This window comes from Streptomyces sp. SD15, from assembly GCF_054462255.1.
In genome coordinates, this window is record NZ_JBTLMO010000055.1 from 1 (window position 1) to 52,583 (window position 52,583).

Sequence of the window (52,583 nt, forward strand, 5' to 3'; positions counted from 1 at the left end):
GCCCAAGGAACTCGCCGTCCAGCGCACCCTGGTCGAGGACCTCGGCGGCACCTTCCACCACGTCATAGGCGAAGACATCCCCTCGGCCCTGCTGGACTTCGCGCGCGGTGTCAACGCCACGCAGATCGTCCTCGGCTCCTCGCGCCGCAAGACCTGGCAGTACATCTTCGGACCGGGCGTCGGCACCACCGTCGCCCGCGAGTCCGGTCCCGACCTCGACGTCCACATCGTCACCCACGAAGAGGTCGCCAAGGGGCGGGGTCTGCCGGTCGCGCGGGGTGCGCGGCTGGGCAGGTCCCGGATCATCTGGGGCTGGCTGGTCGGGCTGGCCGGCCCGATCGTCCTGGCGCTGCTGCTGAACACCGTCGATCTCGGTCTCGCCAACGACATGCTGCTGTTCCTGACGGTGACGGTGGCGGCGGCCCTGCTCGGCGGGCTCTACCCGGCGCTGGCCTCGGCGGCCTTCGGCTCACTGCTGCTGAACTACTACTACACGCCACCGCTGCACCGGCTGACGATCGCCGACCCGAAGAACATCGTCGCCATCGCGATCTTCGTCGGTGTCGCCGTCTCGGTGGCCTCGGTGGTGGACCTGGCGGCCCGCCGCACCCACCAGGCGGCACGGCTGCGCGCCGAGTCGGAGATCCTCTCCTTCCTCGCGGGCAGTGTGCTGCGCGGCGACACCAGTCTGGAGGCCCTGCTGGAGCGGGTCCGCGAGACGTTCGCGATGGAGTCGGTGGCGCTGCTGGAGCGGGAGAGCGACGTCGACCCGTGGACCTGCGCGGGCAGCGTGGGCCCCCGCCCGTGCGTCCGCCCCGAGAACGCCGACGTGGACATGCCGGTCGGCGACAACATGGCCCTCGCCCTGTCCGGCCGGGTGCTGCCCGCCTCCGACCGCCGGGTCCTGGCCGCGTTCGCCGCCCAGGCCGCGGTGGTCCTGGACCGCCAGCGCCTCCAGTTCGAGGCCGACCAGGCCAAGGAGCTGGCCGAGGGCAACCGCATCCGTACGGCGCTGCTGGCCGCCGTCAGCCACGACCTGCGTACCCCGCTGGCCGGCATCAAGGCGTCGGTGTCGTCTCTCCGTTCGGACGACGTGGAGTGGTCGGAGGAGGACCAGGCGGAGCTCCTGAAGGCGATCGAGGAGGGCGCCGACCGCCTCGATCACCTGGTGGGCAACCTCCTGGACATGTCCCGCCTGCAGACCGGCACGGTCACCCCGTTGATCCGCGAGATCGACCTCGACGAGGTGGTCCCGATGGCGCTCGGCGGCGTACCCGAGGACAGCGTCGAGCTGGACATTCCGGAAAGTCTGCCGATGGTCGCCGTCGACGCGGGGCTGCTGGAGCGCTCGGTCGCCAACCTCGTCGAGAACGCCGTCAAGTACAGCCCCGCCGAAGAACGGGTCCTGGTGTCGGCGAGCGCCATGGCCGAACGGGTGGAGGTACGGGTCGTGGACCGCGGCCCGGGTGTCCCGGACGAGGCCAAGGAACGTATCTTCGCCCCCTTCCAGCGATACGGTGACGCTCCGCGCGGCGCCGGCGTGGGCCTCGGTCTCGCGGTCGCCCGCGGCTTCACCGAGGCCATGGGCGGCACCCTCAACGCGGAGGACACCCCCGGCGGCGGACTCACCATGGTCCTCACGGTCCGGGCGGTGGACGGCCGGCCCGGCCTGGCCACGACAACAGACCTGGCCACGGCAACAGCAGAAAGGCAGGCTTCATGACCAGGGTCCTCGTGGTCGACGACGAACCGCAGATCACCCGAGCCCTCGTGATCAACCTGAAGGCACGCAAGTACGAGGTCGACGCGGCCCCCGACGGCGCCACCGCGCTCCAGCTCGCCGCCGCCCGGCATCCCGACGTCGTCGTCCTCGACCTCGGGCTGCCCGACATGGACGGCGTCGAGGTGATCAAGGGGCTGCGCGGCTGGACCCGGGTGCCCATCCTGGTGCTCTCCGCCCGGCACTCCTCCGACGAGAAGGTCGAGGCGCTCGACGCGGGCGCCGACGACTACGTCACCAAGCCCTTCGGGATGGACGAGCTGCTGGCCCGGCTGCGCGCCGCCGTCCGCCGCGCGGAGCCCACGCGGGAGGGCGAGGACGACGTCGTTGTGGACACCGAGGACTTCACCGTCGACCTGGCGGCCAAGAAGGTCCACCGCGCCGGACGCGATGTCCGTCTGACCCCCACGGAGTGGCACCTCCTGGAGGTCCTGGTGCGCAACACGGGGCGCCTGGTCAGCCAGAAGCAGCTGCTCCAGGAGGTGTGGGGGCCGTCGTACGGCACGGAGACGAACTACCTGAGGGTCTACATGGCGCAGCTGCGCCGCAAGCTGGAGGTGGACCCCTCGCATCCGCGGCACTTCATCACAGAGCCGGGGATGGGGTATCGGTTCGAGAGGTGAGCCGGGAGTCGGCCGGGGGGCCGGGGGTTGTCCCCCGGGGGATGCAGCATCACAGAGCCTGGGATGGGGTATCGGTTCGAGAGGTGAGCCGGGGCGTCGTCGCCGGTTCAAGCGGGGGCGTCGGGGGTACGTCGTTGGCGGCGCACCCCGGTACGCTTTCGGTATGAGTGCTGTTCCTCGTTCCGAAAAGCCGGCGGGCCGGTTCCGGCGCATGATGGACCGGCTCTCCTCGTCCCGGGAGGACCTGGAGTCCGAGGAGCTGCGGGAGGACGCCGAGACCGCGGGCTGTACGCGGATAGGCGACTGCCACGACCGACAGATCGTCACGGTTACTGGTACCTTGCGCACGGTCACTCTGCGGCCGCGCGCCGGCGTCCCGGCCCTGGAGGCCGAGCTGTTCGACGGCTCGGCGGCGCTGGATGTGGTCTGGCTCGGCCGACGTTCCATCGTCGGCATCGAACCCGGGCGCAAGTTGATCGCATCGGGCCGCGTTTCGATGAGCCGGGGCCGTAGGGTGCTGTTCAATCCGAAGTACGAACTCAGACCGCTTGGACGGGAGTAGCCGGTGACGTCGCTCGACAAGCCGACCCAAGACGCCCAGCAGGATGCGAGGGCGGTGACCGAGGCGGCGCTCTTCGAGGCGTTCGGCGGCGTGCGGGGCATGGTCGAGACGGTGCTGCCCGGCCTCCTCTTCGTCACCATCTTCACGATCAACAAGAACCTGCACTGGGCGGCGATCGCCGCCCTCGGGGTGTCCCTGTTGCTCGTCGTGGTGCGCCTCGTGATGCGTGACACCGTCAAGCACGCCTTCAGCGGCGTCTTCGGCGTCGCGTTCGGCGTGGTCTTCGCGATGATGACGGGCAACGCGAAGGACTTCTATCTGCCGGGCATGCTCTACACGCTCGGCCTGGCCATCGCCTACATCGTCACGACCCTCGCGGGCGTCCCCCTGATCGGCCTGATACTCGGCCCGGTCTTCAAGGAGAACCTCTCCTGGCGCACCCGTAACCCCGGCCGCAAGAAGGCCTACGCGAAGGCCAGCTGGGCCTGGGGCCTGATCCTGCTCGCCAAGTGCGCGATCCTCTTCCCGCTCTACTGGTGGGCCGACACCACTCAACTGGGCTGGGTCCTGATCGCCTTGAAGATCCCGCCCTTCCTGCTTGCCGTCTGGCTCACCTGGGTGTTCCTGGCGAAGGCACCGCACCCCATCGACGTGTTCGCGGAGATGGAGGCCGAGGAGCAGGCCGAGAAGGAGCGCAAGGCCGCCCTCGCGTCGGAGGACGCCGAGGCCACGGCCGGGCGTCACCGCCGGGACGCGTAGTTTCCCGTACGACGTTGGGGGCGCCCGGAGATCTCCGGGCGCCCCCAATGTCGTATTCCCTGGAAGGGATGGCCGGGTGCGTGCGTCGGCGTCAGAATCCCGGCCAAGGAACCAGGACACGGAGGCCGTCATGGAGGGTGTTCTGCGGGACACGTGGATCGGGGCGTTGCTGCCGACCGGCGTTGGTCTGCCCTTCGCGCTGCCGTATCGCCCGGTGCGGGACGGTCTTCGGTGGGGAAGCCCTTGCCGTCGGACCGCGGTCGCACCGCGGTCGGACCGCCGTCAGCATTGAAGCCTCCGCGGGACTGCCCGCGGAGGCTTCACTGTCAGGGCTGACAGCGGGGCTCAGCCCGTCGCGTCCTCGCGGCGGACCGAGAGCAGGTCCTCCAGCTGTTCCTCGCGGGCCTGGGCCGCCACGAAGAGGAGTTCGTCGCCCGCCTCCAGGGAGTCCTCCTGGGAGGGGGTGAGGACCCGGGTGCCGCGGATGATCGTCACCAGGGACGTGTCCTCGGGCCACTCGACGTCGCCCACCTGTGTGCCGGCCAGGGCCGACTCCGGCGGGAGCGTCAGCTCGACCAGGTTCGCGTCGCCGTGGCTGAAGCGGAGCAGCCGGACCAGGTCGCCGACGCTGACGGCCTCCTCGACGAGGGCCGACATCAGGCGCGGGGTGGAGACGGCGACGTCGACGCCCCAGGCCTCGTTGAACAGCCACTCGTTCTTGGGGTTGTTGACGCGGGCGACGACCCGCGGGACCCCGTACTCGGTCTTCGCGAGCAGCGAGACGACCAGGTTGACCTTGTCGTCACCGGTGGCCGCGATGACCACGTTGCAGCGCTGCAGCGCAGCCTCGTCCAGGGACGTGATCTCGCAGGCGTCGGCGAGCAGCCACTCCGCCTGCGGGACGCGCTCGACCGAGATGGCGGTCGGCGCCTTGTCGACCAGCAGGACCTCGTGCCCGTTCTCCAGCAGTTCGCCCGCGATCGAGCGGCCCACGGCGCCGGCACCGGCAATGGCGACCCTCATCAGTGACCGCCTTCTTCTTCAGGTCCCTCGGCGAACGACGCCTCGACCTTCTCGACGTCGTCCGTGCGCATCATCACGTGCACCAGATCGCCCTCCTGCAGCACCGTCTGCGAGGTGGGCAGCATCGCCTCCCCCAGCCGGGTGAGGAAGGCCACGCGCACGCCGGTCTCGTCCTGAAGGCGGCTGATCTTGTGGCCGACCCAGGCCGAGGAGGCGTGCACCTCGGCGAGCTGCACCCCGCCGGTGGGGTCGCGCCACAGCGGCTCGGCGCCCGAGGGCAGCAGACGCCGCAGCATCTGGTCCGCCGTCCAGCGGACGGTGGCGACGGTCGGGATACCGAGGCGCTGGTAGACCTCGGCGCGGCGCGGGTCGTAGATGCGGGCCGCGACGTTCTCGATGCCGAACATCTCGCGGGCCACCCGGGCGGCGATGATGTTCGAGTTGTCACCGCTGGAGACTGCGGCGAAGGCGCCGGCGTCCTCGATGCCCGCCTCGCGCAGGGTGTCCTGGTCGAAGCCGACTCCGGTGACACGACGGCCGCCGAACCCGGAGCCCAGTCGTCGGAAGGCGGTGGGGTCCTGATCGATCACAGCGACCGTATGCCCCTGTTGCTCCAGGGTCTGGGCGAGAGCGGAACCTACTCTTCCGCAGCCCATGATGACGATGTGCACGACCGTCCTTCCGAATGTAAATGGTTACGGCTCAGGCTGAACAGGGTCTCAGACCGTCGCCCAAGCTACACACACGCGGTCCGCCGGGGGCACCCCTGTGCACGCTCGCCTGCGGGTTCTCAGAGATGGGCGATCAGCGGCGGCTGATGCTGCGCACGCTGAGAAGAGTCAGGACTGCGAGGCCGACGAGTCCGGCGGCGGCGCCGATGAGCTCCGCGGTCGCATGCATAGAACCTCCAGGACGGTACGGGGGTGGACTTTTGTCATATAGGCACGTGGATCTCCACGACTGCGGAATCCGCAGCGGGACCCGTCCCGGATTTCACCCGGAGAGCAGATGGAGAGCGGTCGCAGAGCGGACGGAGGGCGCGCTCGAGCCGCGCTCGCGGAGCGGGTGTGCGGCGGCGGGTGGGCTACCACCCGTTCGAACGCTTACGATCCTGTGCGTGTCCAAACTGACCGACGTGCCCAAACGGATCCTGATCGGGCGCGCACTGCGCAGTGATCGGCTCGGAGAAACACTCCTGCCGAAGCGCATCGCACTCCCCGTCTTCGCCTCCGACCCGCTCTCCTCCGTGGCCTACGCACCCGGAGAAGTGCTCCTGGTCCTTTCCATCGCGGGCGTGTCGGCCTACCACTTCAGCCCCTGGATCGCGGTCGCGGTCGTCGTACTGATGTTCACGGTCGTGGCGTCGTACCGGCAGAACGTGCACGCGTATCCGAGCGGCGGCGGCGACTACGAGGTGGCGAACACCAACCTCGGTCCCCGGGCCGGCCTCACCGTCGCCAGCGCGCTGCTCGTCGACTACGTCCTCACCGTCGCCGTGTCGATCTCGTCCGGCATCGAGAACCTCGGCTCCGCGATCCCGTTCGTGATCGAACACAAGGTGCCGTGCGCGGTCGCCGTCATCGTGCTCCTCACGCTGATGAACCTGCGCGGGGTGAAGGAGTCCGGGAAGCTCTTCGCGATTCCGACGTACGTCTTCGTGGCGGGCGTCTTCATCATGATCGCGTGGGGCGCCTTCCGTGGGCTCGTCCTCGACGACACCATGAAGGCGCCGACCGCCGACTTCCACATCGAGGCCGAGCACCAGGGCCTCGCGGGCTTCGCGCTCGTCTTCCTGCTGCTGCGCGCCTTTTCCTCGGGCTGCGCGGCGCTCACCGGCGTCGAGGCCATCTCCAACGGCGTCCCCGCCTTCCGCAAGCCCAAGTCGAAGAACGCGGCGACCACGCTCGCGATGATGGGCCTGCTTGCCGTCACCATGTTCTGCGGGATCATCGCGCTGGCCATGATGACGAAGGTCCGGATGGCCGAGAACCCGGCCGTCGACCTGATCCACAACGGCGTGGCTGTCGGCTCCGGCTATGTCCAGAATCCGGTGATCTCACAGGTCGCCGAGGCGGTCTTCGGCAAGGGCAGCTTCCTGTTCATCGTGCTGGCCGCCGCCACCGCGCTCGTCCTGTTCCTCGCCGCGAACACCGCGTACAACGGCTTCCCGCTGCTCGGCTCGATCCTCGCCCAGGACCGCTACCTCCCGCGCCAGCTGCACACCCGCGGCGACCGTCTGGCCTTCTCGAACGGCATCGTGCTGCTCGCGCTCGCGGCCGCGCTGCTCGTCTGGGTCTACGGCGCCGACTCGACCAAGCTCATCCAGCTCTACATCGTCGGCGTGTTCGTCTCCTTCACGCTCAGCCAGACCGGCATGGTCCGGCACTGGAACCGCCATCTGCGCACGGAGAAGGACCCGGCCAAGCGCCGCCACATGGTCCGCTCCCGGGCGATCAACACCTTCGGCGCCTTCTTCACCGGCCTGGTGCTGGTCGTCGTACTCGTCACGAAGTTCACCCACGGTGCCTGGGTCGCGCTGCTCGGCATGGTGATCTTCTACGCGACGATGAGCGCGATCCGTAAGCACTACGACCGGGTCTCCGAGGAACTCGCCGCCCCCGAGGGCCCGTCCGACGACAGCGTCCGCCCCTCCCGCGTGCACTCCGTCGTACTGATCTCCAAGATCCACCGTCCGACACTGCGCGCCCTCGCCTACGCCAAACTGATGCGCTCCGACACCCTCGAGGCGCTCAGCGTCAACGTCGACCCGGCCGAGACGAAAGCCCTGCGCGAGGAGTGGGAGCGGCGCGGCATCGACGTACCGCTGAAGGTCCTCGATTCGCCGTACCGCGAGATCACGCGCCCCGTCATCGAGTACGTGAAGGGCCTGCGCCGGGAGTCCCCGCGCGACGCGGTGTCGGTCATCATCCCCGAATACGTGGTCGGCCACTGGTACGAGCACCTGCTGCACAACCAGAGCGCACTGCGGCTCAAGGGCCGACTGCTCTTCACACCCGGCGTGATGGTGACCTCCGTGCCCTATCAGCTGGAGTCCTCCGAGGCCGCGAAGCAGCGGGCCGGCAGGCGGCAGGACTGGAGCGCGCCGGGTGCGGTGCGCCGTGGACCGGCGGAGGAGCGTCCCAAGGAGCCCAGCGCGAAGAACTGACGACGTCGGGGAGCACGTAGACTGGTGGGCTGTTGTCCGGCCGTTCCCCCTTTCTCATCTGGAGTCACCCCGCCATGCAGGCAGAACCGAAGAAATCGCTGGTGGGGGAGGAGTACGAGGTCGAGATCGGCCCCGTGGCCCATGGGGGGCACTGCATCGCCCGTACGACCGAGGGCCAGGTGCTCTTCGTCCGGCACACCCTGCCCGGCGAGCGCGTCGTGGCGCGTGTGACGGACGGCGAGGAGGGCGCGCGCTTCCTGCGGGCCGACGCCGTCGAGATCCTGGACGCGTCGAAGGACCGCGTCGAGGCCCCCTGCCCCTATGCGGGTCCCGGCCGCTGCGGCGGCTGCGACTGGCAGCACGCCAAGCCGGGGGCGCAGCGCCGCCTCAAGGGCGAGGTCATCGCCGAGCAGCTGCAGCGGCTCGCGGGCCTCACACCCGAGGAAGCGGGCTGGGACGGCACCGTGATGCCGGCCGAGGGCGACAAGCTGCCGGCGGGTGTGGTGCCGCAGTGGCGCACGCGCGTGCAGTACGCGGTGGACGCCGACGGCAACGCCGGTCTGCGCCGCCATCGCTCGCACGAGGTCGAGCCGATCGAGCACTGCATGATCGCGGCACCGGGCGTCAGCGAGCTGGGCATCGAGCAGCGTGACTGGTCCGGCATGGAGTCGATCGAGGCGATCGCGGCGACGGGGTCGCAGGACCGCATGGTGATCCTGGAGCCCAAGCCCGGCGCCCGCCTGCCCCTTGTCGAGCTCGACAAGCCCGTCTCCGTCATGCGTGTCGAGGAGAAGGACGGCGGCATCCACCGCGTCCACGGCCGCGCGTTCGTGCGCGAGCGCGCCGACGGACGTACGCACCGCGTCGGCAGCGGCGGCTTCTGGCAGGTCCACCCGATGGCCGCCGACACTCTGGTCAAGGCCGTCATGCAGGGCCTGCTGCCGCGCAAGGGCGAGATGGCACTCGACCTGTACTGCGGTGTCGGCCTCTTCGCGGGCGCCCTCGCGGACCGTCTCGGCGACAAGGGCGCGGTGCTCGGTATCGAGTCCGGCAAACGCGCGGTCGAGGACGCCCGGCACAACTGCGCCGACTTCGACCGCGTCCGCATCGAGCAGGGCAAGGTCGAGGCGGTCCTCCCGCGCACCGGCATCACCGAGGTCGACCTGATCGTCCTCGACCCGCCCCGCGCCGGCGCCGGCAAGAAGACGGTCGAACACCTGTCGTCCTTGGGCGCCCGCCGTATCGCCTACGTGGCCTGCGATCCCGCTGCGCTGGCCCGCGATCTGGCGTACTTCCGCGATGGTGGGTACAAGGTGCGGACGCTGCGGGCGTTCGATCTGTTTCCGATGACGCATCACGTGGAGTGTGTCGCGATCCTTGAACCGGCCGCGAAGGGGTCCTGACCTGCGGTTTTGCGTGTGTGCTTTATGCGCGGTGTGGGCGTTACGGGCGATATCTTGACGCTGAAATGGCGCTCGTGACGCTCATTTGACGCTCGTTCTGATGGTGCGTCAGGCATGTTGGGATGCTGGTCAGACCGCCTGCAGTGGCGGGGGAATGGGTGGCTCTTCAGCGAAAAGGGCCCCCAGCGTCGGCCGGTGAATGGCACGTGCTGGAGCGCAGGTCAGCCAGATCAGCACGGCGTGCAGCACGCTGGTTCTGGCGAGCGCCAGCCGCGTGGTGACGGAGGTCCGTCCGCCCTGACTGCATGTCTGTCTGGGGCTGACGGACACGGTGGCGTCTGCGCTGCCATCGTTCCCGGAGGCTGCGAAGGATTGGCGCGGCGGACCGACCTCGCCACGTTGGAGCCCTGGATGACGACGCCACTCGCTCAAGCCAAGAGATCCAAGAGTCCCCAATAGCCCCTCTTGTGAGCCGACGTACGTCCATCCTGGGGGCATGGGCATGACTCAGGCCGAACCCTTGTTGGCGCCGCAAAGCACGTCGAAGATCACGGCGGTGACGCGGCGCGACATCGTTCACCGAGTGAACAGGCCGACGCCTCCATCGGTGGGGGCGGAAGTGCCGGCTCAGCGGTGGCAGGTGGCCCGCTCCTTGAAGAGGTCGAAGCCGCGCTGCATCATCGCGACCGCTCGGTCCGTCGCCCACCACAGGACCTGGGGGGAGCTTGTGATCTGCGTGAGGTTCACGCGCCCCTGGGTGTCGATGATGTTGCGCTCCAGGATGCTCAAGGTGCCGTAGACGTCGCCGTGCGCCAGCGAACTGCAGCTGCTCCATACGATCTCGGCCTGATCAGCCCCCATCGTGGTCTGCGCCCCGGCTTCGCGGACGATGTCCTTGTAGTCCGGGGATCGCAGCGCCTTCTTGGCGTCGCCGGGATCGGTGCCAGCGGCCACCACCAGGTCGGTCAACTGTTGCCTGCGCTCATCCGACGGACGCTGCGGCTGCTGCTTCAACAGCTCCAGCATGTGGTCGGAGTGGCGGTACTCGCCGGCTTGGAGGGAGAGGCGCTGCTGGACGCGTACGAGGCGGTTGGCGGGCGCGAGCAACCACACCGCTCGGGCGCTGTTCTCGAACGCTCCCCGCAGGAGCGAGCACTGCGCGTGCGTGTGCAGGGTGAGCGGAAGGTTGGTTCCCTGCTGCTCGCCCACGAGCGAGGAGCGGTAACAGTGCAGGTGGTCGACGGCGACGCTGAGGGCGTTCCAGGCGTTGTGTGACACCTGGTGGGGATCGGTCTTGGCGTCGTCCCCGGCGAGGGCGCTGCCCGGTTGGACTTCCCAGCCCTTGGAGTTGGACTGGGTGAGGGCCTCGTACGACTTGGCGTCTTCCAGCAGGGCCAGGATCTTTCTGAGGTATTGATCTTCATCTGGAGCAGTTGTCACGGATTGAGATTAGGCGCGAAGGTAGCAGGTTCGCCGGTCAGATGGTGAGTGCCTCTTCCTGGGCGGCGGTGTCCTGACCGTCCGCAAGGGCCGCGAGGTACCGCTCGGCGTCCAGTGCGGCCGCGCAGCCACTGGCGGCGGCAGTGATGGCCTGGCGGTAGGTGTGGTCGACGACGTCGCCGGCGCCGAAGACGCCCGGGATGTTCGTACGGGTCGACGGTGACTGCACCTTCAAGTAGCCGGCGTCGTCCAAGTCCAGCTGGCCCGCGAAGAGTTCCGTACGCGGGTTGTGGCCGATGGCGATGAACAGGCCGGTCACGTCCAGGTCGCGGGTCGTGCCGGTGAAGACGTCGCGCAGCACGACGCCGGCGAGCTTGCCGTCCGTTTCCTTGATCTCCGCGATCTCGCTGTCGAAGGCGAAGGAGATCTTGTCGTCGGCGAAGGCGCGGTTCTGCATGACCTGGGAGGCGCGCAGGGTGGAGCGGCGGTGGACGACGGTGACGGAGCGGGCGAAGCGGGTGAGGAAGGTGGCTTCTTCCATGGCGGTGTCGCCGCCGCCGACGACCACGATGTCGCGGTCGCGGAAGAAGAAGCCGTCGCAGGTGGCGCACCAGGACACGCCCCGGCCGGACAGCTCGTCCTCGCGTGGCAGGCCGAGCTTGCGGTAGCCGGAGCCGGTCGCGATGATCACCGTCTTCGCGCGGTGCACGGTGCCTGCCGTGTCGGTGACCGCCTTGATGTCGCCGGTGAGGTTGACCTCGACGATGTCGTCGTCGATCATCTCGGCGCCGAAGCGCATCGCCTGGGCCCGCATGTTCTCCATGAGGACCGGGCCGTCGATGCCCTCGGGGAAGCCGGGGAAGTTCTCGACCTCGGTGGTCGTGGTCAGTGCGCCGCCGACGAAGATCGCGCCGCCGAAGACGAGGGGCTTGAGTTCGGCGCGGGCGGTGTAGAGGGCGGCGGTGTATCCGGCGGGGCCGGAGCCGATGACGATGACCTCGCGTATGCCGTCTCTGCCGGTTCCGTCGGTTCCGTCGGTCACGGGGGTCACGCCTCCTGCTTCGCGTCGATCTCGGCGATCAGGGCCTCGATGCGCGTCTTGATCTCGTCCCGGATGGGGCGGACGGCCTCGACGCCCTTGCCCGCCGGGTCCTCCAGGGCCCAGTCGAGGTACTTCTTGCCGGGGAAGATCGGGCAGGCGTCGCCGCAGCCCATGGTGATGACGTAGTCGGACGCCTGGACGGCCTCGGTGGTCAGGATCTTCGGCTCGGCCGCGGAGATGTCGACGCCGACCTCCTTCATGGCCTCGACCGCGGACGGGTTGACCTGGTCACCGGGGATGGAGCCGGCGGAGCGGACCTCGATCCGGTCGCCCGCGAGGTGGGTGAGGAATCCGGCGGCCATCTGGGAGCGCCCGGCGTTGTGGACGCAGACGAACAGCACGGAGGTGAGCGGGCTGGAGGACATGGGTTCTTCCTTCGTAAGCGCGTCAAGAGAGTGGTGCGGATGTGGGGTTCAGGAACTCGGCAGAGAGTTGAGCAGTTCGGTGATGTGGGCGTCGATCTCGTCGCGGATGCCGCGGACGACGGCGATCGGGGCGCCCTCGGGGTCGGTGACCGGCCAGTCCAGGTAGCGGCGGCCGGGCACGATCGGGCAGGCGTCCCCACAGCCCATCGTGATGACGACGTCGGCGGCCTGCACGACCTCGTCGGTCAGCGGCTTGGGGAACGCGTCCGTGAGATCCACGCCGGCTTCCGTCAGCACCTGCGCGACGACCGGCTCGACCTCGGCAGCAGGATGCGTGCCCGCGGAGGAGACGGTGACCTGGCCTTGGGCGCGGTGGGTGAGGAGCGCCGCGGCCATCTGGGAGCGGCCGGCGTTGTGGCTGCACACGAACAGCACGCGGGGCAGGCCGCTGCCCGGGGCGCCCTGGATGTGGGCGAGCGCGTCGAGGCGCTCGGTGGCCAGGCGCTCGGTCAGCACGACCAGGTGGGTGCGGACGCGGGCGTGGTCGGCGAGACGCTCGTAGGAGTCGATGACGAGGCGCTGGATGGTCTCCGGCGAGAAGCGCCCGCGGTAGCGCAGGGCGAGGCTCGCGATGCCGGAGGCCAGGCGTTCGTCTGGCAGGACGGGGGGCGTGGATGCGGTCATGGGAAACCCCTTCGGGGGCGTGGGCCCCACGGGTGTGGGGATGCGGGTCCCAGGGCTCAGCCCAGGCTGGTATCAGCCCGGAGTGATGTGAGAGTATCAGTCCATGCTGAAGTCAGTCGACACTGATCTGATGCGGGTTCTCGCGGACCCGCTCCGCCTCCAGATCGTCACCTTGCTGGCCAGGGAGACGCTCTGCAGCACGCACCTGATCGAGGAGACGGGGGCCAAGCAGACCAACCTCTCCAACCATCTGAAGGTGCTGCGCGAGGCCGGGGTCGTGGAGACCGAGCCCTGCGGCCGGTTCACCTACTACCGGCTCAAGCCCGACGTCATCGCCACCCTCGCGGGTGAGTTCGCCGACCTGGCGGAGACCGCGCGCGCCACCGCCGAGAACAACGTCAAGCGGTCCTGCCCCTGATCCCCGCCCTACGGCGACTGCAATGAAGGAGTCCTGTTGACCGCCACCGAGGCCGCCGAGCATGACAGAGTTGGGGAGGCCGCCATAGCCTCCGTCGCTCCCGGGCATGAGCCCCAGCCCGCGCCGGGTGCCACCCCGCCCCGTACCCCGCTGACTTCCCGGGCCGCGGCCGAACTGCTCGGCACCGCTCTCCTGGTCGCCGTCGTGGTCGGCTCCGGCATCCAGGCGACCGAGCTGACGCAGGACGTCGGGGTGCAGTTGCTGGCCAACTCGATCGCCACCGTCTTCGGGCTCGGCATCCTGATCCTGCTGCTCGGCCCGGTGTCGGGCGCGCACTTCAACCCGGTGGTCACGCTGGCCGAGTGGTGGACGGCCCGACGGGGCGGCGACGGTGTCACGACTCGTGAGGTCGCGGTGTACGTCCCCGCACAGGTCGTCGGTGCGATCGCGGGCGCGATCCTGGCGGACGCGATGTTCGGCAAGCCCTTGGTGGAGTGGTCGACACACGACCGCTCGGCCGGCCATCTGCTGCTGGGCGAGGTGGTGGCCACTGCTGGGCTGATCCTGCTGATCTTCGGCCTGGCCCGCACGAATCAGCTGCGGTTCGCGCCGGTGGCCGTGGCCTCGTACATCGGCGCCGCCTACTGGTTCACGTCCTCCACGTCCTTCGCCAACCCGGCGGTGACGATCGGCCGTACCTTCAGCGACACGTTCGCGGGCATCGCGCCGGGCTCGCTGCTGGGCTTCATCGGAGCTCAACTCGTGGGCGGGGTCGTCGGTCTGGCGCTGGTGGCGCTCATCTTCGTGCATGGCCGGTCCGCTGAATGACCCGTAGTACGCAGGTGGTGGTGATCGGCGGCGGCCAGTCCGGCCTCGCCGCCGGTTACCACCTGCGCCGCCTCGGCATCGACTTCGTCATCCTCGACGCCCAGGCGGCGGCGGGGGGTGCCTGGCAGCACACGTGGGACTCGCTCCACCTCTTCTCGCCTGCGGCTTTCTCCTCTCTGCCGGGACGGCTCATGCCGCCGCAGGCGGGGGAGGAATACCCGGATGCCGAGCACGTGGTGGCGTATCTGCGGGACTACGAGAAGCGTTACGAGCTGCCGATCGAGCGACCGGTGCGGGTGGCAGGCGTGCACCGGGACGGTGAACTCCTGTGCGTGGAGACCGACTCCGGCACCTGGCACGCCCGCGCCGTGATCAGCGCGACCGGCACGTGGTGGCGCCCTTTCCTCCCCGCCGTTCCAGGGCGCGGGGTGTTCGAGGGGCGTCAGCTGCACACGGTGGAGTACCGCAGCCCGCGTGACTTCGCCGGGCAGCGCGTCGTGGTTGTCGGTGGCGGCAATTCCGGTGCTCAGATCGCCGCCGACCTGGCGTACGACACCGAGCTGACCTGGGTCACCCAGCGCCCGCCCCGCTATCTGGCCGACGACATCGACGGCCGGGCCCTGTTCGACGCGGCCACCGCCCGCCGCCGCGCCCTCGACGAGGGGCGTACGGACACTGGCGGCGTGGCGTCGCTGGGCGACATCGTCGCCATACCTCCTGTGCGCGAGGCTCGGGATCAGGGCCTGCTCAAGGCGAGCCCGATGTTTGCCAGGTTGGTTCCCGGTGGCATCGAGTGGGCCGACGGCACCCGTGCCGAGGCCGACACGATCATCTGGTGCACGGGCTTCCGGCCCGCGCTGTCCCACCTGGCCCCGCTCCAACTCCGCGGCAGACGAGGCCACATCACCACTGAGGGCACCCGCGCAATGGACGAGCCGTGCCTGCACCTGCTCGGTTACGGGGACTGGACCGGGCCCGCCTCCGCCACCCTCATCGGCGTCGGCCGTCCCGCGCGCGAGGCAGCCAGGGAGATCGCCGGCCTGCTCGCGTAGGGCACCGGCCGCATGCATGCGGCGACCGGGGCCGAGCGGTCCCACCGGCAGGCGCGCGAGTCCGTCGGATCCTCCGGGGCCAGACCCGGAGGCCGTGTGGGGCTCGCCTGCGCTGGGGCTCAGCTCAGGGTCTGGGCGGCGTACAGGGCGCCGAGGACGGTGGCGAGGGTGCCGAGCAGGAGGCGTAGGGCTCGTTCGGGCAGGCGGGGCTGGAGGCGGGCGCCGAGGTAGCCGCCGATGAGTCCGCCGGTGCCGCAGGCGAGGCCCAGCCACCAGTCGGGGGCGACGTCTCCGCTGCTGGCGAGGGACAGCAGCGTGTAGGCGGCGGCGCCGACGAGAGAGGTGGCGAAGGTGGCGGCGAGCGCGGCCGGGGCGACGCGGGCGACGGGCAGGCCGTGCCCGACGAGGATCGGGCCGAGCAGGGAGCCGCCGCCGATGCCGTAGATGCCGCCGACGACGCCGACCGCCAGGGCGAGGGCGGTGAGGTTGCGTGGCGGCAACTCGCCCGCGGGCGGCGGATGATGGCGGGCCGGGGTGAGGGCGCGCAGGGACAGCCACAGGCCGAGCGGCAGCAGCAGGGTGGCGATCAGGAGCCGGAAGACGTCCGGGCCGGGGAGGGCGAAGACGCGCACGGCGGCGCCGAGGACGACGCCGGGCAGCGTGCCCAGCACCAGGCGCCGGGTGAGGTCACCGCGCAGGGCGCCGTCGTGGCGGTAGCGCCACAGGGCGCCGGGGCCGGCGACGACGTTGAACAGCAGGTTGGTCGGGGTGACAGCCGGGTTGGGTACGCCGAAGACGCTCAGCTGGACCGGGAGGAGGAACACGGCCCCCGACACCCCGACCGGGGCGGTCACGGTCGCGATCAGCAGCCCGGCGGCCAGCCCGCCCGGCACTGTCCAGTCCACCGTCGCCCCCGCCCGTCGCCTGATTGGTCAGTATCAGTGTGTCGAGCGGCCGTGGGTCTCTCCCGCAACACGATGTTCACGAGCAGCAGGTGCAGCCGGGTCGGCAGCCGCACGCGTCCGCGAGCGCGTCATCGTGCGACGGGGTGGGAGCGGGTGCGGTTGTCGGGGCGCAGCAGCCTTTGCCCTGCCAGGCGTCGCGTCCTTCCTTGGCTGCGATGACGGCGATGGCCAGGGCGGCCACGGGATCGGCCCAGGACCAGCCGAGGGTGGCGTTGAGGAGCAGGCCGATCAGGAGGACGGCCGAGAGGTAGGTGCACAGCAGGGTCTGTTTGGAGTCGGCGACCGCGGAGGCGGACCCGAGTTCACGTCCGGCACGCCGCTGAGCCGCTGACAGGAACGGCATCACCGCCAGGGAGAGGGCGGCGAGGACGATGCCGGGGATGGAACGTTCGGCGTCGCCGGTTGCGGTCAGGGCACGGACGGCGTCGACGGCGACGTAGACGGCGAGAGCGAAGAACGACACCGCGATGATCCGCAACGTGGTCTGCTCACGGGCTTCGCGTGCGGCGTGCTCACGGGCGGAGAACTGCCAGGCGACCGCGGCGGCGGAGGAGACCTCGATGACGGAGTCCAGGCCGAAGCCGATCAGGGCGGTGGACGAGGCGAGGGTGCCGGCGGTGAGGGCGACGGCCGCCTCGATGACGTTGTAGGTGATGGTCGCGGCGACCAGCAGCCGTATCCGACGGGCCAGCGCATCACGGCGGGCCGGGGAAGGCCCGAGGGATATCGCGGTCATCAGCAGCAGCCCTTCGACTCCGCGTCCGGACAGGTCTTGTCCGCCTCCACCGCGACCACCGCGGCACGCAGATCGTCCAGGGCGTGGCCGAGGCGTTCGTCGGCGAGTTCATAGCGGGTACGGCGGCCGTCGGGCGCGGTGACGACCAGGCCGCAGTCCCGCAGGCAGGCCAGGTGGTTGGAGAGCCGGGTGCGGGAGATGCCGAGAGCATCGGCGAGATCGGCCGGGTAGGCGGGGGCCTGGCGCAGGGCGAGGAGGATCCGGCAGCGGATGGGGTCGGCGAGCGCGCGGCCGAAGCGGGCCAGCACGTCGATGTCGGAGGTAACGGTCAGCACATCATGAGAGAGTACAGTGAATCCTGAATTCAGGAAATGGTGGACTGTGCTGGCGTGCATGACGGACGACGGGCGGGACCTGGCCGAGGTGCAGCGGGCGCACTGGCAGGAGACGTACACCGCCCATCCGGGCATGTACGGGGAGGAGCCGTCGGCCGCAGCTGTCCATGCCGCTGGTGTCTTCCGTGCGGCCGGGGCTCGTGATGTGGTCGAGCTCGGCGCCGGCCATGGCCGCGACGCCCTCTACCTCGCCCGTGAGGGCTTCACCGTCCGGGCCACCGACTTCTCCGCCACCGGCCTTGACCAGCTGCGGGACGCGGCCCGGCAGCAGGGGGTGGCCGACCGTGTAACCGTCGCCGTGCACGACGTCCGCGACCCGCTGCCCCTGCCGGACGCCTCGGTGGACGCGGTGTTCGCGCACATGCTGCTGTGCATGGCCCTGTCCACGAAACAGATTCACGCCGTCGTCGGCGAGATCGGCCGGGTGCTGCGGCCTGGCGGCATCTTCGTCTACACCGTCCGTCACACCGGCGACGCGCACTACGGCGCCGGCATCGACCACGGTGACGACATCCACGAGCACGGCGGCTTCGCTGTGCACTTCTTCGACCACGTCCTTGCCGACGGCTGGACCCTGAACGAGGTCCATGCCTTCGAGGAGGGAGACTTGCCGCGCCGTCTGTGGCGCGTCACCCAGACTCTGTCCCGCTGAAGGGTGAGCTCAGGCGCCCATCACCCGGTACATGCCGATCGAGTCGTGCGCGGCGGTGTCGGTGAAGCCGAACTTCTCATAGAGGAAGCGTGCGGGCCCGTCCGCGATGAGCGAGACGTAGGCGGTGGCGGGCGCCCGGCGCTCCAACTCCTCGGTGAGTGTGGCCATGATGCGTCTGCCGAGGCCGCGGCCCTGGTGGGCGTGGTGTACGCAGATGTCGACGATCTGGAACGCGGTGCCGCCGTCGCCGATGATCCGCCCCATGCCGATGGGCTCCTCCTCGCGGTGGAGGACCACTCCGTGCCACGTGTTGGGCAGGGCGAGCGCGACCGCTTTGGGGGCCTTGTCCGAGAGGCCGGCGTCGGTGCGCAGGCGACGATAGATCTCGATGGACGGCACACCCACGGTCAGCCGGTAAGCGTCGTCGAGGTTGGTCATGTCCGGCCTCCGCGTGGTCGCCGCTGAGCTGCGCCTCGAAACAGTTGTGCAGGGCGTCGACCAGCGAGGGTTCGTCGATGTCGTAGGTGAGGATGTTGGTGAAAACGCTCGGGCGCTGCACACTCGCATGGAGGCCGAGCAGGGGCGCGAGGGCTCAGGCCGCGACCGAGGCGTTCGTCAGCAGCTTGCCCATCGCGGCGAGCACTGACGGCTCGACGCGGTAGTACACCCAGGTGCCGCGTCGCTCGGAACTGAGCAGGCCGGCTTCCTTGAGCTTCTTCAGGTGGTGGGAGACGGTCGGCTGGGACACGCCGACGTCGGAGATGTCGCACACGCACGCCTCGCCGCCCTCATGTGAGGCCACGGCCGAGAACAGCCGCAGCCGCACCGGGTCGCCGAGCGCCTTGAACATCCGCGCCGTCTGCTCGGCCTCGTCGGCCGTCAGCGGTCGTTCGGTGAGCGGCGGGCAGCACGGCGCCACGGCCTCGGGGACCTCGGGTTCCAGCAACGGCAGCACCTTCGTATTTGACATGCATCTATGTTGACACATGTCGAACCAGTGAGCGAGGGGTGGCGACGGTATCGCATCCCGAGGTAATCGATTATCGTCGATTATCGATGAGAGACTTTCTGGAACGTTCCGAGGCCGAGCGGTACGCGAGCTGGTTCAAGGCGCTGGCCGACGCCACGCGCATTCAGATCGTCACGCTGCTGGCGCGCAGCGGTGAGCCCATGACGGTGGGGCAGATCGTCGAGGCCGTGGAGGTGGGGCAGTCGACGGTCTCGCATCACCTCAAAGGGCTGGCGGAGGTGGGCTTCGTGCTGGTCGAGCGGAAGGGTGCGTCCAGTTGGTACCGGCTGAACGAGGAGTGCGTCCACGCTTTTCCCTCGGCGGCCGATGTCGTCATGGGGCGCCCCGCGCCGGCCCGAAACGCAAACGGTGGGGCGCGGGGGCGCCGGCGTAGCGAGCCATGAGCACTGGCGTCGGGCAGGCGGAGTGGGCGCCGATGCGTTCGGGGGCGGTCTATGTCCTGTTGCTGGGGCTGGGCGCGCTGGATGCGGCCGGGTACAGCCTGATCGCGCTGGTGCTCCCTGGCCTGGCCGCGCAGACCGGGGCCAGTGCCACGGTGCTGGGGATGCTGGTCGCGGCGTTCCCGCTGGGGATGGTCGCGGGCTTCGCACTGGGCGGGGTCGTCATCCAGCGCAGTAGCCCGGCACGACTACTGGCGGTGGGATTGTCGCTGGTTGCGGCGGGCAGCCTGGGGTTCGTCTTCGGCGCGGATCTGGTCGCCTTCGTCTTCTCCCGGCTGGTGATGGGACTGGGCTCCGGGTGTCTGTGGCTGGGGATCACCTTCGCCACCCTGGCTGCCTGGCCGGGGCAGGAGTGCCTGTGCATGAGCCGCATCTACGCCGCCTACTCCGCCGGTGGCCTACTGGGCCCGCTGCTCGGGGCGATCCATGGGGTGCGCGGCCCCTTCGTCGCCTACCTCGTAGTCATCGCCTTCGCCGTGCTGGCGCTCGGCACGCTCGAAGGGGTGCTGCCGCTCCACTTCGGCACGAAATTGGGCCAGTCCCGGATCGGGGTGCTGTATGCGGCGACGTCGGTCGTGGTGGCGGTCGCGGGAGCGGTGGCGGCCCGGTGGCCGCCGCGGGCGATGCTGCTGGTCTCCACCCTGCTGGTGGTCAGCGGCTTCGCGCTCGCCGGGTCCAGTACGGCCGTACCCGTGTGGATCGCGGCGCTCGCCGTCGCGGGGGCGGGTATCGGGCTGGCCAACACCGGAGCGACCGGTGCGCTCCTCGACGCCGTACCCCCGCAGCGCATCATGACGGCCATGGTGCTGTGGTCCCAGATCGGCATTTTGGGCTACCTGGCTGCTCCCCTGATCGGCGGCCCCGTAGCCGATGCCTTCGGCTACGGGGCGGTCGCCGCTGTTGTCGCGTTGATGGCCATGGGAGCAGCCGCGACGCTCGCCCGGTCCAACCGGTCATGAACCGCCGGCTCCGCACCGCCGCTTCTGCCTTGAGGGTGCCTTCTGGAGGTGTCCAGACCTCAGTCGGCTCGGCCCGCTTCACCGAGGCGGGCCAGGTGGGCCGCGACCCGCCGCGCTGTCCGGACGGCGTCCCGGCCCACTCCGCGCAGGGAGTTCGAGGACAGGCTGCGCTGCCACTCAAGGCCGACATGCCCTCGCGGTGGCGAGGGCGCCCGGATGCGTCGAGGGCGCCGAGCGGGGCGAGGTAGTCCAGGTCGGGCCGGTAGCCGGTGGCCAGCAGGATCGTGTCGACCTCCTCAGCGCTGCCGTCGGACCAGATGACCTTGGATTCGCTGATGCCGATGAACAGCGGGCGCCTGTCCGGTCGTCCGACGGCGACAGCGGCGCTGTATTGGCCGTCGTCGATGACCAGCTGGGTCGGCGGGGTGCGCAGGAACCGGCCGATGGGCAGCGTGTCGAGGCCCGTGCGGGTCAACCACCAGTGCAGGTCCCGCCCCAGCATGCGCTGGCGGGCGAACCGGACTGGATGCCGCGCCGCCAGTGTCACCTGGGCCCGCTCGGCGATCTCGGCGGCGATCTGTACCGCGGAGTTCCCTGCACCGACGACCACGACGCGCTGTCCGGTGAACGGCTCGGGTACGCGGTAGTCAGCGGCGTGCAGCACCGTCCCGGCGTAGCTCTCCAGGCCCGCAAGGTCAGGGAGGTGGGGACGCCCGAAGGTGCCGGTGGCCGCGACCACGGCGCGTGCCTCCAGCCGGCTGCCGCCCTCCAGGTTCAGCCGGAACACGCCGTCGCCATAGCCGACTTCGCGCACGCGCGTGCGGGTGCGGACGTCGGCGTCCAGCTGGTAGCCGTGCCGCTGGGGATAGGCGATCACCTCGTCCCGGTGCGGATAGCGATCCCGGTCTCCGCCGAACGGCAACCCCGGCAGCGAGCTGTATCCGGCGGGAGAGAAGAGCGTGAGGCTGTCGTAGTAGTGCGGCCACGATCCGGCGGGCAGATCGGACGCCTCCAGAACCACCGGTTCCAACCCTTGTCGGCGCAGAGCATGCGCCGCGGCCAGTCCGGATTGGCCGCCCCCGATCACGGCTACGTCCATGCGTTCCATACCCAGCTCCCAGATTCGACGAATGTCTATGTTGACGTCTATCGATACAGGTGCCATGCTTGGCGGCGCAAGGGATCGACGGATGTCGAAGTAAAGGGGAATCCAGTGAACGCGCCCACCACCGACCAGCTGCCCGTCGTGGTCATCGGAGCCGGCCCGATCGGCCTGGCCGCCGCCGCCCATCTCGTCGAGCGCGGCCTTGAACCCCTGGTCCTGGAGGCCGGCTCGGCTGCGGGTGCCGCCGTGCGCGAGTGGTCGCACGTCCGCCTGTTCTCCACCTGGGGCGAGGTGATCGACCCGGCCGCGGAGAAGCTCCTGGCCCCGACCGGCTGGGTCCGCCCGGACTCCTTGACCTACCCGACCGGCGGCGACTGGGCCGAGCAGTACCTGCAGCCGCTCGCCGATGTCCTGGGCGACAAGGTCCGCTTCGGAACCCAGGTGACCGGCGTCGCCCGCGCCGGACGCGACCGGATCGTCGACTCGGGCCGCGACGAGCAGCCCTTCACCGTGCACATCGAGACCGCGGACGGCCGCGAGAAGCGGATCACCGCCCGCGCCGTCATCGACGCCTCCGGCACCTGGACCACTCCCTCCCCGATGGGCGCCGACGGCCTCCCCGCACTCGGCGAGAAGGCCGCCGCCGGCCGTATCTCCTACCGCGTCCCGGACCTCAACGACCCGGCTGTACGAGCCCGTTACGCGGGCAAGCGCACCGCCGTCGTCGGCTCCGGAGCCTCCGCCTTCACTGCCCTCGCGCTCCTCGCCGACCTCGCGAAGGAGGAAGAGGGAACCCACGCGGTGTGGATCCTGCGCCGGGGCATCGGTGCCAACACCTACGGCGGCGGCGAGGCCGACCAGCTCCCCGCCCGTGGCGCCCTCGGCCTGCGCGCCAAGGCCGCCGTCGAGGCCGGTCACGCCGGCGCGATCACCGGCTTCCGCACCCAAGCCGTCTCGTACGACGGTGACCGACTGGTCCTCGAGTCCGACGACGGCCGCCGCACGGACCCCATCGACGAGGTCATCGTCCTGACCGGTTTCCGCCCGGACCTCTCCTTCCTCTCCGAGCTCCGCCTCGGCCTCGACGAACGCCTCCAGGCACCGACGGCCCTGGCCCCGTTGATCGACCCCAACGTCCACTCCTGCGGCACGGTCTACCCGCACGGCGTGAACGAGCTCTCCCACCCCGAGCAAGGTGTCTACCTCGTAGGCATGAAGTCCTACGGCCGTGCCCCCACCTTCCTCGCCATGACCGGCTACGAGCAGGTCCGCTCCATCACCGCCGCGATCGCCGGCGACCAAGAGGCCGCCGAGCGCGTCGAGCTGACCCTCCCGGAGACCGGCGTCTGCGGCGGTGCGGGCCTGTTCGACGAGCCGGAGAACGCTGAGCAGTCCGGCGGCGGATGCTGCGCCGCCCCCGCCACACTCCAGATCGGCACCGGCGCCCCGGCCTCCACGTCCGGCGGCTGCTGAACCCCGCACCCACACCAGGAGGCTCGTCATGTCCCGCGTACAGCTCGCCCTCCGCGTCCCGGATCTCAACGCGTCCATCGCCTTCTACAGCAAGCTCTTCGGCACCGAACCCGCCAAACTCCGCGACGGCTACGCCAACTTCGCCATCGCCGAGCCCCCGCTCAAGCTTGTCCTGATCGAGGGGGCGGAGGGCGAGGCTACCCGCATGGACCATCTCGGCGTCGAGGTGGAGAGCTCCGAGGCGGTCCACGCAGCCACCGCTCGTCTGCGCGGAGAGGGCTTGGCCACCGACGTCGAGAACGACACCACCTGCTGCTACGCCCTGCAGGACAAGGTCTGGGTCCACGGGCCTGGCCAGGAGCCCTGGGAGGTGTACGTCGTCAAGGCCGACGCCGACTCCTTGGCCAAGCAGCAGGGCAGCACCTGTTGCGCCGACCCGACGGCGGCCGACACCGGCGGCGCGAAGGAACCCGTCGCCGCGAGCGGCTGTTGCTGACCGCCGAATGGCCGACCTTCACACCAGCGAGGCCGCGACCGGAACGGGGGACCGGTCGCGGTCTCGCGCCGCCCTGCCGGCCCTCTGCGCCACCCAGGTCACCAGCTGGGGCATCGTCTACTACGCCTTCCCGGTCCTGAACTTCCGCATCACGGCCGACACCGGCTGGTCGACGACTGCCACCACCGGAGCCTTCTCCGCCGCCCTGATCGTCTCTGCGCTCGCCGGGGTACCCGTCGGCCGCATCCTCGACCGCCGAGGCCCACGCGCCGTGATGACCCTCGGATCCATCCTCGGTGTCATAGCAGTGCTGGCCCTCGCGTACGCGCCCAACCTGACCGTCTTCGCCGCTGCCTGGCTGCTCGCGGGGCTGTCCATGGCGGCCACCTTCTACCAGCCGGCCTTCGCCGCCCTCACCCGCTGGTGGGGAGAGGACCGCGTCCGCGCGCTCACGATCGTCACGCTCGCCGGGGGCTTGGCCTCGACCGCCTTCGCACCCCTGACGGCAACCCTCGCCGAACACCTCAGCTGGCGCACCACATACGCCATCCTGGCGTTGATCCTCGCCACGGTCACCATCCCGGCCCATGCCCTCGGCCTGCGAGCCCCCTGGCCACCGGCCCCCACGCACCCCACCCGACAGGCCGACGACCACCGGTCGGTCGCCCGCAGCCGCCCCTTCCTGCTGCTCGCCGCCTCGCTGACGCTGAACGGCTTCGCGATGTACGCCGTCGTCATCGCCCTGGTCCCGCTGCTGACCGAACGCGGTGCGAGCCCCACGGCGGCGGCCTGGGCGCTCGGCCTCGGCGGCGCCGGCCAGACGCTGGGCCGCACCCTGTATGCCGCCCTCGCCCGTCGCACCGGCGTCACCACCCGCACGGTCACGCTGATCACGGCAGGCGGTGCAACGACCGCAGCGCTCGCCGTCGTTTCGGGGCCGTACCCGCTCCTGCTCCTCCTGGCGGTCATGGCGGGCATGGTCCGAGGCAACCTCACCCTCCTCCAGGCCACCGCGGTCACCGACCGCTGGGGCACCACCCACTACGGCCGCCTCTCCGGCCTCCTGGCCGCCCCCGTCACCATCGCCTCCGCACTGGCCCCCTTCGCGGGAGCAGCCCTCGCGGGCGAACTCGGCGGCTATCCAGCGCTCTTCGGGCTCCTTGCCGGGGTATCGGTCGTTGCCGGTGTCCTGGCCGCGGCGTCTGTCAGTCGCTGATGGGGTGGCGTAGGCAAGGAGGTGCCGATGCCGCCGACCGCCGGTGAGTGGCTACGGATGACCGGTGAAGTCGAGCGGCTGGAGAAGCTGACCGGCCTGCCCGTCCGTGATGCCCCGCGGCTTCCTGGGGAGGCCCGACCGCATCCGCCGATTGACTGCTACGCGGTCGCGCCGGCATCGGCCAACAATGATGTCATGTCGCTGCGATGATGCGTTCGGGCTGTCAGGCCGGCTGGAACTCTGCGTGCGGTGTCGCCCGCGCCCACACGGCCTCGAAGCCGACTCGCAGAGCTTTGCCATTTCCGGGTCCTCCGTGAGTTCCACCTCCATGTTCTCGCCTTCGCCGTCGAAGTGGTTGACGAGGACGAGGCTGGAGTCGAAAAGCCAGAAGTCGTTGCCCGGAAGCGCGAGGCCCGTTGCGTTGCGCCGGGAGAGCCAGCGCACGTCTTCGCCGGCGGCGATGTTCAGTCCATCCGTCACGTCGTACTCGAAGCGGATGTATTCGCTGACGGGCGTCGAAACGATCCGCGCCCGGCGCATTTCGACGCCTCGGGAGGTTGCGTCCGTGACGAGGCTCAGCCAGTCGGCCCAACGCTCGGCGGGGTCGAGCGTTTCACCGGCCTTCCAGTCGATGAAGGCCGGATCCGACTTCATGTAGGCGTCGCGCATCTCCAGATGGACGGCCGTCCTCTGGCAGTCGCGGAACAGCTCCTCAAACGTCGGGGTCCGCATCAGCCTTCTTCACCTCCAGGAAGAACTGCACCATGCGTCGGGGGATCTCCACGACCGACTCATGGCCGGGGATGTCCATCTGCGCGAGGCGCTCGAAGTCCTCCACCTTCAACCCCTGCACGAGGTAGCTGTCCTTCTCCTCGTCGAGGTAGATGGTGGGAGAGCCGCCACTGGGACTCTCCGGGTCCTTACCGAGCTTACGCAGCGCCATGATGTCCTCCTCGAACGCCGGTGACGATCTCTGTGCCAGAGCTTGCCCGTGACTGGGCTGCGGGGCGAGGAACTTGCCAGGCGTGCGGGAGTCGGCGCTACGTGGTGTTGGGTCTCGCGGTTGGTGTCGGAGACCGCCCTCGTGACCTGCTGTGACCTGGGCTGTCGCGCACCTTCCGAGTCAGCAGCCCGCAGGTCTCCCACCTGTGCGGTTGCCAGGTGGTTTGGGGACGAGCGCGGTGTCGGGTCGGAGGTGCGGGCACGCGTCGACGCCATCGGCGAGGGCCTGGACGCAGGCTGCCGGAGCGGAACTCGCGTGGAGAAGTCTCCGGGTGTGACCCGCTCGATTGCGCCGTGCGGTCGATGCGCTTTCCCGGCCGGTCGGGCGGGCGGATCAGCGCAGTCCGGCGAAGAGATCGTTCTCGGGTACAGCCGCGCCGGTGGCGTCCTGGACACGTACGAAGGTCTCCATGCCCATCAACTCGCCGAACCTCTCCTTGCCCATCTTGAGGAAGAAGATGTTCTCGCCCTGACTGGCGTGCGCGGCCAACGCGTCGAACTTCTGACCGCTGAACGCGGTGGTGTCCACCCACGTGGTGATCTCATCGTCGGGGAGGCCGATCTCGGCCATCGCGGCGGCCTCGGCAGGATCCGGCTCCGGCATGTCCTCATGAAACTCGCGCATGATCTCGCCGAACCGCTGCATCATCGAGCGGGGCATCGTGGTCCAGTACACCTTCGGTGTCAGCGCGGTCATCTCCAGCGCCGCCATCGTGATGCGGTGGGCCTGGATGTGGTCAGGGTGGCCGTAGAAGCCGTTCTCGTCGTAGGTGACGACCACATCAGGTCGGTAGTGCCGCATGAGTTCCGCGAGTCGGGCCGCGCCTTCCTGCACGGGGGTCTGCCAGAAGGATCCGGGGGCGTCGTTGCTCGGCCAGCCCGTCATCCCGGAGTCGGCATAGTCCAGCATCTCCAGATCGCTGACCTTCAGGACGTCACAGCTCGCCTCAAGTTCTTGACGGCGCATCAAGGCGACCGCCGCCGGATCGTGCCCGGGATCACCCGGTTTGACACCACCCGGTCCGTCACCGCAACCGCCGTCGGTACACGTCACGAGAACCGTGCGGATGCCTTCCGCCGCGTACCGCGCGAGGACCCCTCCGGTTCCGGTGGCCTCGTCGTCGGGGTGGGCGTGTACTGCCATGAGCGTCAAGGGCCGGTCAGTCATGAAACAGTCCTCCTGCAGAAATACGTCTTGGTCCGACTGCGCGGTGGGCGTACCGCTCCTGGGGCCCGGATCCTGGTGGGGCGGACGACCCTCTGGTCTCCGTGTTCCCCGCCCGTGTGGCGCCGGTCCCTCGGTCGATGCAACCGTGCCGGCCGGACCGGCTGTTCCCGGCGCGGCCGCTCGGCCGTCCAGGCGTCGGCGTTTCAACGCGAGCGAGGTACAGGCGCGACCTGCATGTCTCAGCGCCACGTCGGATCCGACTTCCATCCGGCACCAGCCATGAGATTCCGACACGAAATTTGAGACCCTACAGTGGCCGGGGCAGATCAGTTCGCCGGGAGCAGACAGGAAAGATCCCCAAAGGACTGGTGCGCTGGGGGAGGGCATGTCAACGTACAACACCTGTTGGACGACCTGTCCCCGAGCCCTTGGAGGTGCCCCTGCATCCGCACCACCCCAGCGACCCTTTCCGCTACGACTTGCCGGACCCGGTGCACTGGGTCACCCCGCGCCACCTGGCCGGCGACGACGGCGTACTCGCCGAGCAGATCGGCCACACCTTGGCCGGTCTCGGCTGGAGCATGTGGCCCACGGCCCGTCAGACCCTGCTGTATGTGAGCCCGGACGGACTGCGCGGCGCCGAATGGATCCTCGCGGCTTACCCCTTCGAACTGGGCGGACTGCGCGTGGCCTGGCAGTTGAGCGCCCGCCGGAACTCGGCTTCCGCGATGGCGGAGTGGAACGCGTACTTCACCACCGGGGTCCCGTACGAGGCACTCGCCGATCTCCTCGTGGCGCTTGACGCCCGTGAGGCGCCGGATGCCGGCTTCGAAGGGCCCGAGACGGTCCTGAACGCGCTCAACGCCCAGGGCTGGATCCGCGACGTGGACCGCCCTCACACCACCGCCATGGACCCTGGGCTCTCCGCCTGCGTCTCCCTGGAGCTGCTGCCGCCGCTCATCGAGGACGCTGACCCGCGCCCCGATCCAGTGGGCTGGCAAGCATGGGCAGAGCCCGTCCTCGGCGCCCCGTATCTCTGGTGCGCCGGCTTCAGTGCCAGCGTCCCCCATGACCTGGTTGCCGCGTTCGCTTCCTCCCTTGCCTCACCGGTCCAGGTGTCTCGCCGCACCCTGCCCGCGAGCGTGGCGGGTCGGCTCACCGTGGTCCGGCGCGGCTGACGGCCCCGCGGCCTCAAGCGGCCAGCGGTGGCGCTCGTCGCTGTTTCCCTGAACCGCAGGTGGCGGGTTGAGGCATGGTGTGTCCGCTGTACGACGGAGAGGAAGAGGATCTTGCTGTTTCGACGTGCCCGAGCGGAGCGCGCGTTCCGTGAAGCCCAGCGTGCGGGTTACGAGCTGCTGAAGATGCACGCTGAGTGGCCCCTGCCCGACCACGTCTCCGGTGCGGCGGCACCGGCCGCACCGCAGGTTCCGACGTTCGACTTCCTGCCGCCGGACCTGCGGGTTCCCCCACGGCAGGACGTGGTTGGGCTGATGATGCGCTGGCGGCAGCCGCTCGTCGTGGACGGTGAGGTCCGTACGTGCCCCGAGTGCGGCGTGTACCGGGACTGGATCGTCTTGTGCCTGCGTGACGACTCGGTCTGGGTGCGCTGCCGCGCCGGCCACGCGACACAGGAGCCTGGCCTGGACGCCGCCTGGTACAACCGCAACTCCGGTCCGACCGAACGCTTCCACCCCACTCTCGAAGACGGCCTGCGCTACCTCGGCCACTGAAGCCCCGAGACCCCTACGCCCCTTCTTCTACCGGTGCCCGGTAGACGGGCCTCATTTCGCGGCAGGTCTGGATGTCGCGGACGGTCGCCTGCTTGCCAATCTCACGTGGGCCGCTGGTTCTCGCGCGGTCAAGGATGTCTGGGTCGCAGGTGAGGCCGTGGTCGTGAACGGTGAGACGGTCCGTGTCGACCGCATCGCGGCCCAGCGCGCCGCCGCCGACGCAGCAGCACGTCTTGAGTGAACGGTCATCAGGTGTGGCCGCCGCCACCGCTGGACAGGCCCTATGCGGCGGTGGCCCGCCTGATCATGTCGACGACCGCGGCGGGTTGCGACACGTGGACAGAGTGGCTGCCCGGAGCCTCGGCGACCGTGGCACCCGCACGCTCGGCCATCGCCCGCTGAGCCAGGGGAGGGATCATGCGGTCGTCGGCAGCGACCAGGTACCAACTGGACTTGGTTCGCCACGCGGGTTCGCCGACGGCGCCGTTCAGGGCTTCGACTCCCCACGGGACCTGGGAGTCTGCCATGAAACGTGCCTGCGCCCGGGTCAGATCACCGGCGAAGGAGGCGTGGAACCGCTCGCGGTCGAGGAAGAGGTGCCCGTCCTTCGGAGGGAGGATCGGGGGAACGGGCGCACCCGGCGGCGGGTCCGCGATCAAGGAGTTGACGGACTCGCCCTCGTCCGGCGCGAAGGCCGCGATGTAGACGAGTGCGGACACCTTGGGGTCCCGTCCTGCTTCGGTGATCACGACACCTCCGTAGGAGTGACCCACCAGGACGGTGGGGCCGTCCTGCTCCGCGACGACCCGCAGAGTCGCCTCGACGTCGCAGGCCAGGGACTGGGTCGGATTCTGCACGACGCTGACCTTGTGGCCCATGTCCACGAGGCGCTCGTGGACACCCTGCCAGCCGGATCCGTCCACGAATCCACCGTGGACCAGGACCACGTTCCGCAGGGCGATTTCCGCTGCCATGAAGGGCCTCCGTTCTCTGCAGTGGGTCGAGAATTCTTGATCTCCCTCACCTTATGAACTGGCCGCTTGTGCAGCTTCGGCCAGATGGCCTATGTGGAATTCCCGTGCCGGACGGGGCTGTCGGAGGAGGAACCCGCGGAATGCGGAAGCTGTACCTGCGGGCGGTCCCTCTTCTCGGCGTACCTCGGATCCGGCAATGTGATGCAGGACACTCCTTCGACGTCGAATTTTCCGGCTCTCTTCGCGTCATGTCGCTGATCCTGCCCGACCACTATTGGAGGTCTCATGGCATCTTCCGCACCGCATGCCTCGACAGGCGACCAGAACTCCGCCGGCGTTTCCGGTGTGAACTCGGTGGGCCGTCTCTTCGGACGATCAAGGGAGCTGACGATCATCGACGGGCTTTTCGGCACAGCTGCCGTGCGGGGTGCCGCGCTGATGCTGTCCGGAGAGGCCGGGGTGGGCAAAAGCGCGCTGCTGGACGCTGCGGCGCTGCGCGCGTCCGAGAGGGGCTTCCGTGTTCTGCGGGTCGTCGGCTCGCAGTTCGAGGAAAGCGTCAGCTTTTCGGCACTGAACCAGATATTGCTGCCGCTGGCCGAAGAGATTCCCGCTTTACCCACCCGGCAGGCGGAGACACTCCAAGCGGTCCGGGGGCTTTCCGAAGGGCAGCCGACCGAGCTGCTCGCCGTCGCGAACGCTGTGCATGTCCTGCTGTCCAGGGCCGCCACCGAGAGCAGCCCTCTCGCTCTGATCATCGACGACGTGGCGTGGCTGGACCGGCCCAGCGCCGCGGTTCTGGGAACTCTCGCCCGCTACATACGCACCGGCTCCATCGCCTTGCTCGCGGCGTCCCGGACGGGCGACGAGTCCTTCTTGAGCAGCACCTGGATACCCACGTACGAGGTTCAGGCGCTGGATGACGAAGCGGCGAACGAGTTGGTCGCCGAGCGGTTCCCCGCCATGGCGGTCAGGGTCCGTCGGCGTGTCGTCGCGGAGGCCCGGGGAAACCCCCTGGCGCTGCTGGAGCTGCCCGTCACGCTTGACGACGCTCAGCAGACGGAGCGAGGAACACTGCCGGCCGTGCTGCCGTTGACCGAGCGGCTCAAAAGGATCTTCTCCGCTCGGGTCGACGCGCTCCCGGACGCCACTCGGAAACTGCTTCTGCTCGCCGTCCTGGACGGCTCGGGTGACCTGCACGTCCTTCGGCAGGCCATGGGCGGTCCCGACGGCCTGGCCGAGCTGGGTCCTGCCGAGCGGGCCGGAATCGTGCACGTCGACGCCCTCACCGGCCGTCTGGTCTTCCGGCACCCGCTCACTCGTTCCGCGGTCATGGACCTGTCGACCAGCGCCGAGCGCCGGTGGGGACATCTGGCGCTCGCCGGGGAATTCCCGGAAGGATCCGAACGCCGGGCCCGGCACCTCGCCAACGCGGCCGTGGGCCCCGACGATCAGGTGGCCGCCCTCCTGCATGAGGTGGCCTACAGCACCCTGCGCCGCGGTGACGCCGTCGGTGCCATCACCACCCTGTTGCGCGCATCGGAGCTGAGCAGCACGGGGACGGCCAAGGGACGCAGGCTGGCCGAGGCGGCCTGCCTGGGCGCCAACATCACCGGTGATCTCCGCAACGTACGGGCTTTGCTGGACCATGCCGGCCGCGCCGATCCGGTCGGCACCGACTCCCTGGCGGCCGCCGCGGCAGCGGCCAGCCAACTCCTCAACGGCGAAGGAGATGTGGACACCGCCCACCGGCTTCTGGTCGGCGCCATCGAGAACCATGACCTGCCCGACGGGGGCGGCGACAACATCCTCGGCGAAGCAATGCACACCCTGCTGCTGGTGTGCTTCTTCGGTGGACGGCCGGAACTGTGGCAGTCCTTCGACAATGCCATGACGCGCTTTCGGCCGGCATCCTCGGATCCCCTGCTCCCGGTGATGCGGGGCGCCTTCGGTGATCCGGCCCACGCGGCGTTGTCCGTGCTGGACGGTCTCGATGAGCTCATCGCCGGTCTTCATCAGGAGACCGACCCCACCCGCATCATTCGGACCGCGATCGCGGGTGCCTATGTCGATCGCCTGCCAGGCTGTCGCAGCGCGTTGCGGCGGGTCGTGGACGACGGCCGAAACGGCGGGGCCATCACTTTGGCGATCGAGGGCCTCTTCCTCCTGGCGAACGACGCCTACACCAGCGGGCAGTGGGACGAACTCCTTAAGACCACTGAAGAGGGACTCGGGTGGTGCGCGACGTACAACTACCGTCTGCTGGCATGTTCGGGCCAGTTCCTGCGGGGTCTGCTGGCCGCCGCGCGAGGTGACGGCGACACCGCACGAGAAATCGCGGACCGCCTCATCTCCTGGGGGAATCCCCGAGGGTTGGGAGTGTTCCGTGTCTACGCCTCCCACATCCGGGCCCTGTCGGCGCTCGGCAGCGCCGACTTCGAAGCCGCCCACCGCCATCTGAGGGCGGTGGGCACGCCCGGTCGGCTGTCACCGCACATGCCGCATGCTCTTTGGCTCCTACTGGACTTCACCGAAGCCGCGGCTCGGACCGGCCACCACGTGGAAGCAGCCGCGCACGTCGAGGCGGTCAGAAAGACCGCCATCCCGTCGATCTCGCCGCGGCTGGCCATGTTGACCGATGCCGCCGAGGCCATGGCCGCCCCGGACTTCATCGACCATGAACTGTTCGAAGCGGCCATCGCCACGCCCGGCGCCGAGCGATGGCCGTTCGACTGGGCCCGGATCTGTCTGGCCTACGGCGAAAGGCTGCGCAGAGCCAAGGCGGGCGGCGCGGCCCGCGTCCACCTGGACGCCGCGCTCAGCACGTTCGAACGCCTGGGAGCGGCGCCTTGGAGTGCGCGAGCGGCGAACGAGCTGCGGGCAAGCGGCATCCCCGTCACGGCTGTCGTACTCGGCGAAGAGCTGCACTCACCGCTGACTCCGCAGGAGCGGCAGATAGCGCGGCTGGCTGCTACGGGGCTGACCAACAAGCAGATAGCCGCGCAGCTCTTCCTGTCTCCTCGAACCGTGGCCGCCCATCTGCGAGGCACGTTCAGGAAGTTGGGCGTCACCTCGCGTGCCGGACTCCGTGACGCTCTGACCGGCCTGTCCCAGCAGACTCCGCCTCGTTCGCCCGAAGAGAGTGTGCCCCCGACTCGGTGATGTCCCCGAACAAACGCTCCGCCTACCTGCCCCGGCCCTCTGTGGCGGCCAGAACGAGCGCGGGGCTTGTCCCCCATTGCGTCCAGAGGGAGGGGGAACTGACTGGCCGTCTTCCGGGCGACCGGTCAGAGGCGTTGCTCGAAAGGCTTCCGAGGTTTGCGGGCGACGTCTGATTAGACACCCCAACTCCTGTGTCACTCGGGCCCGGGCGGCCAGCAGAGCGGTCTGGCCACCGCGCCTGCGCGCGTGGGGCAGCACGGCGCCGGCGAACATCTGAGCCGCCTCCCCACGGACGTACAGGGTTCCGGTTCCAACGATCTCCCTGTTCAGAAATCGAAGGGGACAGCCCGCCTGGGGCCAGGCGGGCTGTCGCGGAGGAGCGACTGCGATCAGCGCGTGCCGCGGTCAGCTCTCTTGATGAGCTGGGTGACGGCGTCGGGGTGGCTGATCATGACGGAGTGGGAGGCGCCCGAAACTTCGACCGTGCCACGGGCGTTGGCACGCTGGTACTCGAAGCGCTGCAGCGCCGGAGGAATGGCCTTGTCCGAAGTCGCGACCACTCCCCAGGAGGGGATGGTGCGCCAGGCGGCGGCCGCGGTGACGTCGGTGAAGGACGATGCGCTGAAGGGTCTCTGAGCCGCGTGCATCACGTTGGTGACCGACACGGGAAGGTCCGCGGCGAACGCGCTGCGGAACTTGTCGGCCTTGAGATAGAGGTCCGAACCGGTGCTGCCGTCCGGGTTCGGGAACGGCACGGCGTCGACCGCGTCGGGGATCTCGGTGCCCGGGAACTTGTTGATGAGCTCGCCGAGCTGCTCACCCTTGTCGGGCACGAAGGCGGCGACGTAGACGAGCGCCTTGACGTTGGCGTTGCCGGCTGCGGCGTTGGTGATCACCGCGCCGCCGTACGAATGGCCGGCGAGGATGATCGGACCCTTGACGGACTTGAGGACGCTCGCCAGATAGGGCACGTCGGTCGGCAGCCCACGCAGCGGATTGGCGGGGGCGACGACCGGATAGCCGTCCTTCTGGAGCTGCTTGATCACGCCACTCCAGCTCGCGGAGGCGTCGGCGAAGCCGCCGTGCATGAGCACCACCGTCGGCTTGGCGGTGTCCGTCCGGGTGGACGTCGGCGTCGCTGAAGCCGTCGATGCCAGAAGGGAAGCTGCTGCGGCGCCCGCAGTGCCGGCGGCAATCATTCCGTGAAGTACGACCTTTTTGCGCATGTTTGGCTTTCTGCTCAGGCGAACGAAAGCACGAGATCCTGTCGGGATTCGTGCGGGCTCACCGCTCGTTGGGGCTCGCGTGGTGCGGCGCCCGCTTCGGGGCAGACGCCGCGTGGGTTACGCCTGTTGGGCGGCGGCCTGCTTGATCAGCTCCGCCACGGCTTCCGGCTGGGAAACGTAGACGGAGTGGCTCGCGGCGGTCTCGCTCACGGTGGCTCCGGCCCGCTCGGCCATCGCGCGCTGCGCCGGCGGCGGGATCATGAGGTCGTCGGTCGCGACGAGATACCAGCTCGGCTTGGTACGCCAGGCGGCCTCCGTGACCGTTCCGTTGAGCGCCCCCACACCCCAGGGAACCTGCGAGTCGGCCATGAACTGGGCGTCCTCGGGCGCCACATCGCCCGCGAACGACGCGGCGAATTTCTCACGGTCCAGGAAGAGGAAGCCGTCCTGGGGCGGCAGGATCGGTGGAACGGGTGCGTCCGGGGCCGGGTTGGCGATCAGGGTGCCGACTGACTCGTCCTTGTCCGGTGCGAAGGCCGCGATGTAGACGAGCGCGGCCACGCCCTCGTGCCGGCCGGCCTCGGTGATCACAGCGCCTCCGTAGGAGTGGCCAACGAGCACCGCCGGCCCGTCCTGGGCGTCGAGGACCTGCCGCGTGACCGCCACGTCACCTTCGAGAGAGTGAGTCGGGTTCTGCACGACGCTGACGTTGAAGCCGTCGCGGGTCAGGAGGCGGTACACCGGCTGCCAGCCGGAGCCGTCGACGAATCCTCCGTGCACGAGAACGATGTTCTTGACGGTACTCATGCGATTGCTCCTTGATTGTCGGAAGCCTGCCGGGCAGGAACAAACTAGGTCGCACCGTGCGCGCGGGCTTCGACCAAATGGCCTAGTTGTCGGAAGGGGCGTGGCGAACGGCTTCGGTCCGCCGGACGGTCACCGCGTACGGCGCGCCGTGGCCGTCACGAAACGCGTCACCGCCTGCGAGAAGGCAGTCGGCTCTTCGATGTGGCCGAAGTGCCCGCTGCTCTCCAGGACCAGCAGTTCCGATCCGGGGATCAGCCTGTGCAGTTCCTCGGCCCACCGCACCCCGCAGATGACGTCGTGGCGGCCGACGACGACGAGGGCCGGCACGGTGAGCGAGCCGAGGTCCGCACGGTCGTCGATGACGTGCGGGGAGAGATTCTCGTTCAGCCCGGAGATGTGCTCGGCCCGCAGGGAGGCACGCAAGGGAGCGAACTCCTCCTCCCGGCCCCAGTAGTCGGCGAAGTACGAGGGCATCACTCCCTTCGCGACGGCAGTCATCTGCGCGTCGTCGGAGATGGTGGGGATGGCCTGGAAAGCCGCCAGGACCTCGGGGAGTTCCGGGTGGTCGGCGTGGTGTGCGGCGAACGACTGCACTTGGCGCATGGCCTCGGCGGCGTGTTCGGGACCGGTCACCGGCGCGCTGTCGTAGAGGATCACCCCGGTGACGCGCTCGGGGCAGTGCAGGGCGTGGTACTGGACGACGAAGCCGCCGTGCGAATGGCCCAGAAGGTGCACCTCGGGGACGCCGAGGTGCTCGACCAGCGCACCGAGGAACCGGCTGTAGCGGGGCCGGGTGTATCCGTGCGGGTGGGAGGGCAGGCGGCCGGAGGCGCCGGTGCCGACCGGCTCCGGGTAGACGACCGTCAGGTGCCGCTCCAGCGCGGGCATGCGCAGGTACTCCCAGAAAATGCCCGGCCCGCCGGAATGCGCGACGCACACCGGTCCCGTGCCGTGGACGTGATAGCGCTGCACGACTCCGTCGACTTCGACGGTGTGGGTTCCGACGGCCAGAGGATCGGTCAAAGAGGTCGTCATGAGGGTCTCCGTATCCGGCAGGTGTCAACGACACCGACAGGACGTCGGAGACGGAACGAAGTTCGATCCGAATCGTGTGATGGCCGTCACACGGGAAGGAGTGGGCTGGTGGCCCGCTCCGGCCTGGGATGGAACAGGCGCAGCCCGTGCACGCGGCCGGAGTCGTCCAGGGTCATGAGCCAGGCCACCTCGGTCGGGCAGTGCTCGGGGTTGTCGGCGGGATTGAGGATGTCCATCTCCCAGATGACGAGCGACCGCCCGGCCGCGGCATGAACAAGGCGCTGCCGTATGCCGGCCTCTACATCGCTGTCCATGGAACGCACCAACCGGTCGTAGCCGCCCACCGGGTCGTTCCCCCTGAGCAGGGTGACCTCTGGGGACCAGCGCTCCGTGAGCAGCCTGCCGAAGTGCCCGCTCTCGGCGGCGGCCAGTGTCTCGCGCGCTTCGATACGGCTGGCGCGCATGCGCTGCGCGGTGTCGCCGTGCGGGGCGTCCGCCGTGGCGGCGAGGGCAGCCGCCAGCTTGGATCGTCCCTGGCTGAGCCGGCTGCGGACCGTGCCGACCGGGACCCCGCAGACGACGGCTATCTGCTCGTACGAAGTGACGTGGGTGCTGAAGTGACGCAGCACCAAGGGCAGCCGCAGCGTGGGGGAAAGCTCTTCGATGGCCTCCCAGATCCAGTCCCGCGTCGTGTGGTGCTCCAGCCACCGCTCCGGACCGGCCTCCGTGGCGGGCACGTGCAGATCGTCGATCGGCTGGAAGGCCCCGGAGCCTCGCAACAGGGAACGGCTGGCGTTGCGCACGATCATCCGCAGCCATGGGCCTACCGCTGCCGGGTCGCGGACATCGCCCACACGGCGGAGCGCGGTCAGCGCCGCGTCCTGGACCATGTCGTCGACGTCGGGCCCCGGCCCCAGAATGCTCAGCGCCACGGCGCGCATACCCGCCTGGTGCCGTTCCAGCAGCAGTCCCAGGGCAGCGACGTCACCTGCCTGCGCGGCACGCGTGAGGACCGCGTCCTCGATACATGCGGCTTCGCCTGCGTTTCGGCTCATCGGGTCCCTCTTCCAGTCTCCCGTCGTGCGTGCGACCGTACAACTCCTCGTCGCGCGCAGCTCCCACACCGAGGTGCCTCGGAGCGTGAAGTGCAGCCCCACCGCCCCAGGCGCCTCCCTGCACGGCACAGTAAGCGCCCGAATCGGTTGTGGTGCCACCTCTGCTTGTGGCCAAAGGAGCGGATCGGAAATGGCACGGTGAGCGTTGTCCCGAAGGGGAGTTGACACAGGGAATCACCATGGCGGAAGCGAACTGCGGTGTCGCATCGCATAGTGCCGCTGCGTTCCCCATGGGGAAGGGGTCGGGTGCTGATCGATGCCGTGTTTGGCCAGGTTTCAGGGCCCGGTGCCAGGGGTTCACCGGCATCCGTGTCACCCTGAAACGCCGAGCCACCTCCTGATCACTGACCCCCGTCTCGATCAAGTCGGCCGCAGCGAACCGCATACCTCATACCTCCGGCACAGCGAACCCACCGTCAACCGTCACCAGGCCGAGAACGCCCACTATGAGTGATCTCTAGACCTGGACCTGCGGATCCTTCGAGCTCAAACGAGCGGTGGGCACTCCGCGGCCGGGACGGGAGTACGGTGGCGGTACCGAGCGCACCTCGCACGCCGTCATCCATTTCGGCGTCGCCCTCGGGGAACGGCAATGCCGGAGTACATCGCGTCCGGTCGGAAATGAGCCGCCCCACATGAGCCTGATGAGTCTCGGAGTTCTCGCCTCCTCCCACAAGGAGAACGAGTTCCGGCTGCCGCTGCACCCCCAACACCTCGACCGGATCGCCCCGGACGTACGCGAGAGGATCTTCCTCGAACAGGGCTACGGCCGACGGTTCGGCGTCGCCGACGACGCGCTGCGACCACTCGTGGCCGGCCTGCGCTCCCGCGAGCAACTCCTCGCCGAGTGCGACGTCCTGCTGCTGCCCAAACCGATGCACGACGACATCGCCGAGCTGCGCGAGGGCCAGGTGCTGTGGGGATGGCCGCACTGCGTGCAGGACGAGAAGATGACGCAGATCGGCATCGACCGACGGCTGACCCTGATCGCCTGGGAAGCCATGAACCACTGGACCTCCACGGGCGCCTTCAGCGTCCATGTGTTCCACAAGAACAACGAGCTCGCCGGCTACTGCTCGGTGCTGCACGCCCTGCAGCTCGGCGGGCTGACCGGCAGCTACGGGCGCCGCCTGCGCGCGGTGGTCATCAGCTTCGGCGCCACGGCGCGCGGAGCGGTCACGGGCCTGGGCGCCATGGGGGTTTCCGACGTCACGGTGCTCACCCAGCGCGCCGCCGCAGCGGTGGCCTCGCCGATGCCCTCGGTCGTGATGGGCCACTTCGAGGAGCAGGAGGACGATCCGTCGCGCCTGCGGGCATTCACTGCGGCCGGTTCCATGCCGCTCGCGGAGTACCTGGCCGGGTTCGACATCATCGTCAACTGCGTCCTGCAGGACACCGACGCGCCGCTCATGTTCGTCACCGACGAGGAACTCGCCCTGTTCCGGCCGGGGACCTTCTTCATCGACGTCGCCTGCGACGAGGGCATGGGCTTCGAATGGGCCCGCCCGACCACCTTCGGTGAGCCCATGCCCGCGGTGGGGTCGGGCTGCCACTACTACGCGGTGGATCACAGCCCGTCCCACCTGTGGAACTCCGCCACCTGGGAAATCAGCGAGGCGCTCCTTCCCTACCTGCGCAAGGTCATGAGCGGCCCCGCGGCATGGGACACCGACGTCACGGTCAGAAAGGCCATCGAGATCCGCGACGGCGTCGTCCAGAACCCGAAGATCCTCTCCTTCCAGCACCGGTCAGCCGCCTACCCCCACGCTCCCGAGGTCCCCGCGACTCCGCTGAGCTCAGAGGTCTAGAGATCATTCATAGTGGGCGTTCTCGGCCTGGTGACGGTTGACGGTGGGTTCGCTGTGCCGGAGGTATGAGGTATCCCGATGGCGGTGGGCTGAGGGCTGAGGAGCGAGCGGGCCCGGCGTGAGCATGTGCGGTTCGCTGCGGCCGACTTGATCGAGACGGGGGTCAGTGATCAGGAGGTGACTCGGCGTTTCAGGGTGACGCGGATGTCGGTGAACCGCTGGCACCGGGCCCTGGCCGCGGGCGGACGGCAGGCCCTGGTCTCGCAGGGGCGCCGGTTGCTCCTGCTGCAAGCTCGGCGCGACGCAACTGCGTATCTGGAAAGAGAGTTGGACGCCGGTCCGACCGCTCGTGGCTGAATGAGGATCAGTGCTGGACGCCGGTGCGGCACGCCTAGGTCATCCACCGCAGGTTCGGGGTGCGGTACACGCTGACCGGGGTGGACCTGCCGCTCCACCGCATCGGCGCCTCACTGCCGTACGCGTAGTACGCCGATCCGGGAAACTCCTGGTCATCGGCGATGACGGGGGTCTTCCAGGCATTCGAACGGTACGGACCGACCTGCCTCCCCTGGTGTCCCAGCGCGACACCCATGCCAACAACGACCCAGCAGGCAGGTTCCCGGTGGAAGACCCCTTCCGTCGTCGTGCGCCTGCCGACAATTCCGGCTACTGAGAACGCCGTAGCGGGCCCCGGAGCATCATCCTGACGTCTCAGGGTGAGGGCGGTGAGAAGCGCGTTCGCGGCTCAGGCGTTGGAGAGGGACACCTCGGTGGACTTGATGAGCGCCACGACCGGTGAGCCGGCCGCCAGGCCGAGTTCCGTGGCCGCGTCCTTGGTGATCGCGGAGGTCAGTTCGCCGCCCGCGACCTCGACCTTGACGCGGGCCATGGCCCCGCCCGCGGACACGTCGGTGACCGTGCCGGGGAGCTGGTTGCGGATGCTCACCCCGTCGACCGGGCCGGTGGCCAGGGACACCTCCGTCGACTTGACCAGGGCACGGACGGTGGAGCCCGCGGTGAGGCCCAGGTCCTCGACGGCCTCCCGTGTGATGGCCGCGGTGAGGTCCTGGCCGCCGTCGAGTCGGATCTTGACCGTCGCCATCACCTCGCCCGGCGTGATGGCGGTGACGGTGCCGGGGAGCTGGTTGCGGATGCTCAGGCTCATGCGGCAATTATGTGCACGGAGCGGCTCGCGAGGCGCAGGTCACCGCCCGTGTCTCGGCAGACCTCGCGGACGTAGGTACTCCCCGTCGCGGACGCACTCAGCAGACGTCGCGCGCACTCTCAGTAGACGTCGCGGACGTACCGCTTGTCCGCCGCGAGCTGTTTGACGTATGCGGAGGCCTCCGCCTCGCTCAGACCGCCGTGCGTGACGGCGATGTCGCGCAGCGCCCGGTCGACGTCCTTGGCCATGCGCGAGGCGTCCCCGCACACACGGAAGTGGGCGCCGTTCTGGAGCCAGTGCCACAGCTCGGGCCCGTGCTCGCGCATCCGGTCCTGTACGTAGACCTTGGCGCGCTGGTCGCGCGAGAACGCCGTGTCGAGCCGGGTGAGGGTGCCGTCGTCGAGCAGTGCGGTCAGCTCGTCCTCGTAGTAGAAGTCGGTGGCGCGGTGCTGTTCGCCGAAGAACAGCCAGTTGGGCGCCCGGTGACCGAGCGCCCGCCGCTCCTGAAGGAAGCCGACGAACGGCGCTACTCCGGTGCCGGGGCCGACCATCACCATGGGCGTCGTCCCGTCCGCCGGCGGCCTGAAGTGCGGCGACCTCTGCACGAAGACGGGCACCGCGGTGTCCGGCTCGGCGTCGGCGAGGAAGGGCGAACACACTCCGCCCCGCTGCCGCCCACGCAGATTCTCGTACCGTACGACGGAGACGGTCAGCGAGACGAGGTACGGGTCGACGAGCGGGCTCGACGATATCGAGTACAGCCGGGGCTGCAGCCGCTTGAACACCTCGGCCCACTCGCGCGCCGACGCCCGCACCGGATACTCGGCCACCACGTCCACGGCCTGCCGCCCCCACGACCACCGTGCCAGCTCGCCCTGGTTGTCCGGCCGCAGCAGCTTCTTCAACTCCCGGTCGTCACACGTCCGTTCACCGACGAAGCGGAGCAGATCCGGGGTGATGCGGGTGATGTCGAGATGGTGCAGCAGGGCCTCGGTGAAGGGAACGTCGCCAACTCCGATGACATCGACGGGAGTTGTCGCGTCAAGACCGGTCACCTCCAGCCATTCGGTCACCAGCTCTCGCGAGTTGACGGGCCGCACCCCGAGCGCGTCCCCCGCCTCGTAGATCAGCGGGCTCTCGCTCTCCCGGGTGTCGAAGGTGAACTGGCGGACTTCCTTGCCCGCGCCGGGAAGGCTCAGCAGCCGGTTGCCGGTGAGGCGGGCGGTGGCGGGCGCGGGTTTGGGCGTCCGGGGCGTCCGGGGTGTCTTCGGGGTGACCTTTCCGCTGTTTCCGAGTGCGGTGAGGATCTGCTCGAGCCAGACGTCCGCGGAGGGCTCGTAGTCCGGTTCGCAGTCCGTACGCGGGGCCAGCCGGACGCCGCCCAACTCGTCGAGCCGCGCGTCCAGTCGGCGGCCGTGTCCGCAGAAGTCGTCGTACGAGGAGTCGCCGAAGGCCAGCACGGCGTAGCGGACGCCGTCCAGGCGCGGGGCCTGGTGCCCGGACAGTGTGTCCCAGAAGCCGGACCCGTTGTCGGGCGCGTCGCCGTCCCCGAAGGTGCTGGTGATGAAGAGCAGATCGGCGCTGTGGGCGAGCGCGCCGACGTCCGCCTGGTCCATGCCGACCAGCCGCGCGGTGTGCCCGGTCGCGGCGAGCCGTTCGGCGGCGGCCGTCGCGAACTCCTCGGCGTTCCCGGTCTGTGAGGCCCACAGCACGACGACTTCGCGGCTCGCCGCCTGGGGCGCGGGGGTGTGCGGGGGCGTGGACCGGGAGTACATCCCGGCGAGCACACCGTTCACCCAGAGGGCGTGCGCCGGGGTGAAGGGGGCGTCCGGGGGGAGTACGGGGACGCCGGGGAGACCCGAGTCGAGACCGGCGAGGAAGCCGGTCAGGTAGTGGCGTTCGTGTTCTGCGAGGACGGGCGGGGGTGTGGTGTCGAGGCCGAAGAGACCGGCGCGCGCCGCTACGACCTCGGCCCGCGCCGGTGCGATCTCGGCCCGTGCGCGTGACATCTCGGCCTGAGCAGGGGCGGCAGGCGCGGCAACCCGCGCCAGCGACACCGCACACACCTTGAACTCCGGCTGGAACGACAGCGGATCCACCGCGTCACTGGTCACCGCGTTGATGCTCAGGTACTCCCCGAACAGGTCGTTCCAGTGGAACGGAGCGAAAACGCACCCCGGCCGCACCCGGTCCGTCACCACCGCGGGCAACACGGCCCGCCCCCGCCGGGAGGCGACCTCCACCGAGTCGCCCTCCGCGATCCCGAGAGAGGCCGCGTCCGTCGGATGCAACTCCACGAACGGCCCGGGATTCAGCTTGTTGAGCTTCGCCACCTTCCCCGTCTTGGTCAGCGTGTGCCACTGGTGCTGCAACCGCCCGGTGTTGAGGACGAAGGGAAAGTCGTCGTCGGGCATCTCTGCGGGCGCCACATGCGGCCGGGCGAAGAACACCGCACGCCCACTGGCCGTCGGAAAGGTGAGGGACGGCACCCCGTTCTCCTCGCCCTCCCCACCCTTCCCGTCCAGGTACCGAATCGGATTCCGGGCGGGCCCGTCCTCCCGCGCGACGGGCCACTGCACGGGCTCACCCCGCAGCCGCTCGTACGACGCACCCCGCAGATCCCACCCGGTCCGGGGATTCCACGCCCGCTTGATCTCCTCGAAGACCTGCTCGGCACTCTCGTACGAGAACCCCTCCTCGTACCCCATCGCCCGCGCGACGGCCGCGATGATCCGCCAGTCCGCCATCGCGTCACCGGGCGGGTCGACGACGGGCCGAGCCAGGGTGAGGGTGCGCTCGCTGTTGACGAGGACGCCCTCGGCCTCGGTCCACAGCGCGCCGGGCAGGACGATATCGGCGTACGCGTTGGTCTCGGTCTCGGCGAAGACGTCCTGGGTGACGACGAACTCGGCGGCTTCCAGTCCCTCGATGACGGTGCGGCGGTTGGCGACCGAGGCGACGGGGTTGGTGCAGATGATCCAGCAGGCCTTGATCTCGCCGTCGGCCATCTTCCGGAACATCTCGACGGTGCCCTGACCCACCCCGTCCTTGCGGATGGTCCCTCCCGGCAGTCCCCACAGCTCCTCGACGAAGGCCCGCTCGTCGTCCACCAGCACGGAACGCTGCCCGGGCAGCCCGGGCCCCATGTATCCCATCTCGCGCCCGCCCATCGCGTTGGGCTGCCCGGTGAGGGAGAACGGCCCGCTGCCGGGCCGGCAGATCGCGCCGGTCGCGAGATGCAGGTTGACCAGGGCGTTCGTGTTCCAGGTGCCGTGCGTGGACTGGTTGAGCCCCATGGTCCAGCAGCTGGTCCACTCACCGGCCTCGCCGATCAGCCCCGCGGCCTCGCGGATGTCCTCCTCCGGGATGCCGGTGATCTCGGCGACGGCGGCGGGCGGATAGTCGGCGAGGAACTCGGGCATCGCCTCCCAGCCCTCGGTGTGCCGGGCGATGAAGCCCGCGTCCGTGTGCCCGCCCTCGTGCAGCAGATGCAGCAGCCCATTGAGCAGCGCGAGGTCGGTCCCCGGCCTGATCTGCAGGAACAGATCGGCCTTCGCCGCCGTCGCGGTGCGCCGCGGGTCGACGACGACCAGCTTGGCGCCCGCCTTGACCCGCTCCATGAGCCGCAGGAAGAGGATGGGATGGCAGTCGGCCATGTTCGAACCGATGACGAGGAACACGTCCGCGCGGTCGAGATCGTCGTACGACCCGGGCGGGCCGTCGGCGCCGAGCGACAGCTTGTAGCCGGTGCCCGCGCTCGCCATGCACAGCCGTGAGTTCGACTCGATCTGGTTCGTCCGTACGAAGCCCTTGGCCAGCTTGTTGGCCAGGTACTGCGCTTCGAGCGTCATCTGTCCGGAGACGTAGAAGGCGACGGCGTCCGGACCGTGCTCGTCGATGATCGCGCGAAGGCGCCGGGCGGTCTCGGCCAGGGCCGTGTCGAGGGGGGCAGGGGCCGGCTCCTCGCCGCGGTCGCCGCGCATCAGCGCGGTGGTCAGCCGCCCCGGCGCGGCCAGCATGTCGGCCGTGGTCGCGCCCTTGGTGCACAGGCGCCCCGAGTTCGCGGGGTGCGCCTTGTCGCCGGACGCCTTCAGGACCGTACGCCGTCCGTCGGGTCCGCTGCCTATGTCGAGGACCATGCCGCAGCCCACACCGCAGTAGGAGCAGACCGTCCGCACCCGCGTGCTGTCGGTCTGCGGGTCCTGTGCGGTCACGGGCGCGCCCCTTCGTTCGGTATCCGGTGCCGACGATCGTACGAATTGCCCGTTACGCCGATGTCACGGCCCTTGATCATGAGGAGTTACGCGCGCTGCACAGCCGTGCACCGGGCCGTGTGAGGACCGGGAAACGGTGGGCCGGGGAGTCGCGGACCGTGTCGCTATTGGGCCGAACGGGTGACCATGCGTAAGAATTGGCCGGTGCAGACAATGAGTGCGAGCCAGGACGAGGTGGGCCAGTGAGCAGCCACGACGTCACCGACGAGCAGTGGGAGGGGCTCGCCCAGGTCGTTCCGTTGCGGGGCCGGGACGCATGGCCCTCGGCGGTCGGCCACCGGTCGATACCCGAGGCCGTGACCGAGACGCGGCGCCGCTTCGTGGTCCTGCGGGTCAATGTGTTCGCGGACGCGCGTGATGTCGCCGAGACGCTGATGTCGGGCATCCCCGTGCTCCTCGACCTGACCAGCGCGGAGACCGAGGTCGCCAAGCGGGTGCTGGACTTCAGTACCGGGGTGGTCTTCGGGCTGGCGAGCGGAATGCACCGGGTCGATCGGAATGTGTTCCTGCTCACACCGCCGGGGACCGAGGTGCGCGGGCTGATGGAGGGGGCGGGGGTTCCGGGGGGCTGAATCCCGCGCGGGTGCGGTCGGATCCCTCGATCGTAGGAAGGTCATCTGGGCGTAACGGTTCGCCTGACGGCGCGGCCCTACCGTCCACATATGACCGTGTCATCTTTGGCGCCACCTTTGGTGGCCCCCACGCAGGCCGAGACGCGCCCCGACCGGCCCGGCGCCACCGAGCTCCGGCTCGCCGCCTTCGCCGCGCACCGGCGTGCCCGGTTCCCGCTCGGACCGCTCACCTTCTTCGCCGGGCCCAGCGGCAGCGGCAAGACCGGTGCCCTGCGGGCATACGAGGCACTGGCGCGGCTCGGCGGCGGAGCCGAGCTGGGTGAGGTGTTCCCGGACCCGGTCGCCTGCGTGCCCGAGCGGGCCCGGCCCGACGCCCAGCGACGGCGCGGGTTCCGTATCGGCTGCACGGTCGACGGCCCCCAAGGACCCGTACGGCTCGATGTCGCCGTACAGGCCGAGCCCGAACTGCGCATCGTGGGCGAGCGGTTGACGGCCGGCGGGCTGATCCTGCTGGAGACGGCGCTACGTGATCCAGGACGCCCCGTCGTCCAGGCGGCTTGGCACACCGCGGGCTCGTCCGCGGTCACCCGGGGCCCGCTCCCCGACGACCGTCTCGGCACTCCGCTCCTCCCGCTGCGTGTCTCGGGCAGGACCGACGGCGAGCGCCGGGTCCTCGCCGCCGCCGAGCAGATGGTGGTCGCCCTGCGGTCCGTGTTCGCCTGCGACCCGAGCCCCCGGCGTATGCGCGCCGCCGCCGTGGTCGGTGCGGGACGGCTGCTCCGGGGCTGTGACAACCTCGCCGAGGTGCTGTGGCGAACCCGGTCGGAGTGCGGCCAGCGGTACGCGCATCTGGTCGCGGCGGCGCGGGCCGGATGCGCGGGCCCGGTCGCGGACGTACTGGCCGAGCCGCTCGGCGACGGCAGGGTGCGGGGGCTGCTCGACCGCGGCGACGGGGTCCGTACGCCCCTCGGGCTGCTCGGGGACGGTGAGTTGAGGTATCTGGCGCTGGCCCTGGTGCTGCTCACCGGGCCCGGGGTGCTGGAGGTCGATCCGGCGGGGGAGGTCCCGGCCGCGCTGCAGACGCTGACGGTGCTGGCCGACGGTTTCGACCGGGGACTGGACGCGGGGCAGGCCGGAGAGCTGGTGCGGCTGGCGGCGCGGATGTGCGAGCGGGGGCACATCCGGCTGGTGGGTGCGGTGAGCGATGCCTCCCGGGTGTTCGAGGCGGCCGGTGTCACGGTGGTAGACCTGACGCCGTGACGGAACTGGACGTAGCGAAGCTGCAGCGCAGGCTGGCCGAGTTCGCGGCAGCGCGGAACTGGCAGCAGTACCACACCCCCAAGAACCTGGTCGCCGCGCTGAGTGTGGAGGCGTCCGAACTGGTCGAGATCTTCCAGTGGTTGACCCCTGAGGAGTCGGCGCGGGTCATGGACGACGCGGACACCGCGCACCGCGTCACCGATGAAGTGGCGGACGTTCTGGCGTATCTGTTGCAGCTGTGCGAGGTGCTCGGCATCGACGCGCTCGCGGCGCTCGACGCGAAGATCGACCGGAACGAGCGGAGGTTTCCGGTGTCGGGGGAGTCGTAGGGCCTTCGGAGCCCTTCGGAGGGCTCCGAAGGGCTTCGCAGGGCTCCGCGGGGGTCCGCAGGGCTCCGCGGGTGAGCGCCAAGTCCAATTGTCACTCTACGGAGTTGTGGAGTTGTCCACATTCAATTCCGTGTCCACAGATTTCGGTCTTCCTCTGGCTTTTCGTCCCCTCCGCATTCACTCTGGGTAGTGGACAGGGGAGTTCGGGCGGACGTGCGACCAGCGCGTCGGGACAGACGGGGGCAGCGCATGGACGCGGTGCGGCTCATCGTGGCGAGCAGGCGTGCCCTGGCGGGGACCGGGGACACACCCGAGGTGATGGCGGAGGCGTGGCAGGCACAGGCCCTGGCTCAGGCGATAGGCAGTCGTTTCGCCGTCTCGGGGCCACCCGAACTCCGGGGGGAGGCCCTCGGACTGACAGAGCTCGCGGGCAGAGGGTGCGGTGTCCTGGACACGCCCACCCTCGACATCGGCGACCTACGAGCCGCCCAGCTCACCGAGTTGGGCGACGCCCGCGAGGCCCTTCTGTGCCTCGGGGGTCTCCTCGGCGAGGTCGGCATCGCCCTCGTCGGCATCGCCTGCGCGGCGGACGAACAGGCGACGTACTGGCAGTGCATGGAGGCGATCGACGCGGCGGACGAGTCCCGAGACCGCGTCCTGGAGATGCTGAGACGCCTGGCGGCACGTGACCAGGGGCAGGGGCAGGGGATTGTGGAGCGGGGGTGGGCGACGGGGTAGCGGGGGCGAGGGAACTCCGTCAGGTGCAACCCTGCTGCGGCACTGCGTCTTGGGACATGCCGGCCTCCTTGGCCCTGGCCCGGAAGGGGTCGGCGATGTGTGCCGGGCGGTCCGGCTCCGCCCGAGCCAACGATCATCACCGACCCGGGTCACTGGCGCGGACCCGGGCCGAAAGGAATGAAGGATTCAGCCGACCTGCGGCATGACCTCGGCCGCGATCAACTCCAGGTGGTCCAGGTCGTCGAGGTCGAGCATCTGCAGATACATGCGCTGCGACCCGGCCGCCTGATACCGGGCGATCTTCTCGACGACTTCCGCCGGGGAGCCCGCGAGACCATGGGCCTTCAGCTCGTCCACATTGCGTCCGATGGCGTCGGCGCGACGCTTCACCTCGAGGTCGGTCCTGCCGACACAGGCGACGAGCGCGTTCGAGTACACGAGGTCGTCGCCCTTTCGTCCGGCCTGCTCGGCCGCGGCACGCACCCGCTGGAACTGCTGCTCCGTATCCGCGAGGGAGGCGAAGGGGATGTTGAACTCGTCGGCGTACTGTGCCGCGAGCGCCGGGGTCCGCTTGGCACCGTGACCGCCGATCAGGACGGGCACCTTCGGCTGCGCGGGCTTGGGGAGCGCGGGGGAGTCCTTGAGCTGGTAGAACTTCCCCTCGTAGGTGAACCGCTCGCCGACGGGCGTGGCCCAGAGGCCGGTGACGATGGCGAGTTGTTCCTCCAGCCGACCGAACTTCTCCTTCGGGAACGGGATCCCGTATGCCTCGTGCTCGGCCTCGTACCAGCCGGAGCCGAGACCGAGTTCCACCCGTCCGCCCGACATCTGGTCGACCTGGGCGACCTGGATGGCCAGGACGCCCGGGAGGCGGAAGGTGCCGGCCGTCATGAGGGTGCCGAGGCGGATCCGGCTCGTCTCGCGCGCGAGGCCGGCAAGAGTGATCCACGCGTCGGTGGGCCCGGGGAGCCCGTCGACGGAACCCATGTGCAAGTAGTGGTCGGAACGGAAGAAAGCTCCGTAATTGAGGTCTTCGGCGGCCTTGGCGACGCGGAGCAGCGTCTCGTAGGTCGCCCCTTGCTGCGGTTCGGTAAAGACTCGAAGATCCATGCATCCATCATGCACCGGTCACATCTGCCGCCCCACTTTGAACCGCTGTCCCACCCGAAACAGGCATGGGGAACACGCGGCGCTTGGCTCACATCACCATCCCCGCCGCGCGCCGCCGCGGTGAAAATTCCTGAGTCCGCCTGAGACGTTCGCTGTACGTTGTGCAGGCGCGCCGCCGACGACAGGTCACGGCGGTGATCTGGGAGGCGCGCTTTCCCGTCGCTGCGGTTGGCCGGCCTTCGGCGTGGGTGCACGCCCTGTGCACCATGCCGGACGACGCGGTAAGTTCCCGCAGCTCAGAAGACGTTTCGAGGCAGACCCACAGTGTTCCTGACGATCAGTACCACCGGTACCCCAGAGCGCCCCGCGACCGACCTCGGCTTTCTGCTGCACAAGCATCCCGACAACGCGCAGGCGTTCTCGACGTCCTACGGCACGGCGCACGTGCTGTATCCCGAGGCGTCCGTCGAACGGTGCACGGCCGCGCTGCTGCTGGAGGTCGACGCGGTGGCGCTGGTCCGGCGGGGCAAGGGCAAGGGTCGCGGCGGCGCGCCCGACGCCGCGCTCGCGCAGTACGTCAACGACCGCCCCTACGCGGCGTCGTCCCTGCTCGCCGTCGCGCTGAGCGGCGTGTTCTCCAGCGCGATGAAGGGCCAGTGCACCGCGAAACCCGAACTGCCCGCGCGGCCGCTCCCGCTCCGCATCGAGGTACCCGCACTGCCCGCACGGGGCGGCACGGATCTCGTCCGAACGCTCTTCGAGCCGCTCGGCTGGACGGTGACCGTCGAGCCCGTGGCGCTGGACGCGGAGTTCCCGGAGTGGGGCGACTCGCGGTACGTACGCCTGGTACTGGAGTCGGAGCGGCTGACGCTGGCCGAGGCGCTGCGACACCTCTACGTCCTGCTTCCCGTGCTCGACGACGCCAAGCACTACTGGGTCGCGTCCGACGAGGTCGACAAGCTGCTGCGGGCGGGCGAGGGCTGGCTGGCGGACCACCCCGAGCAGAAGCTGATCACCAGCCGGTACCTCTCGCGCCGCTGGTCGCTGACCCGTGCGGCGATGGAGCGGCTGGAACTCGTACGGCTGGCCGAGGCGGACGACAGCGAGGTCGGGGAGATCGACAACGCGGTCGACGAGGAGACCGACACGGAGGACAAGCCCGTACCGCTCGCCGTGCAGCGGCGCGACGCGATCCTCGCGGCGCTGCACACGTCCGGCGCGGGCCGGGTGCTCGATCTCGGGTGCGGGCAGGGGCAGTTGGTGCAGGCGCTGCTCAAGGACACCCGGTTCACCGAGATCGTCGGTGTCGATGTGTCGATGCGCGCGCTCACCATCGCCTCACGGCGGCTCAAGCTGGACCGGATGGGCGAGCGGCAGGCAGCCCGGGTCAAGCTCATCCAGGGCTCGCTCGCCTACACCGACAACCGCCTCAAGGGGTACGACGCCGCCGTGCTCAGCGAGGTCATCGAGCACCTCGACCTGCCCCGGCTGCCCGCCCTCGAGTACGCGGTGTTCGGCACCGCCCGCCCCAGGACCGTTCTGGTGACGACGCCGAACGTCGAGTACAACGTCCGCTGGGAGACCCTCCCGGCCGGACACTCACGGCACGGCGACCACCGCTTCGAGTGGACACGCGAGGAGTTCCAGGGCTGGGCTCACGCGGTGGCCCAACGACACGGCTACGAGGTGGAGTTCACGCCCGTCGGCCCCGACGACCCCGAGGTGGGGCCGCCGACCCAGATGGCTACGTTCACCGTCACCACGAAGGAGGAGAAGGCCGCATGACCAGCAACGACACCCAGGGACGCACCCTGCCCGTCACCGACCTCTCCCTCGTGGTCCTGATCGGCGCGTCCGGCTCCGGCAAGTCCACCTTCGCCCGCAAGCACTTCAAGCCGACCGAGGTCATCTCCAGCGACTTCTGCCGGGGCCTGGTCGCCGACGACGAGAACGACCAGAGCGCCAGCGGCGACGCCTTCGACGTACTCCACTACATCGCGGGCAAGCGGCTCGCGGCCGGCCGGCGAACGGTCGTGGACGCGACCAACGTCCAGCAGGAGAGCCGCCGCCAGCTGATCGAACTCGCCAAGCGGCACGACGTGTTGCCGATCGCGATCGTGCTGGACGTGCCGGAGGAGGTGTGCGCCGAGCGCAACGCCTCCCGCACCGACCGCGCCGACATGCCGCGCCGCGTGATCCAGCGCCACATCCGTGAACTGCGGCGTTCGCTCAGGCACTTGGAGCGCGAGGGATTCCGGAAGGTGCACGTCCTGCGTGGCGTGGCGGAGATCGAGAGCGCCGAGGTCCGCACCGAGAAGCGGTTCAACGACCTGACCCACCTCACCGGCCCCTTCGACATCATCGGCGACATCCACGGCTGCGCATCGGAGCTGGAGGCGCTGCTCGGCAAGCTCGGTTACGTGGACGGCGCTCACCCCGAGGGCCGTACGGCCGTCTTCGTCGGCGACCTCGTCGACCGCGGCCCGGACACCCCCGGCGTACTGCGCCGGGTGATGTCCATGGTCGGATCCGGCAACGCCCTGTGCGTGCCGGGCAACCACGAGAACAAGCTCGGCCGCTACCTCAAGGGCCGCAAGGTCCAGCACAGTCACGGACTCGCCGAGACCATCGAGCAGTTGGCGGCGGAGAGTGAGGAATTCCGGACGGGGGTACGGGAGTTCGTCGACGGGCTCGTCAGCCACTACGTCCTCGACGGCGGACGGCTCGTCGTCTGCCACGCCGGTCTGCCCGAGAAGTACCACGGCCGCACGTCGGGCCGGGTGCGCTCGCATGCCCTGTACGGCGACACGACCGGCGAGACGGACGAGTTCGGGCTGCCGGTGCGCTACCCGTGGGCGGAGGACTACCGAGGGCGGGCGGCGGTTGTTTACGGGCATACTCCGGTTCCGCAGGCGACCTGGTTGAACAACACCATCTGCCTCGACACCGGTGCCGTCTTCGGCGGCAAGCTCACCGCGCTGCGCTGGCCGGAGCGCGAGCTCGTCGACGTACCGGCCGAGCAGGTCTGGTACGAGCCCGCCAAGCCGCTGGCCTCCGAGGCGCCCGGTGGACACGAGGGGCGGCCGCTCGCCCTCGCGGACGTACACGGCCGACGGGTCGTGGAGACGCGGTACGCCGGGCGGGTGTCGGTGCGCGAGGAGAACGCGGCGGCGGCTCTGGAGGTCATGAGCCGTTTCGCGGTCGACCCGCGGCTGCTGCCCTACCTCCCGCCGACGATGGCGCCGACCGCGACGTCCCACGTGGAGGGCTACCTGGAGCACCCCGCCGAGGCGTTCGCCCAGTACCAGGAGGACGGGGTCGCCCGAGTCGTGTGCGAGGAGAAGCACATGGGCTCGCGGGCGGTGGCGCTGGTCTGCCGGGACGCGGCGGCGGCGCGTGAGCGGTTCGGTGTGGAAGGGGCCACGGGGTCGCTGTACACCCGCACCGGCCGGCCCTTCTTCGACGACGCCGCGGTGACCGAGGAGATCCTCGGGCGGCTGCGGGCGGCCGTGGGTGCGGCGGGGCTGTGGGAGGACCTGGACACGGACTGGCTGCTGCTCGACGCCGAGTTGATGCCGTGGTCGCTCAAGGCGTCCGGACTGCTGCGGACGCAGTACGCCGCGGTGGGCGCCGCGTCCGGGGCCGTGTTCCCGGGGGCGCTGATCGCCCTCGAAGCGGCGGCGGCGCGGGGTGTCGACGTACAGGAACTGCTGGGCAAGCAGCGGGAGCGGGCCGCCGACGCGGCGGCGTTCACCGACGCGTACCGGCGGTACTGCTGGACGACCGAGGGCCTGGCGGGGGTGCGGCTCGCGCCCTTCCAGATCCTCGCCGTGCGGGGGCGCAGTCTGGCCGGGGTGCCGCACGACGAGCAGCTCGCGCTGATCGACCGGCTCGTCGAGCACGACGGGAGTGGGCTGCTGCAGACGACTCGGCGGTTGTTCGTGGACACGGGGGACGCGGAGTCCGTGCAGGCCGGCGTCGACTGGTGGCTGGAGATGACCGGGCGTGGGGGTGAGGGCATGGTCGTCAAGCCGGTGGGGGCGGTGGTGCGGTCCGCGCAGGGGCGGTTGGTGCAGCCCGGTATCAAGTGCCGGGGGCGGGAGTACCTGCGGATCATCTACGGTCCCGAGTACACCCGGCCCGAGAACCTCGCCCGTCTGCGGGGGCGTTTTCTGAACCACAAGCGGTCGCTTGCGCTTCGGGAGTACGCGTTGGGGTTGGAGGCGTTGGATCGGCTGGCGGAGGGGGAGCCGTTGTGGCGGGTGCATGAGGCGGTGTTCGGGGTGTTGGCGCTGGAGTCGGAGCCGGTCGACCCTCGTCTGTGAGGGTTCCTCGCCCCCGCCGCCCCTACCCGGCCCGTCCCTGGGGGCTGCCGCCCCCAGACCCCCGCTTCGGCCTGGACGGCCTCGTCCTCAAACTCCCCCAAGCTCTCGGCTTCG

General features: G+C 69.7%; 48 protein-coding genes and 4 pseudogenes. 27 read left to right on the plus strand and 25 right to left on the minus strand.

Features of this window, described 5'->3' with window-relative positions; translation table 11 throughout:
• The 4 genes from ACX28W_RS36160 to ACX28W_RS36175 form a co-directional block, all read left to right on the plus strand.
• Nucleotides 1-1,723 (plus strand): ATP-binding protein (locus ACX28W_RS36160; protein WP_459004237.1); only part of this gene is annotated, 1,723 nt, incomplete at its 5' end.
• On the plus strand, nt 1,720-2,403 hold the full coding sequence (locus ACX28W_RS36165; RefSeq protein WP_459004238.1) for a response regulator: 684 nt from the start codon (nt 1,720-1,722) through the stop codon (nt 2,401-2,403). The genes ACX28W_RS36160 and ACX28W_RS36165, both read left to right, overlap by 4 nt.
• A 163-nt stretch (nt 2,404-2,566) precedes the next feature.
• Nucleotides 2,567-2,965, plus strand: coding sequence for an OB-fold nucleic acid binding domain-containing protein (locus ACX28W_RS36170; protein WP_459004239.1), 399 nt, complete (start codon nt 2,567-2,569; stop codon nt 2,963-2,965).
• Between the two features lie 3 nt (nt 2,966-2,968).
• A complete protein-coding gene (locus tag ACX28W_RS36175; protein ID WP_459004240.1) occupies nt 2,969-3,724 on the plus strand; it encodes a DUF3159 domain-containing protein in 756 nt (251 codons plus the stop codon).
• A 345-nt stretch (nt 3,725-4,069) separates the two neighbouring features.
• On the opposite strand, the gene ACX28W_RS36180 is transcribed toward ACX28W_RS36175, so the two are convergent.
• Together ACX28W_RS36180 and ACX28W_RS36185 are read right to left on the minus strand one after the other, a co-directional pair.
• Nucleotides 4,070-4,747, minus strand: coding sequence for a potassium channel family protein (locus ACX28W_RS36180; protein WP_362081589.1), 678 nt, complete (start codon nt 4,745-4,747; stop codon nt 4,070-4,072).
• On the minus strand, nt 4,747-5,418 hold the full coding sequence (locus tag ACX28W_RS36185; RefSeq protein ID WP_362081586.1) for a potassium channel family protein: 672 nt from the start codon (nt 5,416-5,418) through the stop codon (nt 4,747-4,749). Before ACX28W_RS36185 ends, ACX28W_RS36180 begins: the two co-directional genes overlap by 1 nt.
• Nucleotides 5,419-5,864: 446 nt before the next feature.
• Between ACX28W_RS36185 and ACX28W_RS36190 the strand changes: the two genes are divergently transcribed.
• A complete protein-coding gene (locus ACX28W_RS36190) occupies nt 5,865-7,913 on the plus strand; it encodes an APC family permease (protein WP_459004241.1) in 2,049 nt (682 codons plus the stop codon).
• Between the two features lie 74 nt (nt 7,914-7,987).
• Nucleotides 7,988-9,316, plus strand: a complete 1,329-nt coding sequence (locus ACX28W_RS36195; protein WP_459004242.1) for a class I SAM-dependent RNA methyltransferase — start codon at nt 7,988-7,990, stop codon at nt 9,314-9,316.
• A gap of 627 nt (nt 9,317-9,943) precedes the next feature.
• On the opposite strand, the gene ACX28W_RS36200 is transcribed toward ACX28W_RS36195, so the two are convergent.
• From ACX28W_RS36200 to ACX28W_RS36215, 4 genes are read right to left on the minus strand one after another with little or no spacing between them, the layout of a single operon-like run.
• Complete coding sequence (locus ACX28W_RS36200) at nt 9,944-10,756, minus strand: hypothetical protein (RefSeq protein WP_459004243.1); 813 nt, start codon at nt 10,754-10,756, stop codon at nt 9,944-9,946.
• 37 nt (nt 10,757-10,793) lie between these two features.
• Nucleotides 10,794-11,798 carry a thioredoxin-disulfide reductase gene (trxB, locus tag ACX28W_RS36205; protein WP_459004244.1) on the minus strand — a complete coding sequence of 335 codons (1,005 nt, stop codon included), beginning with the start codon at nt 11,796-11,798 and terminating at the stop codon, nt 10,794-10,796.
• 5 nt (nt 11,799-11,803) lie between these two features.
• A complete protein-coding gene (locus tag ACX28W_RS36210; protein WP_459004245.1) occupies nt 11,804-12,223 on the minus strand; it encodes an arsenate reductase ArsC in 420 nt (139 codons plus the stop codon).
• Nucleotides 12,224-12,271: 48 nt separating this feature from the next.
• The gene (locus tag ACX28W_RS36215; RefSeq protein WP_459004246.1) at nt 12,272-12,907 is read right to left on the minus strand and encodes an arsenate-mycothiol transferase ArsC; all 636 of its coding nucleotides are present in this window, start codon (nt 12,905-12,907) and stop codon (nt 12,272-12,274) included.
• A gap of 103 nt (nt 12,908-13,010) precedes the next feature.
• Here ACX28W_RS36215 and ACX28W_RS36220 point away from each other — a divergent pair, with 103 nt between their 5' ends.
• Genes ACX28W_RS36220 through ACX28W_RS36230 form a run of 3 tightly spaced genes read left to right on the plus strand, consistent with a single transcriptional unit; the run spans nt 13,011 to nt 15,205 of the window.
• Entirely contained in the window at nt 13,011-13,325 is a 315-nt protein-coding gene (locus ACX28W_RS36220; protein ID WP_459004247.1) for an ArsR/SmtB family transcription factor, read from the plus strand.
• Between the two features lie 36 nt (nt 13,326-13,361).
• The gene (locus ACX28W_RS36225; protein WP_459004248.1) at nt 13,362-14,153 is read left to right on the plus strand and encodes an aquaporin; all 792 of its coding nucleotides are present in this window, start codon (nt 13,362-13,364) and stop codon (nt 14,151-14,153) included.
• Nucleotides 14,150-15,205 (plus strand): ArsO family NAD(P)H-dependent flavin-containing monooxygenase, encoded by a 1,056-nt coding sequence (locus tag ACX28W_RS36230; RefSeq protein WP_459004249.1) that lies wholly within the window; start codon nt 14,150-14,152, stop codon nt 15,203-15,205. The genes ACX28W_RS36225 and ACX28W_RS36230 overlap by 4 nt, the downstream gene beginning before the upstream one ends.
• Nucleotides 15,206-15,324: 119 nt before the next feature.
• Here the strand turns inward: ACX28W_RS36230 and ACX28W_RS36235 are convergent, their stop codons facing one another.
• From ACX28W_RS36235 to ACX28W_RS36245, 3 genes are all read right to left on the minus strand, one after another.
• Nucleotides 15,325-16,110: a sulfite exporter TauE/SafE family protein gene (locus ACX28W_RS36235; protein WP_459004250.1), complete on the minus strand. Its 786-nt coding sequence runs from the start codon at nt 16,108-16,110 to the stop codon at nt 15,325-15,327.
• 76 nt (nt 16,111-16,186) lie between these two features.
• The gene (locus ACX28W_RS36240) at nt 16,187-16,906 is read right to left on the minus strand and encodes a cation transporter (RefSeq protein ID WP_459004251.1); all 720 of its coding nucleotides are present in this window, start codon (nt 16,904-16,906) and stop codon (nt 16,187-16,189) included.
• On the minus strand, nt 16,906-17,241 hold the full coding sequence (locus ACX28W_RS36245; protein WP_459004252.1) for an ArsR/SmtB family transcription factor: 336 nt from the start codon (nt 17,239-17,241) through the stop codon (nt 16,906-16,908). The genes ACX28W_RS36240 and ACX28W_RS36245 overlap by 1 nt, the downstream gene beginning before the upstream one ends.
• Before the next feature lie 58 nt (nt 17,242-17,299).
• On the opposite strand from ACX28W_RS36245, the gene ACX28W_RS36250 reads away from it, so the two are divergent.
• Nucleotides 17,300-17,953, plus strand: coding sequence for a class I SAM-dependent methyltransferase (locus tag ACX28W_RS36250; RefSeq protein ID WP_459004253.1), 654 nt, complete (start codon nt 17,300-17,302; stop codon nt 17,951-17,953).
• 9 nt (nt 17,954-17,962) lie between these two features.
• On the opposite strand, the gene ACX28W_RS36255 is transcribed toward ACX28W_RS36250, so the two are convergent.
• Both ACX28W_RS36255 and ACX28W_RS36260 read right to left on the minus strand, forming a co-directional pair.
• Nucleotides 17,963-18,391 carry a GNAT family N-acetyltransferase gene (locus tag ACX28W_RS36255; protein WP_459004254.1) on the minus strand — a complete coding sequence of 143 codons (429 nt, stop codon included), beginning with the start codon at nt 18,389-18,391 and terminating at the stop codon, nt 17,963-17,965.
• Nucleotides 18,392-18,545: 154 nt separating this feature from the next.
• The gene (locus ACX28W_RS36260) at nt 18,546-18,923 is read right to left on the minus strand and encodes an ArsR/SmtB family transcription factor (RefSeq protein WP_459004255.1); all 378 of its coding nucleotides are present in this window, start codon (nt 18,921-18,923) and stop codon (nt 18,546-18,548) included.
• Between the two features lie 38 nt (nt 18,924-18,961).
• Between ACX28W_RS36260 and ACX28W_RS36265 the strand changes: the two genes are divergently transcribed.
• Both ACX28W_RS36265 and ACX28W_RS36270 read left to right on the plus strand, forming a co-directional pair.
• A complete protein-coding gene (locus ACX28W_RS36265) occupies nt 18,962-19,366 on the plus strand; it encodes an ArsR/SmtB family transcription factor (RefSeq protein ID WP_459004256.1) in 405 nt (134 codons plus the stop codon).
• Nucleotides 19,363-20,382, plus strand: coding sequence for an MFS transporter (locus tag ACX28W_RS36270; protein WP_459004257.1), 1,020 nt, complete (start codon nt 19,363-19,365; stop codon nt 20,380-20,382). The genes ACX28W_RS36265 and ACX28W_RS36270 overlap by 4 nt, the downstream gene beginning before the upstream one ends.
• A 568-nt stretch (nt 20,383-20,950) precedes the next feature.
• Here ACX28W_RS36270 and ACX28W_RS36275 read toward each other — a convergent pair.
• Nucleotides 20,951-21,673: pseudogene (locus ACX28W_RS36275) on the minus strand (flavin-containing monooxygenase); the annotation flags it as partial.
• On the opposite strand from ACX28W_RS36275, the gene ACX28W_RS36280 reads away from it, so the two are divergent.
• From ACX28W_RS36280 to ACX28W_RS36295, 4 genes are read left to right on the plus strand one after another with little or no spacing between them, the layout of a single operon-like run.
• Nucleotides 21,596-22,960 (plus strand): NAD(P)-binding domain-containing protein, encoded by a 1,365-nt coding sequence (locus ACX28W_RS36280; RefSeq protein WP_459004258.1) that lies wholly within the window; start codon nt 21,596-21,598, stop codon nt 22,958-22,960. The pseudogene ACX28W_RS36275 and the gene ACX28W_RS36280 sit on opposite strands and share 78 nt — an antisense overlap.
• 28 nt (nt 22,961-22,988) lie before the next feature.
• Nucleotides 22,989-23,456, plus strand: coding sequence for an ArsI/CadI family heavy metal resistance metalloenzyme (locus ACX28W_RS36285; protein WP_459004259.1), 468 nt, complete (start codon nt 22,989-22,991; stop codon nt 23,454-23,456).
• A 7-nt stretch (nt 23,457-23,463) separates the two neighbouring features.
• Nucleotides 23,464-24,672: an MFS transporter gene (locus tag ACX28W_RS36290; RefSeq protein WP_459004260.1), complete on the plus strand. Its 1,209-nt coding sequence runs from the start codon at nt 23,464-23,466 to the stop codon at nt 24,670-24,672.
• Between the two features lie 27 nt (nt 24,673-24,699).
• The gene (locus ACX28W_RS36295; protein WP_459004261.1) at nt 24,700-24,882 is read left to right on the plus strand and encodes a hypothetical protein; all 183 of its coding nucleotides are present in this window, start codon (nt 24,700-24,702) and stop codon (nt 24,880-24,882) included.
• 13 nt (nt 24,883-24,895) lie between these two features.
• Here ACX28W_RS36295 and ACX28W_RS36300 read toward each other — a convergent pair.
• The 3 genes and pseudogenes from ACX28W_RS36300 to ACX28W_RS36310 form a co-directional block, all read right to left on the minus strand.
• Nucleotides 24,896-25,407: pseudogene (locus ACX28W_RS36300) on the minus strand (DUF6879 family protein).
• Nucleotides 25,385-25,615, minus strand: coding sequence for a hypothetical protein (locus tag ACX28W_RS36305; protein WP_459004262.1), 231 nt, complete (start codon nt 25,613-25,615; stop codon nt 25,385-25,387). Before ACX28W_RS36305 ends, ACX28W_RS36300 begins: the two are co-directional and overlap by 23 nt.
• 393 nt (nt 25,616-26,008) lie before the next feature.
• On the minus strand, nt 26,009-26,842 hold the full coding sequence (locus ACX28W_RS36310; protein ID WP_459004263.1) for a PIG-L family deacetylase: 834 nt from the start codon (nt 26,840-26,842) through the stop codon (nt 26,009-26,011).
• A 428-nt stretch (nt 26,843-27,270) separates the two neighbouring features.
• Here ACX28W_RS36310 and ACX28W_RS36315 point away from each other — a divergent pair, with 428 nt between their 5' ends.
• Together ACX28W_RS36315 and ACX28W_RS36320 are read left to right on the plus strand one after the other, a co-directional pair.
• Nucleotides 27,271-28,020, plus strand: coding sequence for an SPDY domain-containing protein (locus ACX28W_RS36315; RefSeq protein ID WP_459004264.1), 750 nt, complete (start codon nt 27,271-27,273; stop codon nt 28,018-28,020).
• A 111-nt stretch (nt 28,021-28,131) separates the two neighbouring features.
• Nucleotides 28,132-28,572 (plus strand): hypothetical protein, encoded by a 441-nt coding sequence (locus ACX28W_RS36320; RefSeq protein WP_459004265.1) that lies wholly within the window; start codon nt 28,132-28,134, stop codon nt 28,570-28,572.
• A gap of 281 nt (nt 28,573-28,853) precedes the next feature.
• Here the strand turns inward: ACX28W_RS36320 and ACX28W_RS36325 are convergent, their stop codons facing one another.
• Nucleotides 28,854-29,546 carry an alpha/beta hydrolase gene (locus tag ACX28W_RS36325; protein ID WP_459004266.1) on the minus strand — a complete coding sequence of 231 codons (693 nt, stop codon included), beginning with the start codon at nt 29,544-29,546 and terminating at the stop codon, nt 28,854-28,856.
• A 285-nt stretch (nt 29,547-29,831) separates the two neighbouring features.
• Between ACX28W_RS36325 and ACX28W_RS36330 the strand changes: the two genes are divergently transcribed.
• Nucleotides 29,832-32,705: a helix-turn-helix transcriptional regulator gene (locus ACX28W_RS36330; protein WP_459004267.1), complete on the plus strand. Its 2,874-nt coding sequence runs from the start codon at nt 29,832-29,834 to the stop codon at nt 32,703-32,705.
• Nucleotides 32,706-33,094: 389 nt separating this feature from the next.
• Here ACX28W_RS36330 and ACX28W_RS36335 read toward each other — a convergent pair whose 3' ends face one another.
• From ACX28W_RS36335 to ACX28W_RS36355, 5 genes and pseudogenes are all read right to left on the minus strand, one after another.
• Nucleotides 33,095-33,793, minus strand: a complete 699-nt coding sequence (locus ACX28W_RS36335; protein ID WP_459004268.1) for an alpha/beta hydrolase — start codon at nt 33,791-33,793, stop codon at nt 33,095-33,097.
• 255 nt (nt 33,794-34,048) lie between these two features.
• Nucleotides 34,049-34,738 carry an alpha/beta fold hydrolase gene (locus ACX28W_RS36340; protein ID WP_459004269.1) on the minus strand — a complete coding sequence of 230 codons (690 nt, stop codon included), beginning with the start codon at nt 34,736-34,738 and terminating at the stop codon, nt 34,049-34,051.
• 129 nt (nt 34,739-34,867) lie between these two features.
• The gene (locus tag ACX28W_RS36345) at nt 34,868-35,773 is read right to left on the minus strand and encodes an alpha/beta fold hydrolase (protein WP_459004270.1); all 906 of its coding nucleotides are present in this window, start codon (nt 35,771-35,773) and stop codon (nt 34,868-34,870) included.
• 86 nt (nt 35,774-35,859) lie between these two features.
• A complete protein-coding gene (locus ACX28W_RS36350) occupies nt 35,860-36,828 on the minus strand; it encodes an RNA polymerase sigma factor (RefSeq protein ID WP_459004271.1) in 969 nt (322 codons plus the stop codon).
• Nucleotides 36,829-37,156: 328 nt separating this feature from the next.
• Nucleotides 37,157-37,273 (minus strand): annotated as a pseudogene (locus ACX28W_RS36355) (IS630 family transposase); the annotation flags it as partial.
• 250 nt (nt 37,274-37,523) lie between these two features.
• Between ACX28W_RS36355 and ACX28W_RS36360 the strand changes: the two are divergent.
• Nucleotides 37,524-38,696, plus strand: coding sequence for a N(5)-(carboxyethyl)ornithine synthase (locus ACX28W_RS36360; protein ID WP_459004272.1), 1,173 nt, complete (start codon nt 37,524-37,526; stop codon nt 38,694-38,696).
• A 65-nt stretch (nt 38,697-38,761) separates the two neighbouring features.
• Nucleotides 38,762-39,169, plus strand: a pseudogene (locus ACX28W_RS36365) (winged helix-turn-helix domain-containing protein); the annotation flags it as partial.
• Here ACX28W_RS36365 and ACX28W_RS36370 read toward each other — a convergent pair.
• From ACX28W_RS36370 to ACX28W_RS36380, 3 genes are all read right to left on the minus strand, one after another.
• The gene (locus ACX28W_RS36370; protein WP_459004282.1) at nt 39,088-39,288 is read right to left on the minus strand and encodes a hypothetical protein; all 201 of its coding nucleotides are present in this window, start codon (nt 39,286-39,288) and stop codon (nt 39,088-39,090) included. The pseudogene ACX28W_RS36365 and the gene ACX28W_RS36370 sit on opposite strands and share 82 nt — an antisense overlap.
• Nucleotides 39,289-39,441: 153 nt before the next feature.
• On the minus strand, nt 39,442-39,861 hold the full coding sequence (locus ACX28W_RS36375) for a TOBE domain-containing protein (RefSeq protein ID WP_459004273.1): 420 nt from the start codon (nt 39,859-39,861) through the stop codon (nt 39,442-39,444).
• Nucleotides 39,862-39,980: 119 nt separating this feature from the next.
• On the minus strand, nt 39,981-44,075 hold the full coding sequence (locus tag ACX28W_RS36380) for a molybdopterin-dependent oxidoreductase (protein WP_459004274.1): 4,095 nt from the start codon (nt 44,073-44,075) through the stop codon (nt 39,981-39,983).
• Between the two features lie 242 nt (nt 44,076-44,317).
• Between ACX28W_RS36380 and ACX28W_RS36385 the strand changes: the two genes are divergently transcribed.
• From ACX28W_RS36385 to ACX28W_RS36400, 4 genes are all read left to right on the plus strand, one after another.
• Entirely contained in the window at nt 44,318-44,707 is a 390-nt protein-coding gene (locus ACX28W_RS36385; RefSeq protein WP_459004275.1) for a cell division protein SepF, read from the plus strand.
• 90 nt (nt 44,708-44,797) lie between these two features.
• Nucleotides 44,798-45,967 (plus strand): AAA family ATPase, encoded by a 1,170-nt coding sequence (locus tag ACX28W_RS36390; RefSeq protein WP_459004276.1) that lies wholly within the window; start codon nt 44,798-44,800, stop codon nt 45,965-45,967.
• Nucleotides 45,964-46,296 (plus strand): nucleotide pyrophosphohydrolase, encoded by a 333-nt coding sequence (locus ACX28W_RS36395; protein ID WP_459004277.1) that lies wholly within the window; start codon nt 45,964-45,966, stop codon nt 46,294-46,296. The genes ACX28W_RS36390 and ACX28W_RS36395 overlap by 4 nt, the downstream gene beginning before the upstream one ends.
• 249 nt (nt 46,297-46,545) lie before the next feature.
• Nucleotides 46,546-47,034, plus strand: a complete 489-nt coding sequence (locus ACX28W_RS36400; protein ID WP_459004281.1) for a DUF6099 family protein — start codon at nt 46,546-46,548, stop codon at nt 47,032-47,034.
• Between the two features lie 186 nt (nt 47,035-47,220).
• On the opposite strand, the gene ACX28W_RS36405 is transcribed toward ACX28W_RS36400, so the two are convergent.
• Nucleotides 47,221-48,144 carry an LLM class F420-dependent oxidoreductase gene (locus ACX28W_RS36405; RefSeq protein ID WP_459004278.1) on the minus strand — a complete coding sequence of 308 codons (924 nt, stop codon included), beginning with the start codon at nt 48,142-48,144 and terminating at the stop codon, nt 47,221-47,223.
• Between the two features lie 324 nt (nt 48,145-48,468).
• Between ACX28W_RS36405 and ACX28W_RS36410 the strand changes: the two genes are divergently transcribed.
• Entirely contained in the window at nt 48,469-49,929 is a 1,461-nt protein-coding gene (locus tag ACX28W_RS36410) for a 3' terminal RNA ribose 2'-O-methyltransferase Hen1 (RefSeq protein ID WP_459004279.1), read from the plus strand.
• On the plus strand, nt 49,926-52,469 hold the full coding sequence (locus ACX28W_RS36415) for a polynucleotide kinase-phosphatase (protein WP_459004280.1): 2,544 nt from the start codon (nt 49,926-49,928) through the stop codon (nt 52,467-52,469). Before ACX28W_RS36410 ends, ACX28W_RS36415 begins: the two co-directional genes overlap by 4 nt.
• The last annotated feature ends 114 nt before the right edge of the window (nt 52,470-52,583 follow it).

Bases quoted from the DNA above. Each gene is read 5' to 3' on its own strand.
- ACX28W_RS36390 (WP_459004276.1), top strand. From the start codon at position 44,798: ATGACCGTGTCATCTTTGGCGCCACCTTTGGTGGCCCCCACGCAGGCC.
- ACX28W_RS36350 (WP_459004271.1), bottom strand. From the start codon at position 36,828: ATGAGCCGAAACGCAGGCGAAGCCGCATGTATCGAGGACGCGGTCCTC.
- ACX28W_RS36270 (WP_459004257.1), top strand. From the start codon at position 19,363: ATGAGCACTGGCGTCGGGCAGGCGGAGTGGGCGCCGATGCGTTCGGGG.
- ACX28W_RS36400 (WP_459004281.1), top strand. From the start codon at position 46,546: ATGGACGCGGTGCGGCTCATCGTGGCGAGCAGGCGTGCCCTGGCGGGG.
- ACX28W_RS36180 (WP_362081589.1), bottom strand. From the start codon at position 4,747: ATGAGGGTCGCCATTGCCGGTGCCGGCGCCGTGGGCCGCTCGATCGCG.
- ACX28W_RS36370 (WP_459004282.1), bottom strand. From the start codon at position 39,288: ATGGGTGTCGCGCTGGGACACCAGGGGAGGCAGGTCGGTCCGTACCGT.
- ACX28W_RS36240 (WP_459004251.1), bottom strand. From the start codon at position 16,906: ATGACCGCGATATCCCTCGGGCCTTCCCCGGCCCGCCGTGATGCGCTG.
- ACX28W_RS36165 (WP_459004238.1), top strand. From the start codon at position 1,720: ATGACCAGGGTCCTCGTGGTCGACGACGAACCGCAGATCACCCGAGCC.
- ACX28W_RS36215 (WP_459004246.1), bottom strand. From the start codon at position 12,907: ATGACCGCATCCACGCCCCCCGTCCTGCCAGACGAACGCCTGGCCTCC.
- ACX28W_RS36305 (WP_459004262.1), bottom strand. From the start codon at position 25,615: ATGGCGCTGCGTAAGCTCGGTAAGGACCCGGAGAGTCCCAGTGGCGGC.
- ACX28W_RS36255 (WP_459004254.1), bottom strand. From the start codon at position 18,391: ATGACCAACCTCGACGACGCTTACCGGCTGACCGTGGGTGTGCCGTCC.
- ACX28W_RS36285 (WP_459004259.1), top strand. From the start codon at position 22,989: ATGTCCCGCGTACAGCTCGCCCTCCGCGTCCCGGATCTCAACGCGTCC.
- ACX28W_RS36375 (WP_459004273.1), bottom strand. From the start codon at position 39,861: ATGAGCCTGAGCATCCGCAACCAGCTCCCCGGCACCGTCACCGCCATC.
- ACX28W_RS36290 (WP_459004260.1), top strand. From the start codon at position 23,464: ATGGCCGACCTTCACACCAGCGAGGCCGCGACCGGAACGGGGGACCGG.
- ACX28W_RS36325 (WP_459004266.1), bottom strand. From the start codon at position 29,546: ATGGCAGCGGAAATCGCCCTGCGGAACGTGGTCCTGGTCCACGGTGGA.
- ACX28W_RS36405 (WP_459004278.1), bottom strand. From the start codon at position 48,144: ATGGATCTTCGAGTCTTTACCGAACCGCAGCAAGGGGCGACCTACGAG.
- ACX28W_RS36260 (WP_459004255.1), bottom strand. From the start codon at position 18,923: ATGTCAAATACGAAGGTGCTGCCGTTGCTGGAACCCGAGGTCCCCGAG.
- ACX28W_RS36295 (WP_459004261.1), top strand. From the start codon at position 24,700: ATGCCGCCGACCGCCGGTGAGTGGCTACGGATGACCGGTGAAGTCGAG.
- ACX28W_RS36335 (WP_459004268.1), bottom strand. From the start codon at position 33,793: ATGCACGGCGGCTTCGCCGACGCCTCCGCGAGCTGGAGTGGCGTGATC.
- ACX28W_RS36310 (WP_459004263.1), bottom strand. From the start codon at position 26,842: ATGACTGACCGGCCCTTGACGCTCATGGCAGTACACGCCCACCCCGAC.
- ACX28W_RS36170 (WP_459004239.1), top strand. From the start codon at position 2,567: ATGAGTGCTGTTCCTCGTTCCGAAAAGCCGGCGGGCCGGTTCCGGCGC.
- ACX28W_RS36345 (WP_459004270.1), bottom strand. From the start codon at position 35,773: ATGACGACCTCTTTGACCGATCCTCTGGCCGTCGGAACCCACACCGTC.
- ACX28W_RS36360 (WP_459004272.1), top strand. From the start codon at position 37,524: ATGAGCCTGATGAGTCTCGGAGTTCTCGCCTCCTCCCACAAGGAGAAC.
- ACX28W_RS36415 (WP_459004280.1), top strand. From the start codon at position 49,926: ATGACCAGCAACGACACCCAGGGACGCACCCTGCCCGTCACCGACCTC.
- ACX28W_RS36220 (WP_459004247.1), top strand. From the start codon at position 13,011: ATGCTGAAGTCAGTCGACACTGATCTGATGCGGGTTCTCGCGGACCCG.
- ACX28W_RS36230 (WP_459004249.1), top strand. From the start codon at position 14,150: ATGACCCGTAGTACGCAGGTGGTGGTGATCGGCGGCGGCCAGTCCGGC.
- ACX28W_RS36210 (WP_459004245.1), bottom strand. From the start codon at position 12,223: ATGTCCTCCAGCCCGCTCACCTCCGTGCTGTTCGTCTGCGTCCACAAC.
- ACX28W_RS36330 (WP_459004267.1), top strand. From the start codon at position 29,832: ATGGCATCTTCCGCACCGCATGCCTCGACAGGCGACCAGAACTCCGCC.
- ACX28W_RS36250 (WP_459004253.1), top strand. From the start codon at position 17,300: ATGACGGACGACGGGCGGGACCTGGCCGAGGTGCAGCGGGCGCACTGG.
- ACX28W_RS36340 (WP_459004269.1), bottom strand. From the start codon at position 34,738: ATGAGTACCGTCAAGAACATCGTTCTCGTGCACGGAGGATTCGTCGAC.
- ACX28W_RS36195 (WP_459004242.1), top strand. From the start codon at position 7,988: ATGCAGGCAGAACCGAAGAAATCGCTGGTGGGGGAGGAGTACGAGGTC.